The sequence below is a fragment of the Pseudomonas sp. TE36184 genome, from assembly GCF_054060055.1.
Genome location: NZ_JBSSCU010000001.1, coordinates 401,076 through 455,392, shown reverse-complemented (window position 1 = coordinate 455,392; position 54,317 = coordinate 401,076). Strand labels below are relative to the sequence as shown.

Annotated in this window: 59 protein-coding genes, 1 tRNA gene and 3 pseudogenes (2 of these 63 cut by a window edge); 28 read left to right on the top strand and 35 right to left on the bottom strand. The window is 60.3% G+C overall.

The window, feature by feature from the left end; genetic code table 11:
• From ACVWZP_RS02175 to ACVWZP_RS02160, 4 genes are all read right to left on the bottom strand, one after another.
• A protein-coding gene (locus tag ACVWZP_RS02175; RefSeq protein WP_457369329.1) for a TonB-dependent receptor family protein crosses the window boundary here: on the bottom strand, positions 1-618 show its 5' end (the start). Its footprint begins 1,500 nt before the window's first position; only the first 618 of its 2,118 coding nucleotides appear in the window; it begins with the start codon at positions 616-618; its stop codon lies off the left edge, out of view.
• 138 nt (positions 619-756) lie between these two features.
• Positions 757-1,026 (bottom strand): hypothetical protein, encoded by a 270-nt coding sequence (locus ACVWZP_RS02170; protein WP_169883889.1) that lies wholly within the window; start codon positions 1,024-1,026, stop codon positions 757-759.
• A 127-nt stretch (positions 1,027-1,153) separates the two neighbouring features.
• Complete coding sequence (locus ACVWZP_RS02165; protein WP_017846714.1) at positions 1,154-1,867, bottom strand: hypothetical protein; 714 nt, start codon at positions 1,865-1,867, stop codon at positions 1,154-1,156.
• Between the two features lie 408 nt (positions 1,868-2,275).
• Positions 2,276-3,601 carry an OprD family porin gene (locus ACVWZP_RS02160; protein WP_026139991.1) on the bottom strand — a complete coding sequence of 442 codons (1,326 nt, stop codon included), beginning with the start codon at positions 3,599-3,601 and terminating at the stop codon, positions 2,276-2,278.
• 684 nt (positions 3,602-4,285) lie between these two features.
• On the opposite strand from ACVWZP_RS02160, the gene ACVWZP_RS02155 reads away from it, so the two are divergent.
• The gene (locus tag ACVWZP_RS02155) at positions 4,286-6,889 is read left to right on the top strand and encodes a cation-translocating P-type ATPase (RefSeq protein ID WP_301556358.1); all 2,604 of its coding nucleotides are present in this window, start codon (positions 4,286-4,288) and stop codon (positions 6,887-6,889) included.
• A gap of 899 nt (positions 6,890-7,788) precedes the next feature.
• Here ACVWZP_RS02155 and ACVWZP_RS02150 read toward each other — a convergent pair.
• Positions 7,789-8,247, bottom strand: a complete 459-nt coding sequence (locus tag ACVWZP_RS02150) for an RcnB family protein (RefSeq protein WP_261754900.1) — start codon at positions 8,245-8,247, stop codon at positions 7,789-7,791.
• 592 nt (positions 8,248-8,839) lie between these two features.
• Between ACVWZP_RS02150 and ACVWZP_RS02145 the strand changes: the two genes are divergently transcribed.
• Both ACVWZP_RS02145 and ACVWZP_RS02140 read left to right on the top strand, forming a co-directional pair.
• Positions 8,840-9,115: a hypothetical protein gene (locus tag ACVWZP_RS02145; protein ID WP_046385245.1), complete on the top strand. Its 276-nt coding sequence runs from the start codon at positions 8,840-8,842 to the stop codon at positions 9,113-9,115.
• A 109-nt stretch (positions 9,116-9,224) separates the two neighbouring features.
• Positions 9,225-9,479: a hypothetical protein gene (locus ACVWZP_RS02140; RefSeq protein WP_457369328.1), complete on the top strand. Its 255-nt coding sequence runs from the start codon at positions 9,225-9,227 to the stop codon at positions 9,477-9,479.
• 152 nt (positions 9,480-9,631) lie between these two features.
• Here ACVWZP_RS02140 and ACVWZP_RS02135 read toward each other — a convergent pair whose 3' ends face one another.
• Complete coding sequence (locus tag ACVWZP_RS02135) at positions 9,632-9,811, bottom strand: hypothetical protein (protein WP_057004404.1); 180 nt, start codon at positions 9,809-9,811, stop codon at positions 9,632-9,634.
• 586 nt (positions 9,812-10,397) lie between these two features.
• Between ACVWZP_RS02135 and ACVWZP_RS02130 the strand changes: the two are divergent.
• Positions 10,398-10,505, top strand: a pseudogene (locus ACVWZP_RS02130) (MarR family transcriptional regulator); the annotation flags it as partial.
• Between the two features lie 44 nt (positions 10,506-10,549).
• On the opposite strand, the pseudogene ACVWZP_RS02125 reads toward ACVWZP_RS02130, so the two are convergent.
• Positions 10,550-10,891: pseudogene (locus tag ACVWZP_RS02125) on the bottom strand (SDR family oxidoreductase); the annotation flags it as partial.
• A 109-nt stretch (positions 10,892-11,000) separates the two neighbouring features.
• Between ACVWZP_RS02125 and ACVWZP_RS02120 the strand changes: the two are divergent.
• Complete coding sequence (locus ACVWZP_RS02120; protein WP_169881553.1) at positions 11,001-11,552, top strand: hypothetical protein; 552 nt, start codon at positions 11,001-11,003, stop codon at positions 11,550-11,552.
• An 85-nt stretch (positions 11,553-11,637) separates the two neighbouring features.
• Positions 11,638-13,041 (top strand): surface-adhesin E family protein, encoded by a 1,404-nt coding sequence (locus ACVWZP_RS02115; protein ID WP_156179913.1) that lies wholly within the window; start codon positions 11,638-11,640, stop codon positions 13,039-13,041.
• Positions 13,042-13,128: 87 nt separating this feature from the next.
• Here the strand turns inward: ACVWZP_RS02115 and ACVWZP_RS02110 are convergent, their stop codons facing one another.
• From ACVWZP_RS02110 to ACVWZP_RS02095, 4 genes are all read right to left on the bottom strand, one after another.
• Complete coding sequence (locus tag ACVWZP_RS02110) at positions 13,129-13,419, bottom strand: hypothetical protein (RefSeq protein ID WP_156179910.1); 291 nt, start codon at positions 13,417-13,419, stop codon at positions 13,129-13,131.
• Positions 13,420-13,567: 148 nt separating this feature from the next.
• Complete coding sequence (locus ACVWZP_RS02105; RefSeq protein ID WP_046383008.1) at positions 13,568-13,882, bottom strand: hypothetical protein; 315 nt, start codon at positions 13,880-13,882, stop codon at positions 13,568-13,570.
• 105 nt (positions 13,883-13,987) lie between these two features.
• Positions 13,988-14,296, bottom strand: coding sequence for a putative quinol monooxygenase (locus ACVWZP_RS02100; RefSeq protein ID WP_126588336.1), 309 nt, complete (start codon positions 14,294-14,296; stop codon positions 13,988-13,990).
• 98 nt (positions 14,297-14,394) lie between these two features.
• The gene (locus ACVWZP_RS02095; protein WP_158276048.1) at positions 14,395-15,051 is read right to left on the bottom strand and encodes a hypothetical protein; all 657 of its coding nucleotides are present in this window, start codon (positions 15,049-15,051) and stop codon (positions 14,395-14,397) included.
• Here ACVWZP_RS02095 and ACVWZP_RS02090 point away from each other — a divergent pair.
• A pseudogene (locus ACVWZP_RS02090) lies at positions 14,983-15,189 on the top strand (integrase); the annotation flags it as partial. The gene ACVWZP_RS02095 and the pseudogene ACVWZP_RS02090 overlap by 69 nt on opposite strands.
• Positions 15,190-15,304: 115 nt before the next feature.
• Here the strand turns inward: ACVWZP_RS02090 and ACVWZP_RS02085 are convergent.
• A tRNA-Ser gene (locus tag ACVWZP_RS02085) sits at positions 15,305-15,395 on the bottom strand.
• Between the two features lie 152 nt (positions 15,396-15,547).
• Between ACVWZP_RS02085 and ACVWZP_RS02080 the strand changes: the two genes are divergently transcribed.
• The gene (locus ACVWZP_RS02080) at positions 15,548-16,219 is read left to right on the top strand and encodes a Bax inhibitor-1/YccA family protein (RefSeq protein ID WP_057004407.1); all 672 of its coding nucleotides are present in this window, start codon (positions 15,548-15,550) and stop codon (positions 16,217-16,219) included.
• A 74-nt stretch (positions 16,220-16,293) separates the two neighbouring features.
• Here the strand turns inward: ACVWZP_RS02080 and murB are convergent, their stop codons facing one another.
• The 8 genes from murB to ACVWZP_RS02040 form a co-directional block, all read right to left on the bottom strand.
• Positions 16,294-17,313 (bottom strand): UDP-N-acetylmuramate dehydrogenase, encoded by a 1,020-nt coding sequence (gene murB / locus ACVWZP_RS02075; protein WP_079444176.1) that lies wholly within the window; start codon positions 17,311-17,313, stop codon positions 16,294-16,296.
• Positions 17,310-17,774, bottom strand: a complete 465-nt coding sequence (locus ACVWZP_RS02070; protein WP_017848010.1) for a low molecular weight protein-tyrosine-phosphatase — start codon at positions 17,772-17,774, stop codon at positions 17,310-17,312. Before ACVWZP_RS02070 ends, murB begins: the two co-directional genes overlap by 4 nt.
• Positions 17,774-18,538 carry a 3-deoxy-manno-octulosonate cytidylyltransferase gene (gene kdsB, locus ACVWZP_RS02065; protein ID WP_426122522.1) on the bottom strand — a complete coding sequence of 255 codons (765 nt, stop codon included), beginning with the start codon at positions 18,536-18,538 and terminating at the stop codon, positions 17,774-17,776. Before kdsB ends, ACVWZP_RS02070 begins: the two co-directional genes overlap by 1 nt.
• Entirely contained in the window at positions 18,535-18,720 is a 186-nt protein-coding gene (locus tag ACVWZP_RS02060; RefSeq protein ID WP_003174668.1) for a Trm112 family protein, read from the bottom strand. The genes kdsB and ACVWZP_RS02060 overlap by 4 nt, the downstream gene beginning before the upstream one ends.
• Before the next feature lie 23 nt (positions 18,721-18,743).
• On the bottom strand, positions 18,744-19,754 hold the full coding sequence (lpxK, locus tag ACVWZP_RS02055; RefSeq protein ID WP_426122524.1) for a tetraacyldisaccharide 4'-kinase: 1,011 nt from the start codon (positions 19,752-19,754) through the stop codon (positions 18,744-18,746).
• Complete coding sequence (locus tag ACVWZP_RS02050) at positions 19,754-20,182, bottom strand: ExbD/TolR family protein (RefSeq protein WP_046382925.1); 429 nt, start codon at positions 20,180-20,182, stop codon at positions 19,754-19,756. The genes lpxK and ACVWZP_RS02050 overlap by 1 nt, the downstream gene beginning before the upstream one ends.
• Complete coding sequence (locus ACVWZP_RS02045) at positions 20,179-20,814, bottom strand: MotA/TolQ/ExbB proton channel family protein (RefSeq protein ID WP_046382924.1); 636 nt, start codon at positions 20,812-20,814, stop codon at positions 20,179-20,181. Before ACVWZP_RS02045 ends, ACVWZP_RS02050 begins: the two co-directional genes overlap by 4 nt.
• A gap of 109 nt (positions 20,815-20,923) precedes the next feature.
• A complete protein-coding gene (locus ACVWZP_RS02040) occupies positions 20,924-23,137 on the bottom strand; it encodes a DNA internalization-related competence protein ComEC/Rec2 (protein WP_457369327.1) in 2,214 nt (737 codons plus the stop codon).
• Positions 23,138-23,284: 147 nt separating this feature from the next.
• Between ACVWZP_RS02040 and ACVWZP_RS02035 the strand changes: the two genes are divergently transcribed.
• A complete protein-coding gene (locus ACVWZP_RS02035) occupies positions 23,285-23,800 on the top strand; it encodes a DUF2062 domain-containing protein (RefSeq protein ID WP_017848016.1) in 516 nt (171 codons plus the stop codon).
• A gap of 3 nt (positions 23,801-23,803) precedes the next feature.
• Here ACVWZP_RS02035 and ACVWZP_RS02030 read toward each other — a convergent pair whose 3' ends face one another.
• Both ACVWZP_RS02030 and ACVWZP_RS02025 read right to left on the bottom strand, forming a co-directional pair.
• Positions 23,804-25,174, bottom strand: a complete 1,371-nt coding sequence (locus ACVWZP_RS02030; RefSeq protein WP_457369326.1) for a histidine kinase sensor domain-containing protein — start codon at positions 25,172-25,174, stop codon at positions 23,804-23,806.
• The gene (locus ACVWZP_RS02025) at positions 25,161-25,889 is read right to left on the bottom strand and encodes a response regulator transcription factor (protein ID WP_457369325.1); all 729 of its coding nucleotides are present in this window, start codon (positions 25,887-25,889) and stop codon (positions 25,161-25,163) included. Before ACVWZP_RS02025 ends, ACVWZP_RS02030 begins: the two co-directional genes overlap by 14 nt.
• A 204-nt stretch (positions 25,890-26,093) precedes the next feature.
• On the opposite strand from ACVWZP_RS02025, the gene ACVWZP_RS02020 reads away from it, so the two are divergent.
• From ACVWZP_RS02020 to ACVWZP_RS02005, 4 genes are all read left to right on the top strand, one after another.
• Positions 26,094-28,847 (top strand): response regulator, encoded by a 2,754-nt coding sequence (locus tag ACVWZP_RS02020; protein ID WP_046382920.1) that lies wholly within the window; start codon positions 26,094-26,096, stop codon positions 28,845-28,847.
• 72 nt (positions 28,848-28,919) lie between these two features.
• Positions 28,920-29,909 carry a 2-hydroxyacid dehydrogenase gene (locus ACVWZP_RS02015; protein WP_017848020.1) on the top strand — a complete coding sequence of 330 codons (990 nt, stop codon included), beginning with the start codon at positions 28,920-28,922 and terminating at the stop codon, positions 29,907-29,909.
• Positions 29,910-29,980: 71 nt separating this feature from the next.
• Positions 29,981-30,421: a hypothetical protein gene (locus ACVWZP_RS02010; protein WP_017848021.1), complete on the top strand. Its 441-nt coding sequence runs from the start codon at positions 29,981-29,983 to the stop codon at positions 30,419-30,421.
• Positions 30,418-30,822: an META domain-containing protein gene (locus ACVWZP_RS02005; protein ID WP_057004414.1), complete on the top strand. Its 405-nt coding sequence runs from the start codon at positions 30,418-30,420 to the stop codon at positions 30,820-30,822. Before ACVWZP_RS02010 ends, ACVWZP_RS02005 begins: the two co-directional genes overlap by 4 nt.
• A gap of 115 nt (positions 30,823-30,937) precedes the next feature.
• Here the strand turns inward: ACVWZP_RS02005 and ACVWZP_RS02000 are convergent, their stop codons facing one another.
• Complete coding sequence (locus tag ACVWZP_RS02000) at positions 30,938-31,399, bottom strand: TlpA disulfide reductase family protein (protein WP_017848023.1); 462 nt, start codon at positions 31,397-31,399, stop codon at positions 30,938-30,940.
• A 115-nt stretch (positions 31,400-31,514) separates the two neighbouring features.
• Between ACVWZP_RS02000 and arsC the strand changes: the two genes are divergently transcribed.
• The 3 genes from arsC to ACVWZP_RS01985 are packed head-to-tail and all read left to right on the top strand — an operon-like array spanning position 31,515 to position 32,882.
• On the top strand, positions 31,515-31,868 hold the full coding sequence (arsC, locus tag ACVWZP_RS01995) for an arsenate reductase (glutaredoxin) (protein WP_046382919.1): 354 nt from the start codon (positions 31,515-31,517) through the stop codon (positions 31,866-31,868).
• On the top strand, positions 31,865-32,479 hold the full coding sequence (wrbA, locus tag ACVWZP_RS01990) for an NAD(P)H:quinone oxidoreductase (RefSeq protein WP_017848025.1): 615 nt from the start codon (positions 31,865-31,867) through the stop codon (positions 32,477-32,479). Before arsC ends, wrbA begins: the two co-directional genes overlap by 4 nt.
• Positions 32,463-32,882 (top strand): DUF2069 domain-containing protein, encoded by a 420-nt coding sequence (locus ACVWZP_RS01985; RefSeq protein WP_261754079.1) that lies wholly within the window; start codon positions 32,463-32,465, stop codon positions 32,880-32,882. Before wrbA ends, ACVWZP_RS01985 begins: the two co-directional genes overlap by 17 nt.
• Before the next feature lie 83 nt (positions 32,883-32,965).
• Here ACVWZP_RS01985 and ACVWZP_RS01980 read toward each other — a convergent pair whose 3' ends face one another.
• Positions 32,966-33,637, bottom strand: a complete 672-nt coding sequence (locus ACVWZP_RS01980) for a DNA-3-methyladenine glycosylase I (protein WP_017848027.1) — start codon at positions 33,635-33,637, stop codon at positions 32,966-32,968.
• 67 nt (positions 33,638-33,704) lie between these two features.
• On the bottom strand, positions 33,705-34,529 hold the full coding sequence (ttcA, locus tag ACVWZP_RS01975; RefSeq protein WP_017848028.1) for a tRNA 2-thiocytidine(32) synthetase TtcA: 825 nt from the start codon (positions 34,527-34,529) through the stop codon (positions 33,705-33,707).
• A gap of 303 nt (positions 34,530-34,832) precedes the next feature.
• Between ttcA and ACVWZP_RS01970 the strand changes: the two genes are divergently transcribed.
• Positions 34,833-35,435 carry a Yip1 family protein gene (locus tag ACVWZP_RS01970; RefSeq protein WP_017848029.1) on the top strand — a complete coding sequence of 201 codons (603 nt, stop codon included), beginning with the start codon at positions 34,833-34,835 and terminating at the stop codon, positions 35,433-35,435.
• 129 nt (positions 35,436-35,564) lie between these two features.
• Positions 35,565-36,059, top strand: coding sequence for a SprT family zinc-dependent metalloprotease (locus ACVWZP_RS01965; protein WP_026140162.1), 495 nt, complete (start codon positions 35,565-35,567; stop codon positions 36,057-36,059).
• 114 nt (positions 36,060-36,173) lie between these two features.
• Here the strand turns inward: ACVWZP_RS01965 and ACVWZP_RS01960 are convergent, their stop codons facing one another.
• Positions 36,174-37,355: a CaiB/BaiF CoA transferase family protein gene (locus ACVWZP_RS01960; RefSeq protein WP_457369324.1), complete on the bottom strand. Its 1,182-nt coding sequence runs from the start codon at positions 37,353-37,355 to the stop codon at positions 36,174-36,176.
• Positions 37,356-37,513: 158 nt separating this feature from the next.
• On the opposite strand from ACVWZP_RS01960, the gene tusD reads away from it, so the two are divergent.
• The 6 genes from tusD (at position 37,514) to ACVWZP_RS01930 (ending at position 40,950) form a co-directional block, all read left to right on the top strand.
• Positions 37,514-37,906: a sulfurtransferase complex subunit TusD gene (gene tusD / locus ACVWZP_RS01955; RefSeq protein WP_079444185.1), complete on the top strand. Its 393-nt coding sequence runs from the start codon at positions 37,514-37,516 to the stop codon at positions 37,904-37,906.
• A 1-nt stretch (position 37,907) separates the two neighbouring features.
• Positions 37,908-38,258, top strand: a complete 351-nt coding sequence (gene tusC, locus ACVWZP_RS01950; RefSeq protein WP_017848033.1) for a sulfurtransferase complex subunit TusC — start codon at positions 37,908-37,910, stop codon at positions 38,256-38,258.
• A complete protein-coding gene (gene tusB, locus ACVWZP_RS01945; protein ID WP_017848034.1) occupies positions 38,258-38,536 on the top strand; it encodes a sulfurtransferase complex subunit TusB in 279 nt (92 codons plus the stop codon). Before tusC ends, tusB begins: the two co-directional genes overlap by 1 nt.
• Positions 38,533-38,868: a TusE/DsrC/DsvC family sulfur relay protein gene (locus tag ACVWZP_RS01940; protein ID WP_017848035.1), complete on the top strand. Its 336-nt coding sequence runs from the start codon at positions 38,533-38,535 to the stop codon at positions 38,866-38,868. The genes tusB and ACVWZP_RS01940 overlap by 4 nt, the downstream gene beginning before the upstream one ends.
• Positions 38,865-39,866 (top strand): glycosyl transferase family protein, encoded by a 1,002-nt coding sequence (locus tag ACVWZP_RS01935; protein WP_256822805.1) that lies wholly within the window; start codon positions 38,865-38,867, stop codon positions 39,864-39,866. Before ACVWZP_RS01940 ends, ACVWZP_RS01935 begins: the two co-directional genes overlap by 4 nt.
• A gap of 88 nt (positions 39,867-39,954) precedes the next feature.
• The gene (locus ACVWZP_RS01930) at positions 39,955-40,950 is read left to right on the top strand and encodes a glutathione S-transferase family protein (protein ID WP_457369323.1); all 996 of its coding nucleotides are present in this window, start codon (positions 39,955-39,957) and stop codon (positions 40,948-40,950) included.
• Positions 40,951-41,056: 106 nt separating this feature from the next.
• On the opposite strand, the gene cysG is transcribed toward ACVWZP_RS01930, so the two are convergent.
• From cysG to ftsK, 6 genes are read right to left on the bottom strand one after another with little or no spacing between them, the layout of a single operon-like run.
• Positions 41,057-42,451 carry a siroheme synthase CysG gene (gene cysG / locus ACVWZP_RS01925; protein ID WP_017848038.1) on the bottom strand — a complete coding sequence of 465 codons (1,395 nt, stop codon included), beginning with the start codon at positions 42,449-42,451 and terminating at the stop codon, positions 41,057-41,059.
• Entirely contained in the window at positions 42,452-43,732 is a 1,281-nt protein-coding gene (gene serS / locus ACVWZP_RS01920; protein ID WP_017848039.1) for a serine--tRNA ligase, read from the bottom strand. It abuts the gene before it with no gap.
• A gap of 16 nt (positions 43,733-43,748) precedes the next feature.
• Positions 43,749-44,123, bottom strand: coding sequence for a fluoride efflux transporter CrcB (crcB, locus tag ACVWZP_RS01915; protein WP_017848040.1), 375 nt, complete (start codon positions 44,121-44,123; stop codon positions 43,749-43,751).
• A complete protein-coding gene (locus ACVWZP_RS01910) occupies positions 44,123-45,445 on the bottom strand; it encodes a replication-associated recombination protein A (RefSeq protein ID WP_057004422.1) in 1,323 nt (440 codons plus the stop codon). The genes crcB and ACVWZP_RS01910 overlap by 1 nt, the downstream gene beginning before the upstream one ends.
• A gap of 27 nt (positions 45,446-45,472) precedes the next feature.
• Positions 45,473-46,096, bottom strand: a complete 624-nt coding sequence (gene lolA, locus ACVWZP_RS01905) for an outer membrane lipoprotein chaperone LolA (RefSeq protein WP_017848042.1) — start codon at positions 46,094-46,096, stop codon at positions 45,473-45,475.
• A 54-nt stretch (positions 46,097-46,150) separates the two neighbouring features.
• Complete coding sequence (gene ftsK / locus ACVWZP_RS01900) at positions 46,151-48,556, bottom strand: DNA translocase FtsK (RefSeq protein ID WP_017848043.1); 2,406 nt, start codon at positions 48,554-48,556, stop codon at positions 46,151-46,153.
• A 496-nt stretch (positions 48,557-49,052) separates the two neighbouring features.
• Between ftsK and aat the strand changes: the two genes are divergently transcribed.
• The 3 genes from aat (at position 49,053) to infA (ending at position 50,815) form a co-directional block, all read left to right on the top strand.
• Positions 49,053-49,733, top strand: a complete 681-nt coding sequence (gene aat / locus ACVWZP_RS01895) for a leucyl/phenylalanyl-tRNA--protein transferase (RefSeq protein WP_017848044.1) — start codon at positions 49,053-49,055, stop codon at positions 49,731-49,733.
• A gap of 55 nt (positions 49,734-49,788) precedes the next feature.
• A complete protein-coding gene (locus ACVWZP_RS01890) occupies positions 49,789-50,496 on the top strand; it encodes an arginyltransferase (RefSeq protein ID WP_017848045.1) in 708 nt (235 codons plus the stop codon).
• A gap of 100 nt (positions 50,497-50,596) precedes the next feature.
• The gene (infA, locus tag ACVWZP_RS01885) at positions 50,597-50,815 is read left to right on the top strand and encodes a translation initiation factor IF-1 (RefSeq protein ID WP_002553999.1); all 219 of its coding nucleotides are present in this window, start codon (positions 50,597-50,599) and stop codon (positions 50,813-50,815) included.
• Positions 50,816-51,000: 185 nt separating this feature from the next.
• On the opposite strand, the gene clpA is transcribed toward infA, so the two are convergent.
• Together clpA and clpS are read right to left on the bottom strand one after the other, a co-directional pair.
• Positions 51,001-53,271, bottom strand: a complete 2,271-nt coding sequence (gene clpA / locus ACVWZP_RS01880) for an ATP-dependent Clp protease ATP-binding subunit ClpA (RefSeq protein WP_017848046.1) — start codon at positions 53,269-53,271, stop codon at positions 51,001-51,003.
• A gap of 29 nt (positions 53,272-53,300) precedes the next feature.
• Entirely contained in the window at positions 53,301-53,669 is a 369-nt protein-coding gene (gene clpS / locus ACVWZP_RS01875) for an ATP-dependent Clp protease adapter ClpS (RefSeq protein WP_010567912.1), read from the bottom strand.
• Positions 53,670-53,893: 224 nt separating this feature from the next.
• On the opposite strand from clpS, the gene cspD reads away from it, so the two are divergent.
• A complete protein-coding gene (gene cspD, locus ACVWZP_RS01870) occupies positions 53,894-54,172 on the top strand; it encodes a cold shock domain-containing protein CspD (RefSeq protein WP_057004490.1) in 279 nt (92 codons plus the stop codon).
• A gap of 79 nt (positions 54,173-54,251) precedes the next feature.
• Here cspD and icd read toward each other — a convergent pair whose 3' ends face one another.
• Positions 54,252-54,317, bottom strand: partial view of an NADP-dependent isocitrate dehydrogenase gene (icd, locus tag ACVWZP_RS01865; protein WP_026140163.1) — the end only. 1,191 nt of this gene lie beyond the right edge of the window; 66 of the gene's 1,257 nt are visible here — the last part of the coding sequence; the start codon falls outside the window, past its right edge; it ends in the stop codon at positions 54,252-54,254.

Below are 54,317 nucleotides of genomic sequence, written 5' to 3'. Positions count from 1 at the left end.
GGATTCGGAATCGGTGAGGCTGATGTAATAGTCGGCATCTCCCAGCACCTGGCCCGAACTGATCTCGCGCTGGGCATAACCACGACTGCCCGCTTCGTAGCGCACTTGCAGCTTGGGGGCGTCGTAGCCGGTGTGGGTCACGTAATTGACCGCCCCACCCAGGGCCAGCGCGCCCCGGTCAAAACCGTTGGCACCGCGCAGCACCTCGACGCGGCTTTGCCACAAGGGGTCCTTGAGTTCATAGGGCGTACCGCCGGGGCCTGTCAGCGGCAAGCCGTCGAGCGTCTCGTACAACCCGGAAGCATGGGCGCCGGGGCTGCGGTTGAGGCCCGAGCCACGGATCGAGAGTTTGACGCCTTCATTATTCGCCGCCTTGGCGTACACCCCAGCCTGATACTTGAACACGTCCTCGTTGGTGCTCACCCGCCCCTGTTGCACGCTGCCCATGTCGATGTAATTGGTGCCGCCGGGCACGCGCTTGAGCTGCGCCTGCGCCACTTCAGCCGCGCTGGCCTCGCTGGTGGTGACTTCGACCGGCGCCAGTTGCAGGTCTTCGGCCTGCACAAGGGAACTGAGGGTCAGGGCAGCAAAAAGCAGCGGGGGTTGGCGCAGCAACATGGGGCGGGTCCTTGGAATGCGGGGGCGTGAAGGCCAGGCCTCGCACGCGAACTGTGATGGGAAGACCGGGACGCTCGCCAGGTCACGCCTTATTCACGGCGCAGAGCCTTCCCGGTCCCTGAAAAAACTACCTGTCTCCTAGCCCGCGGCGGACGCCAGCGCGCACATGAAGTCATCCGCCTCCGACCCCGCCGGAAAGCGGAACCCGTACATTTCGTCGGTCGTCAGAATGCTGTTGAGGGCGTCGCGAAATTGCGCTTCGGTCGGCGACTCCTGCAGCAGTTTGTGTGCCGGTAACAACAGCTCGGCAGAAACGCCTTGCGCACTCGCGGCGTCAATCACCGCAAACAGGATAAATCGCAGGCGGATTTCGCGATCCGTGGGCCAAACCGTTTTTCGCTTACCCAAGGTAGGGCCTCATATTTAAGAAAAGTCCGAGGCTATTGCCGACAGATGGGCGTTTCAAGCAGTACAGTGCAAGATAGGGCACTTCCTACAGAGGAAACGGAAACACCGCACTCAACGGTCCTAACGCTCACTGCACCGGCAGAAAATTCATCAGCAACAGGCTTTGCGCGTAATTGACGCCAATGCGTCGGTAGCGCTCATCGAGCATCTGGGTCAGCAGGTCGAGCCGCGCGACGATCTTGCCGAACTCGACGGCGAAACTGAGGTTGCTGCCCTCCTCCGAGATCTCGTTGGAAAACAGCAGCAGCACGCCATTGGCATCCTGACGCTGGCTGAGCAGCCAGGTGGCCTTTTCGATATTGCGCGCCGCGTTGCTGACGAATTGCGGGTTGATCGTGTCAGAGATATAGAACCGGGTGCGCCCGCCATGTGCAGTCACCAGCATGCTGCCAATCGCATAGATAAACGCTCCGACCCGATCGCCGCGAAACTCGGGGCTCAAGGAGTAACTCAGGGCCGCCAGATCGCGACGATCCCCCAGGGCGGGCAGCGGTTGACGGTTTTCGATGGCCGAACGGATTTCCCGCGCCGCGCTCACCGCGTCCAGGTAACCCGACTGCCGCCACTGGTTGGGGTTGCGCAGGTACAGCTTGTTCATCAGCAGATACAGGCTTTGCAGGTTATCGCGCATGCCGAGGGTGGCCATGCGGTCGACGCTGGTCTGGAGAAACTCATCAGGCTTGCCATTGCTGAATTGCCTGGCGATATCGCGCCCCTGTTGCTGGCTGCAGGCGGTGGTGCAGAGCAGAAACACGAGGACGAGCCAGCGCGGGCGGTTCATCCATCGGCAGGTAAGAGGCGGGAACGTATGATCCATCGGCACCAGGTCTAGTTCTTATGTCCACACGCAGTATGAGTATGGCTGGGATAGAGATAGATCCGAAAAATCCGAAAAAGTGCAGGATTGGGCAACAGAACATCCGGAAGGTCATGAGAAATGCCCAGCGCATGTCAGTGGGTTTCGCAACAAAGCGACCTCAGGGCCGGTCGGCACCCGAATCAGCACAAGCGCGTAACGATCCGCAGATTCAGGCTGCCAAAACGGGAACCTCAACCTTGTAGGGCAAGCGTCGGACATAGCCTCCCGCCGACAAAGAACGCGTTATACAAACAAAAACGCCAGCTTCAGCAGAGCTGAAACTGGCCGTCAATGCGTTGCGTCTTCCGGGCTTGACCGGCGATCGTCCGCTTAGAAAATCGAGATTGGGTAATCCACGATCAGACGGGTTTCGTTGTAATCCCCTTCCGCCTGATCAGCGTTACCGCGGTGCCAGGCTTGACGCACGCGCATCGACAAGTCTTTGACCGGGCCGCTCTGCACCACGTATTTGGCTTCAAAGTTGGTTTCATGGTGCTTGCCGTCAGCACCATAACCATAGGCACGGTAGGCGCTGCCGACCGGCATGTGCGTGCCGTCGATATTGTCACCGTTGAGGTAGCGCGTCATAAAACTCAGCCCTGGCACGCCATAAGTCGCCATGTTCAAGTCATAACGGGCCTGCCAGGACTTTTCGCCTGGGCCGTTAAAGTCAGAATATTGAACCGAGTTGGCCAGGAAGATGGAGTCGGCCAGATCACCCGACTTGTTATTACCCACGGCCACATAGTCGAACGGCGTGTCGCCGTGAACCTTCTGGAATGCCAGTGTGACGGTATGAGCACTCAGGAAAGAGTACGCCGCTGCCAACGACCAAGTGGTGTTGTTGATGGAACCGGCTTTGGACTGGCCGGAGTCGGTGGTGCGGTAGATGTTGAAGTCCAGGTTCAATGATTGATCGGCAGTGAACGGAATCGTGTAGTTGGCATTACCGTAGTATTGATGCCAGACGTCCTTGAGGTCCGAGGCAAACACGCTCATGGACAAGTTATCGGTCAGCGTGTACTTGCCACCGAGGTAGTCAATGCTCTTGGCCGGTATGTTGGCATAACCGGCATACAATTCGTGGCTATTGTTGGTCGTGGTCGGACCGTTACTGCTGGTGAAGTGCCCGGCGTCGAAGTTCAACCCTTCAATTTCGCTGCTCAACAGGTTGAAGCCAGTCGCTGTTTGAGGCGTGGCGCGAGTACCCGCCGTGGCCAGGACCGGGTTGTTGGGCTGCAAGTTGCCATAATGCAGTTCAGTCTTGGAGAACCGTGCCTTGATCGACGCGCCTGCACTGCTGAAGTCATTCTCCGGTCGGCCGTTGCTGTCGACCGGCAAGTTGCCAGAGCCTGCATTGCCTTTGCCACCGTCCAGCTTCACGCCCCAGTATCCGTAAGCATCTACACCAAAACCGATGGTGCCTTGGGTGAAACCGGAGGAGAAGTTGCCTTGTATCACCTGCAACCAGTCCTGTTTATCACCCGCCGAATTCTTACCGTCACGATCAAAATAAAAGTTACGAAGCAGCAGGTTCAAACTACTGCCTTCAACAAACCCCTTGGCAGTCGCTTGGTCCTCCACACCCGCGGCTGACGCTAGTTGACTAGCACCCAGCGAGACCGTCAGCGCCACCAAATTCCACTTAAAAGACATTGTTTGTTCCCCTGTTTTTAATAGAGCTGCCTCGTCTCTCAACGCACAGTCAGCAGGGTCTCCCCTGAAGTCAGGCGGTCAAAAGCGAAGAGTCATAAGTCGATGGCAGATGAGAAGGTTTCTAAGTCGCAACGCATTGACTGCGCAGCGCAAGGTACCGTTTTATAACGGTTTATTTTTAGTACAGGGCAGAGCCTAAGGTGAAAAACTTATAACACTTTCCCGCCGATGGAATGACCTCGTTTCCCGTGAAAGTAATTTTCCATTTCTGTAACAATTCAGGTTTATACAAGACAGCCGGACGCGTGAAATGAGCTGGACATCGATGTTTCGCATACATCTAAAGTCCCAACTGCACGATGAAAACGGCACGCTCTGAGCCTGGATATCCGCAAAGGGCCAAACTGATTCAGGCGTTCTTGGGGCTCCCTTATCGAGAGCGGCGAATGCCGCAATATTTAAAGCAACGTTGTGCTAGCGTACCTGTAGGACGGATTACATGATGGTCTTAGACGCATGCCTCGAGGTCGATACGACTACAAGCCTCGAGACAGGACATCACATCGTTATAGAGCCAGCCTGCAGGTATCGCAGCGCCATGGGGGTACAGAACCTGATGACACACATTGCCCCATTGCACCCCCTTGATTCGAGTCACGATCACCCACTCATAACGGCCGCGTTGTGAACGCTGAGCTACCTCATTCAGGTTCGCAGACGCCGCTTGAGGGTTTGTGCGAGGCAGAGGTGCAGCAACGTCTGGCGCAGGACGGGCCGAACGAACTCCCCGCCTCCCGCCGACGCAGCGCCTTGCGCCTGATGTGTGACGTGGCCTTCGAGCCGATGTTTCTCCTGCTGGTCGCGTGCGGCGCTTTGTACATGGTGCTGGGCGATGTCCAGGAAGCCCTGATGTTGCTGGGCTTTGTCTTCGTCGTGATGAGCATCAGCTTTGTCCAACAGCGGCGCAGTGAACGCTCCCTGAATGCGTTGCGGGACCTCTCCAGCCCAAGGGCTAAAGTGCTAAGGGAAGGTAAGGAGTGCAGCGTTCCCGCGCGGGACCTGGTCGTTGGCGATGTTGTGATGCTGGCTGAAGGCGATCGCGTACCCGCTGACCTGCAACTGACAACATGCGCCAACCTATCAATTGATGAGTCCTTGCTGACCGGAGAATCCATGCCAGTCAGCAAGCTGGTCGCGCCGCAGTCTCATACACTTGGTGATCCAGCGCCGCCGCCAATGGATGCGGCCCTAGCGCAGGCATTTTCAGGCACATTGGTCACGTGCGGCACCGCCCAGGGACGTGTCACCGCCACAGGCGAGCGCAGTGCGCTGGGCCGGATTGGCCAGTCACTGGCAGACATCGAGGTGGAACCCACCCCGACACAACAGCAAACGCGTCGTGTGGTCAAGCGGGTCGCTGTCATAGGCCTGGCGCTGGCGGCGGCGCTCGCTATCGCTTTCGGGCTGCTGCGCGGTGACTGGCTGCATGGGATGCTGGCGGGCCTGACGCTGGCGATGGCAATCCTACCGGAGGAATTGCCGGTTGTACTGACGCTCTTTCTAGGCCTCGGCGCCTGGCGACTCGCCCGTGAGAAGGTGTTAGCGCGTAGCATCCCTGCCGTCGAATTGCTCGGTGCGACCACCGTCTTATGCGTCGACAAGACCGGTACGCTGACGGCTAACAGAATGACGGTCAGGCGCCTTTGGTCCGAGGAGGCTGAGTATGAAGTCGCCAGAGATGGTACTGACGGCGGCACGCCTTTGCAGGAGGCGCTCCATGGTGTGCTTGAGTACGCGGTTCTCGCCAGCCACCGCCATGCTTTCGACCCGATGGAGTCGGCCATCGGCGAGACCGGGCAGAGCCTGCTGGCGCTCACCGAGCACCTTCACGCCGACTGGACGCTGATCGACGACTATCCCTTGTCACCCCAGATGCTGGCAATGTCGCGGGTGTGGCAATCACCGAATCAACGAGAGCGACTCATTGCCGCAAAGGGAGCGCCCGAGGCAATCGTCGATTTGTGCCATATGGATCCCGTTCGCAGCGCGCGCATTGCGGCTCAGGTGCTGGCGATGGCGGCAGACGGCCTTCGCGTTCTCGGCGTCGCACAGGCGACCTTCGCCGCCGAGGTATTGCCCGGTTTACAGCACGACTTCGACTTCAGGTTTCTAGGATTGGTCGGGCTCGAAGATCCGATTCGTCCAGATGTGCCGCAGGCTATTGCCGAGTGCCGAGCCGCCGGCATCCGTGTGGTGATGATGACGGGCGACCACCCGGCCACAGCGATGTCGGTCGCCAGGCAGGCCGGGCTGGGCACCGATGCGCCGGTGATCACTGGAACCGAACTGTCCACACTGAACGATTCTGAGCTGGCCGCACGACTGATCACGACGCAGATCTTCTGCCGTGTTCAGCCAGAGCAGAAACTGCGCCTGGTACGCGCGTTCCGTGCACAGGGTGATGTCGTCGCCATGACCGGCGACGGTGTCAACGACGCGCCTGCACTGAAGGCAGCCGATATTGGCGTTGCGATGGGTGCGCGTGGCACCGAGGTCGCACGCGAGGCGGCCGCGCTGGTTTTGCTCAATGATGATTTCGAGTCGTTGGTGACCGCCGTGCGCTATGGCCGCCGCATTTTCGCCAACTTGCGCAAGGCGATTGTGTTTGTGGTGGCCGTACACGTGCCGATCGTCGGCCTATCGATGCTTCCAGTGCTTTTCGGCTGGCCGATGGTGCTGATGCCGGCGCACATTTTGTTCTTGCAACTGATCATCGACCCTGCCTGCTCGGTCGTGTTCGAGGCCGAACCGCTTGAGCCGGATGCGATGAAGGCTCCTCCACGTCGAAAGGAGCAACGGTTGTTCGACAGCGCAGTGATGATACGCGGCCTCTGCCAGGGCATTGGCTTACTGATACTGCTTCTCGCGACGTATGCGGGTATGAGGTTCTTTGCGCCGGTAGCGTCTGAGCAAGATGAGCTTGCGAGAACACTGACCTTCGTCGTCCTGGCGCTGGCCAACCTCGCCCTGATCCATACCAATAAGTCATGGGGCCGCACGCGCTGGGTGGGGCCTGGCGCGTTTGGCACCCAGCTCAGTTGGATCGCTTTCGCAACGTTGGCCATGTTGGCGATAGCGCTGTTTTTTCCGCCGGTTACCCAGCTGTTCTCATTCGTGACACCCGCGCCAGTACTGCTACTTTTCGCATTTGGCATCGTCGCGCTGAGCGTAATGTGGTTCGAAGTCGTGAAATGGCTAATACGAATGAGGAGCGGGCATAGCGACTGAGCGAAGCCTTTCGTGCTGATCCCCGAGTTCGCCAGGGGCTGCACATGTCGCAACCCAGGCGAGGTTTGTTCAGCAGCTAATCGCTTAGATTGGCTCCCAGCTTTGGAAAAGCAAACCGGATCAGCAGCGCAACATCGGGTGCTTCGCCCCTCGAACATTATCGGGTAACGCGGCGAGTGGACTCGTCACGTTGGCGAACCTCTCACTCGGGTCAACGCCTTAATAAAAGGTGTACGGCAGGATTCGAACCCTGGAATCGCCAGTAACGTTCACTGGCTTCCAGGAGTCCAAAGTAACTTTTTAAAACAATACGTTAGATTCTAATAATTACCGCACCAAGGCACTTTTGAATGCGTTGGAGCCCGCGCCGATCTTGGGGCGCATAAGGTTGCAGAAATCATTCCGCCCCCCCCCGCGTGCTGCCGATCGAACACTATCGCCAATAGTCGTAGTGAAACATCCGGGGGCCGCTGATAATCTGCGACCACGTTCGCCAGCCGTTTAGGGATGGAGGCGAAAATAGAAGCCCTGGAGCCGCGAACCTCCGGGGCTTTGCTTTTTTGGCGCAGGCTGACACCCAACTCTTCTGGGCATTTTTCCTTTGGCCCTAAATTGTTCAGGGCGCTGGGCGAAATCCCTTTCAGTACCGACATGGCCGAAATCGGAATGGTTGTTATGTGCCTTGATCTTTCCCGATAGACACGTTCGATTGCCCCCCGCCGGATTGTTTGGTTGTCATGGATTTGGTGTGTTTGTGCATTGGCATAGCCGTGAAGCAAGCCTACGATCAGCCCCTGAGACAGCCGACCTTGCGATTGCTCATGGTCGCGTTTAGCGCGGATACAAAAACGCCCGCGTGGCGGCGGGCGTTTGGCATAGATCGTCGAAGCGTTATCGCCTTAATCGAAGGCGCCGTTGAGGACTTCGTAGATTATGCCGGAAGCAATTGCGACCAGTATCAAGTCCGTGCCTGCCTGCTGCCATTCGTAGCCGTCGTAATGTGGAAGTCTGCCCAGCAATCGACCATCAAGCTTCTTGGCGATGCCTGGAGGAAGAGGCTTCCCTCTGGCGAGGTTCTTTTGTATTCCGGGTGGCAGTGAAGGGCCTGGGCTCCAGTAGTCACGGTAGCCGCCGAGCACTCCCAATACGCTGCCCCGGTCAATGCTTGGCCCGCGAGACCAGTCGTCTCCGCTGGAACCTTTCCCCTTATTACCCTGGTTGCCATGACCTTGACCACCTTGTGAGTTGCCTTTTCCATTGCCTTGACCTTTCCCATTGCCAGGGTCTGCGAGTGCAGCCACCGAGCCAACGGCCAAAGTAAGGCAGATAGCAGCTACAAGCGTGCGTGATCTAAACATGACTGTCTTCTCCGGAAGGGAATGCTCCCTGAAATGTAGACGGTATTGAAGGTTTTAGTTCCGTAATACCCATCCCACTCGCTGCATCCGTTAACGGAGCGTGGCGCCCAACGATAACCGCCGATTAGGCCCCCTCCAGGTTAAAAAATTGCGGGATCAGGTGCTGCTTTCGATTTCACCAATCGTCGATGCCTTACACCCAGCACTGCCAAACACGTACATACATTCCCCTTGTATTTGATAGCTTAAAGCCATCAAGCGGCATGCCTCATGCGCAGAGCCACCTTGGACAAGACGTGGACGTCTGGCAATCATCACTCATTGGTGAATTGTTTCTATCAGGGAAGAGGATCTGAAGCGGGTGACCGCCACCCCATCCTCCATAGCCAAATGCTCAGGCATGCACGCGCGCCTATGGCTGACCCTGCCCGACCAAAGCGTTAAGCATTGGTGCCTTCCCAGGAATCTGTTTTGCGACCAACAGTCGTTGCCCAGGAGCACCCTCAGGAAATGGATTCCGGAAACCATTCAATAGACGGGGCGAACTCCGAAAAGCCAAACGAGTAGGAACTTAAATATGGAGATTTATAGTATGTCAGCTCAAGAAAACTACGTTGGTGTTGGCGGATGGACTGCTTACCACGAACTGACTCCAAAGGACCATGCTGTATTCAAAGAAGCCTTGGAAGGCTTTGTGGGGGTGCAATACACCCCTGAGACGGTTGCAACCCAGGTCGTCGCCGGCACAAACTATCGCTATCACGCCAAAGCACAGCAGCCTGGTTCGCCAGCAATCTGGGCAGCAATCGTAGAAATCTACGCCCCCCTCAAAGGTAAGCCGCACATCACCCAGATCATTCGCATCTAAGCGCGCTTAACACCCTTCGGGTCACGCGAGGATTGCGGGACTCGAAGGCTGATCGCGCGCCCTTGCTTGTGCTGCGTTTCTGGCTTCTCCCTCCCCTGGAGCCGCAAGCATGACGATTGATGCCCTCCCCGACCTGAATGCGTATCCCACCCCTGAGCGGGCGTTTCGCTATCTGCGACTTATTGCGAGGTGGCCGAGGCTCGTGGGGTGCGATGAAGGCTACGTGCCGGACCTCTTCCCCGCCCAGCATTACGGCGACTACCTGATCCTGAACATCGACCTGAAGCCAGGCCGGATCAAAAACTGGAGAAAGCCGATCGCCACCGACATCGAAAAGATGATCGAGGCGAACCAGGAAGACTGATCAACCAGCGCCGTGTATCGGATATCGCTCAGCCCTCTGTGATGACAGCAGGGTGTCACCTTGCCCCTGGCCTTAGCGGATTTTGTCGCGGCGTAGACGGGCAACACTCGGAGGGGCGACATCCGATGCGGACGAATTCGCGGCCTATAACGCTATAGGCCGCCACTGATACTCAAGGAATCAGTCATCCCGATCATCACGATCTCGACCGTGATAACGATCATACCCGCGATCATCGTATCGGCGATCGTACCCACGGCCCCGACCTTGGTCATCGTAGCCCTGGTCGTATCTGCGCCCATGATCATCCCCTCTGTAACGATCATGCCCATACCGTCCTCCGTCGTCCCAGATAGGCACGCAACCACCAAGCAGAATAAGACCAGAAATGGCCAAAAGGGTTATTGCTGCGCGCTTCATCTTGAACGTCCTAATTGCTTGAGAGGGTTAATTTTTTGACTGCAAATCAGCCCAATGATTCAGCCGTGCCCGCGAATAAACATCGGCCCGAGCGGCCGCCAGGGCATGATCAATTACACGTCGCTGAAGAGCGTCGCGCCGGGGAAAATTGGCCAGGCCGATCTACCTGAGCGCCATGTGCATCGACGCCCGGGGCGACCGCTACAGCAAGTCCGTGGAGAGGGTGAGCACTAAAATCCACCAACACCGCTAAGCCGTGCGTTAAAAGTAACCGTACAGAAGACACATCTTGACGAAATCATCTTAGGCCATGGCGCGAGCAAGACGCCCTTGTTGACGGTAGCGGTGAAGCGTTTACGAGCTTTTGGTGTCCGGGAGAGGCCCTTTGGCCCAGTGGGCCAATGCTTCACCGCTCAGGTAAGGCAGAGCCTCGCGGGCCGTATGTGCGAACCGAGTACTACTGGTACCTTTATCGTCATATCTGAACCAGTGGTCGCCGCCCATAAGCTGTATCAAAACGTGGGCTTTGTGCTGGAGTCGGAGCAGGAAGGGCAGCAGTGGGGCAAGTCGGTGGTGGAGCAGTGTTTTGTGCGGCAAGGGGTTTGACGCAACAGCACCCCAGTAAATGGGGCACTGTTACGGCCTGACGATCACTCGTCGAGATTGCCCATGGCTGTGGTGTTAAAGCCGCCGTCCACGTACATGATTTCCCCGCTGATTCCCGACTCCAGGCCCGAGCACAGGAAGGCGCCGGCATTGCCGACCTCTTCAATGGTGACGTTACGGCGCAACGGCGTTTGCGCCTCGTTGGCCACCAGCGTCTTGAGGAAATTCTAGATGCCGGAAGCGGCGAGGGTGCGAATCGGCCCGGCAGACACCGCATTAACCCGCGTGCCTTCGGGGCTCAACGAGCCGGCCAGATACCGTACGCCAGCCTCCAGGTAAGACAGGGTCAACAGGCTGCCATTGCGGCCCTTCATCAGCTCCCGACCGGGAATATTACGAGGCCCATGGGCGGTTGGGGAGATACTTTTTCAAGTGATGGCATTAAGCTATCTCGCACTTAACCATCATGGCATTTAACAGGGCTTGAATTTATCTATGGGTCGTTCCTTTGCTTGGGTCTTTCCGTTGTGCCTGGTGGCTGTTTTTGGTGCGGGTTGTTCTTCTCATAAAGGCCTGCCGCCGGCCAAACCCAAGCCGGTCGTACTGACGGCAGACGACCACCATGCGAAGGTTATTTTCAGAATGCTCAGCACCGAATCGCAGGTGAGCTTCAGCGCTGGGCCCGAGGGGAATTTGAGCAGCGTGGGGGTTGTTTACAACGATTCCCTGGAGCAACAGGCGCCGGCGTTTGTCCGAGGGTTATACAAGGGCCTGGCCCATGGGCTCTATCGTGCCCGGCCGTTCCGGGAGACGTTGGTGCCGGCGGATCAGTTGACGGTGGTGGAAGGCGTTGCGAACTGGCGCAATGATCGCGGGACCTCGTACAGCCTGGAAAAGTGCGGGCCGTTGTCGCGCAGCTTTCTGCCGAAAGCGAACAAGACCTATCTGGTGGAGTTTGATTTGCAGGGGTTCTCGGTGTGTAGCGAGAAGGTTTATGACGTGACGGTGGAAGGGCAGAAGGAGTTGGTTTTACCGGTAGCGAAATGACCGGTCACGACGCGCAAAATACGGCGCGCACCGCGATGACTCTTGAAAAACGGCGCTTACTCCAGAACTTCTCTAAGGAATACCTGTGCAACGAATTGCGTTACTGCTTTCCATGGCAGCCGTCGGGGGGTGTGTTAGTCAGCCAGTGTCGCTGAGCAAAAGTGCGGTAAAGGCATATGGCGTTTTTCTGGGTCAACCTGTGGTAGCTGATACGGTATTCCGTGACGGAGACAGATTGAATTTCCAGCTCGTCGCTCCGAAAACAGATGCAAAACCGGAACGCACCGTTGTGCAATTGGAGGCGTCTTGCAGCGTGGCACAACTGCGTGCCGCTTACATTGATTCTCCCTTTGCGCGGGTTTACATCAATCGGCAAAACGGGGTGTACGTGGGCGCACGCTCCCTGACGTCATCCCTTTATTCAGGGCTCACCAGTAACCCGAGTTTCATTCACGCCTGTTCTGAGACACCGCAGCCCGACTGGAGAGTCGTCAGCGTAAAAGAGGATGACCAATGGGTGATGCTTGATAGGCATAGCATCAAACAGCAAGGCTCGGAAACGCTGTTCTGGGGGGCGTATGACAATAAAAAAATAGTGACGGATGCCTCGCAAGGCACGCCGTCTGCCCAAAAGCGTGAACACTATGCTGTCGATTGCACCGAGCAGAAGTTTCGTCGGCTGGCCAGTTATGACGTTGATATATTTAACAGTGTGATAGACGGTGAGACCCCGCAGAATCCAGTCGTCAAGACTGTTGCGCAAGCCCGCGATGATTACAAGCTGTTGTTCAAGACGCTGTGCGCCGGCGCTGAACAACTGAAGCAACTGCCCACGTATAAACCGCGCTACAAAGTGCGTGCTGTGCCAAGCCCATATAGTGTTGGTACGCCAATGCTTTCTGCAATCAACGCCCTCAATCTGCAACCGGCAGCCAAAAAACTCAGCTATGTTGCGACGAGCCGGACACCCACCCGCAAGGGTGGTGCTTCGTTGGTGTACGAAGAGAATTTCCTCACCACGGACTCAGCGAGCGGGCAAGTAGTTGTCGATGTACGCAGTGAGGCTTACGAGATACGTAGAGTTACTTGGCGGGGGTTGATTGTGCTCGCCAGTACCATCACTACGTTTGACCAGAAAGTGGGCACCTATGAACTCAAAAGCTTGAGTTTTTCCGGGGATTGGCAGCGCATGCCCATAGGCTCTCTCCTGAGTTACTCCGCTCAGGGGCGCCAGCACGGCGCTGAGCAACGTTGGGGCGACGGGAAAGGCTACGCGGTCGACTGCACTGTAAAGCGCGAACTTGACGCCGATGAGCTCAGTGCTGGACTGACTGGAAAAGCCAAGGAAATGGGCTGCACGACTCAAGGCGACAAGCACGCAATCGTTAGAAAATTTTATTATTTGGCTGACTACGCCTATTTTTTCGCATGGGGTACGCAGAGCAATTCGCTCTCTGGTGATGAAGTTCATATTTTGAGCGTTCGCTAAACGATAGCGCTAAAAAAAGAGGGGTGGTCAGGCACAAGAAGCCATCAACGCATTGGTATGGTCGATCTGGCTCTGCATTTGTATGTCTTACTGTGTAGCCTTAGAAGCGACCTTCAGAGCCGCGTCGAGATCCTGCTCAGCGATGGAAAGAATGATCCTTAGATTCTCCATCTCGTAATGATGATCCTTGGATACCGCAGCCATTTCGAGCAGATTCTGTTTATTGATTTCCTCAATTTCGGCGCGGAGCTCCTGGCTTAGGGCGTTCTGACGAACCACGCTCGAACCGAGGGTCGCTGCGACCTCTGCTCTCGCTTTTTTGCTCTCGATTAACAGTAGTACCAGTACACCGGTCACGATCAGAAGCGCACCGATCACGAACACCCAGCCAGCAGAATAACCGCCAGTCCCGCTACAACACTTCGCATGTCGTTCCCTCTTTGGTTTGGCGGGACTGTAGCACCTGGCCGCAGAAAGCAAAAAGCCCAGCGCGAGGCTGGGCTCAAAGCAACTAATCTGCAAGAGACTAAGCGTCTGGAACTTCTTTATCGAGTGCAAGCTTTGGATCAGCCACCTCTACCCAGCCCTTCTTCAAATACTCATCTGCCACAATTTTACGTATCAAAAAACAGTAGATGATTGGCAGTCCAGCAATAGGTATAGCTGCCCAAGGCGGGCCTGCAAACAGCCCCAACCCTATAGCAATACCCCAGATTAATAAATGGCGCCAAAGGCCGGCGAAGCAAAGATAGAGTGGGCCTAGGAACAATATTGCCAGAACCTGAAACGCATCGACTTCTTCAACCTTGCCATTGTCTAGACTTTTGAAGTATCGGGCCATTGCACTCTCCGTGTGGGGGTTAATTCGGAAAAATAGCACTGGGAAAGCCAGATGCAAAGAGCCCTGCGTGGGGCTGGGATCTTCTGTTGTGAGCTCAGCCCTTCTTCAGTACGATGAAAGCACCGCCGATTCCAAAAACAGCACTGTAGCCGGCCCCGCACGGAACGTCGGGTTGTGCTTGGCTGCCTCAAGCATATGCGGAGCGAGATCATGTGCATCAAGCGCTTCTTTTGATGCCCACTTCTCGATCAATACAAAGCTATCGCTATTTCCGACTACAGGATGGATATCATATTGAATGCACCCTTGCTCAGCCCTGACCAAAGGAGCGAGTTTTTCAAAAGCCGCGAGCTGGCCCGAGCCTCGACCTGGCTGGGTATTGATGATGACGACAAGCCGAACTTCATCAGACATAGGTAACACGCCGCATACTAAAGAGGGGAAAATACAGTACGCTACAACCAAGTACAGATGCAAAAAGCCCAGCGATGAGCTGGGCCTAACTGGTTCAACTAGGCTCCGGTCACGGGAACTCTGCCAGCGTTGCAGTAAGGTAGTTGAATCTTTGATTTAGACTTATCGGCGGACTTCACCGTCCCATAGGCGGTTGCTAGTGTGGACACCGCGTCCACTGCCATCTTCAGTCCGGGTGTCGAATCGGCGCCCACCTTTGCCAAGCTACCGTTATCGTTTAGGTCTACCGAGAATTTAGAGGTTTCGAGCCATCCAGCCTCGTAACGGATATAGCTTTCCTGGGCCGCCGGGATTAGCTTCGTTTCAGTGACTTGGACCGCAAAGCAGCCAGTGTTTTCGTCGCCGCCGGCGTAACGTAGCATCTCACCTTCTTTATTCAGGATTTTGTCCTGAATGTAATGCTCCTTTACCTGAACTAGCCGAAAAAAAGGAACACCCTCACAACCATTCTTGCAGTCAGATTGCTCATACGTGACAATTTTCCCTGAGCATCCTGCCAGCACTGCTATCACTGAAAAAATCATAAACCGTTTCATGCCCACTTCCTCCCCTATATGGCTTATTGCCACAACAAGATCGTAGCGGGCGCTAGCGGAAGCGCCATTTTCTACGATCTCACCTGCTGAGAGATGGCTTGCGAGAAAGCTATCGAACAAGGAGATCCGATGCTCGCTGCAAAGATCGGCGGGTTTCAATTCCGAGATATCCGACCCAAGGCGGCGTCTGAAATTGTGGATATCGGCGATGCGAGCCTGCTATTGGGGCATAGCAATCAGGAAATCACAAAGCGCGTTTATAGGAGACTCGGCGCCACCGCGAAGCCGTCAAAATAGAAAAGTTATGGAACGCTTCCATAATAGTTCTGGAACGCCGAGCAAATTAAGATCGGAAGTGTCCAAACCCCAGAAACGCAAAAGCCCCGCATCAGCGGGGCTTTCGTGTAAATCTTGGCGGGAAACCAGGGATTCGAACCCTGGGAACGCTATTAACGTTCGCCGGTTTTCAAGACCGGTGCATTCAACCACTCTGCCAATTTCCCTTTTGCATCACAGGATTATAGCAGCCCATCCTGTCTCAGCGGGCGCCATAATACCCGAATGAAACACACTGTCAAACTCTCGCCATCGCTTGTTACAGAGCGTCTGTTATGATCTTTGCGACTGAACGTTTCAAAACCGAAGGAGTGTCGCCATGCGCGAACAGAATTACGCAGTGAATGGTAACGCGCAGGCTGAGCAGCTTGAAGTCAGCCGCGTCTTGCGCAACACCTATGGCTTGCTCGCCCTTACCCTCGCATTCAGCGGCGTGATGGCGTTCATGGCGCAGCAGATGCACGTCGGCTACCCGAATGTCTTTGTCGTGTTGATCGGCTTCTACGGTCTGTTCTTCCTGACCAACAAGCTGCGTGACTCGGCCTGGGGCCTGGTGTCGGCGTTTGCCTTGACCGGTTTCATGGGCTTTATCCTCGGCCCGATCCTTAACCGTTACCTCGGCATGGCCGGCGGCGCGGAAGTGGTCAGCTCGGCGTTTGCCATGACAGCCCTGGTGTTTGGTGGTTTGTCGGCGTATGTGCTGATCACCCGCAAGGACATGAGTTTCCTGGGTGGCTTCATCACCGCCGGCTTCTTCGTGTTGCTGGGGGCAGTGGTCGCTGGCATGTTCTTCCAGATCAGCGGTCTGCAGTTGGCGATCAGCGCAGGTTTTGTGCTGTTCTCCTCCGTGTGCATCCTGTTCCAGACCAGCGCCATCATCCACGGCGGTGAGCGCAACTACATCATGGCGACCATCAGCCTGTATGTGTCGATCTACAACCTGTTCATCAGCCTGTTGCAGATCTTCGGCATCATGAGCCGCGACGACTGATTGCCAGCAGTATAAAAAATGCCCCGTATCGCAAGATACGGGGCATTTTTGTTTCAGGGCGCTTTGTTCAGGGCTCAGTACTGGTTGGGCTCCATCTCCAGATCGACCTTGAAACGCTGGGCAATATCCTGCTGGATACGTAGCGCCAGGTTGGCAATGTCATGCCCGGTGGCGCCGCCGTAGTTGACCAGCACCAATGCCTGCATCTTATGCACGCCGGCATCTCCATCACGAAAGCCCTTCCAACCGGCCTTGTCGATCAACCAGCCGGCAGCGAGTTTCATCTGCCCGTCGGCCTGGGGATAGGCCACCAAGTCCGGATACAAGCCCTGCAGCTCGGCGGCCAGCGCCTGGGACACCAATGGGTTTTTGAAGAAGCTGCCGGCATTGCCCAGTTCTGCGGGGTCCGGCAGTTTTTCCCGACGTATATCGCAGATCGCCCGGCTGACATCGCTCGGGGTGGCGTCGGTAATCCCCTGCCCGGCCAGGCGCTGTTGCACGGGGCCGTAGTCGAGCTTGAGGTGGCTGACGCGGCTCAGGGCAAACCGCACCCGCAGGATCAGCCACCGTCCGGTTTCGTGTTTGAACAGGCTGTCCCGGTAGGCGAAGTTGCATTCTTCCAGGCTGAAATCACGCAACTCGCCGGTCTGACGATCCAGGGCCGTCAAGCCGGCGAACACATCCTTGATCTCCACTCCGTAGGCGCCGATGTTTTGCATCGGTGCGGCGCCCACGGTGCCGGGGATCAGGCTGAGGTTTTCGAGGCCGCAGAAGCCATGTTCCAGGGTCCACAGCACGAACGGGTGCCAGGCTTCGCCCGCTTCGGCCTCGACCACCACATGCTGGCCGTCATCCTGCAGCACCCGAATACCCTGGGTCGCCATGCGCAATACCAGGGCCGGAATGTCCCGGGTCAGCAGCAGGTTGCTGCCACCACCGATCACCAGCAGCGGTACTGCCTGGGCGGCGGCATAGGCCAGGGCCTCGCGAACATCCGCGTCGCTGTGGGCCTCGGCGAAGAGCTGGGCACGCACGTCGATGCCGAAGCTGTTGAATGGCTTGAGCGATACCTGCGCAAGCACTTGCAAGGTCATAACCGCCCCTTCAATTCGATCACCAATAAATCACAGGCTCGTTCAATCAGGTCCAGGACCCGCTCAAAGCCTTGTTCGCCTTCGTAGTAAGGGTCTGGCACCTCGTCCACTTCAGAGTCGTAGCGGCGCAGGAACAGGTCGAGCTCGGCCTTGCCCTGCCCCGGCTGCATCGCTTTGAGGTTACGCAGGTTGCTGTGGTCCATGGCCAGGATCAGGTCATAACGCGCAAAGTCGGCGCGGGAGACCTGCTGCGCACGCTGGGCCGACAGATCGTAACCGCGCTGCCGCGCTGCCTGTTGGCTGCGTGAGTCCGGTGGGTTGCCGATATGCCATTCCCCCGTGCCGGCGGACGCTACGTCGACCTGGCCAGCCAAACCCGCTTCGCGCAATTTATGGCGCAATACGCCTTCAGCGGTGGGCGAGCGGCAGATGTTGCCCAGGCAGACAAACAGAACCTCCATCAGGCCCCCAGCAGGCGGCGGACGCGCTCGAGGTCTTCGTGGGTGTCAACACCCGCAGGCGGTGCTTCCAGAGCATCGCCGACATGGATACGCACGCCGTGCCACAGGGCACGCAGTTGTTCCAGGGATTCGGTGTTTTCCAGCCAGCACGGGCCCCAACTGACGAAGTCATGCAGGAAACCGGCACGGTAGGCATAGATACCGATGTGACGGCGGTACGGCACGCCTTCTGGCAACCGGTCAGGATGCCTGGCAAAAGCATCCCGCGCCCAGGGCAACGTCGAGCGGCTGAATGTCAGCGCCAGGCCGTTGATGTCGCTGACCACTTTGACCACGTTCGGGTTGAACAGCGTTTCAATGTCTTCGATGGGCTCGGCCAGGGTCGCCATGCGCGCTTCGCCATGAGCCGCCAGGTTCGCGGCCACCTGGTCGATCACGCGCGGCGGGATCAACGGCTCGTCACCTTGCACATTGACCACGATGGCATCAGGCGCCAGGCCAAGTTGTGTGGCCACTTCGGCCAGGCGGTCGGTGCCGGAATTATGGTCTTCGCGGGTCAGAATCGCTTCGGCACCGAAGGTTTTGCACGCATCGATAATGCGCGGATCATCGGTGGCCACCACCACGCGTTCGGCGCTGCTTTTGCAGGCCTGTTCCCACACCAGCTGAATCATCGGCTTGTTGCCGATCAGTTGCAGCGGTTTACCCGGCAAGCGGGTCGAGGCGTAGCGCGATGGAATGACAACGGTAAAGGCTGTAGTCATTTATCCAGGCGCTCGTCGGTGGTCAGCGTGCGGGCTTCGCTTTCCAGCATCACCGGGATGCCATCACGGATCGGGTAAGCCAGGCCGGCGCCTTTGCTGATCAGTTCGGTCTTGTCCGCGCTGAGCTTGAGTGGGCCTTTGCAGATCGGGCAAGCGAGGATGTCGAGCAGTTTGGTGTCCATGAGTGTTTCCTGGAATGAAGCGTTTAAGGCAAGAGACGGGCGGGCAACAGACGCATCAGTTGCATGTCGAACCAGGCGACAAACGCTGGCGACGGCACCGCATCCACCGCAAGGTACCACCAGTCGGACTGGGCAAAGGCGCGGCACTTCACCGCGTCCTTCTCGGTCATGACCAGCGGCAATGATGGCGTGAAATTCAAGACTTCCGCGCTGTAGGACGCATGGTCGGCAAAAGCATGGGGTATCGGCTGCCAGTGTAGCGTTTCAAGGGTGTTGAAGAAACGTTGCGGGTTGCCGATACCGGCGACCGCATGCACCTGCTGGCCCGCCGGGAAGTAATCGACCGGCTGGCGTTCGCCGGTTTGCAAGTTGACCAACGCCGTGGGCAGCAGACGAAAGGCGAAACCATCTTCGCGATCGGCCGCGGTGCCATTATAGAGCAGCGCATCCACGCTCTTCAGGCGCTCCGCCGGTTCGCGCAACGGCCCGGCAGGCAGGCAGCGGCGATTGCCCAGGCCCCGGGCGGCGTCGATCAGCACCAGCTCAAGGTCGCGAGCCAGGCGGTAATGCTGCAGGCCGTCGTCGGAGAGGATCAGGTCCAGGGTTTCGCTGGCCAGCAGCGTCTTCACTGCGCGGCTGCGATCGGGGTCGATCATCAAGGGGACGCCGCAGCGCTGCACGATCAGCAAGGGTTCATCGCCAGCCACTTCAGCAGCGTGGCCGGCCTCGACCCGCCACGGCAACTGCGGTGGCTTCGCGCCATACCCGCGACTGACCACGCCCACACGCAAACCTCTGCGCTGACAATGCTCGATCAACCACAGGATCAACGGCGTCTTGCCAGTCCCGCCCACGGTGATATTGCCGACCACCACCACCGGCACCGGCGATTGGTAGATCTCGCCCTCGCCCGCCAGGAAGCGCGCGCGCTTGCGCTGCACCACCGCGCGATACAGCGACTCCAGCGGCCGCAGCAACGTCAGCGCCGGATGGCCTTCGTACCAGGCCTTGAGCAAGCGATCGGACATGGCCATCAGGGTTGGCTCACTGCCTCGACGGTGCTCATGCGCAAGTGGCTGAACCCCAGCTTGCCGGCAGCGTCCATCGCGGTAATGACAGCCTGGTGCTGGGTCTTGCCATCAGCACTGATCGACAGCGGCATCTTGGTATCGCCACCGGACTCTTTCTGCAGGGCTTCCATCAGGCTGTTGAGGTCGTTCTTCTCGAGCAACTGGTTATTCACCGAAAACACGCCGTCGGCACTGATGGCGATATCCAGTTGCTTGACTTCCTGGTCCTCGGCCGGCGAGCCGCTGACCGCTTCCGGCAAATCTACCCGCAGTTGGGTCTGCCGCGTAAAGGTGGTGGTCACGACAAAAAACAGCAGCAGGATAAACACCACGTCGATCAGCGACGCGAGGTTGATATCAACATTTTCCCGTTGCTTGCGGCGAAATTTCACGCTTTGTCCCCGACCAAGTCCACGTCACGGTCGCCCTGCACCACTTCCACCAGCTTGATGGCTTCCTGCTCCATGCCGACCACCAACTCATCGATCCGGCGTTGCAGGAAACGGTGGAAGAACACCGAGGGAATACCGACCATCAGGCCCGCTGCCGTGGTGATCAGGGCCTTGGAGATACCACCGGCCAGCACCGCGGCGTTGGTGCTCATGCCCGAGCCCATGAACGAGCTGAAAATATCGATCATGCCCAGTACCGTGCCCAGCAGGCCGAGCAACGGTGCCATGGCGGCGATGGTGCCGAGGGCGTTGATATAACGCTCCAGCTCATGGATGACCCGCGCGGCGGCCTCTTCGATGCACTCTTTCATGATCTCGCGACCATGCTTGGAGTTGGCCAGCCCGGCCGCGAGGATTTCACCCAGGGGTGAATTGGCACGCAGCTCCTTGAGTTTCTGCTTGTCGAGCTGCTTGTTCTTGATCCAGCCCCAGACCTGCCCCAGCAGATGCTCGGGTGTGACACGGCTGGCGCGCAAGGTCCACAGGCGTTCGGCAACGATGCCGAGTGCGGCGATGGAGCTCAAGATGATCGGCAACATCATCCAGCCGCCGGATTTGACCAATTCCCACACAGTGAATGTCCCCTCGAAAAAGTGCGCCACTTTACCATATAGGTCAGGCAGCGGGGCTCGTCGACCCACGACCCGCCGATCACAGGCTTCGGCCATTGGTAACGTGCGGTTACGGTAGCGCTTCTCGCCAGAAGCGGCGTTGACTGCGCGCAACAATCGGTGGCGCGAAGGCGCCCAATCGCAAACGTACCGCGCCCTGTTCGGCGCTGTCATACACCTGCGCTCCCAACGCTTGATAGCGCTCCACCACTTGTGGATGAGGATGACCGAACGCATTGCCGCGCCCTCGGGAAATCAGCACCGACTTCGGCGCCAGCCGCTGCAGAAACGGCCAGGATGACGAACTGCGGCTACCATGGTGAGGGGCTTGCAGCCAATCGGTCGGCACCGCCAGAGCCGAGGCCAGAAACGCCTGCTCTGCGGCGCGATCGATATCGCCGGTGAGCAGCAGGCGCTCGCCATTGGCCTGTACGTGCAATACACAGGATTTCGGGTTGCCATCAACTGCGTCTGGCCATTGCCACAATTCAAAGGACACGCCGTCCCACGCCCATTGTTCACCGCTGATACAAGGCTGAGTGTCGAGAAGCGCCGGCAACCCTTCAGTTTCACCACCGACGACCCGTTTGATCGGCAGCCCACGGGCGACAGCCGCCGCACCGCCGGCATGATCGGCATCGGCATGGCTCAGTAACATCATGTCCAGAGCGTCTACCCCGAGCCTCTTCAGCGACGGCAACACCACCCGCGCGCCGAGATCGACCGCCCCGGAGCGCGGGCCGGCATCGTAGAGCAAGGTGTGATGGCGGGTGCGCAGGATCAACGCCAGCCCCTGCCCGACATCCAGCTGCAGTACGTCCACCTGCCCGTGGGGCACCGGCTCGCGCGGCGGGAACACCGCCAACAACAGCATCGGCCAGCCGAGCAGCCGAATCGGCACACCCTTGGGCAGCAACAGCAACACCGCACCGACCAGGCTAACCAGCCAATAGCCCATGGGCACCTCGGCCGGTATCCACGCGGGCAATTGCCCTGCCAGCAGCGCCAGGGCGTTGAACAAGCCGTCCAGCGCCCCACCCGCCAGCCACAACAAGCCCGCGCCCACGAACGGCACCGCCAGCAATGCCGTCCCGAGCAGGGCCAGGGGCAATACCACCAGGCTGATCCACGGCACCGCAAATAGATTGGCCAGCGGCGCACTGAGGCTGATGGGCAAACCCAGCACCAGCAACACCGGGAAAAGACCGATGGCTATCAACCATTGCGGACGGGTCCATGCCTGCCAAGCACTCCAGCGGCCTAACCGACCGCCGAACGTCAGCCCCAGTACCGCCACGGCCGCAAAGGACAACCAGAACCCCGGCTGCAAGCTGGCCAAGGGTTCAAGGATCAGCACACCATTGAACGCCAGCAACAGCGGCCACCAGATGCCCAGATGACGGAAACGCAAACGCCACAGCAACACCAGCCCCACCATTACACAGGCGCGCTGCACCGGCACGCCGAACCCCGCCAGCAGGCCGTACCCCAACGCCGCGGTAAACGCCAGGCCACACGCCCACGGCAGCCACGGCCAGGTGCGCGGCCAGCAGCCGTAGCGCGCCAGAGCGGCGACGAGCGCATAGATCAACCCCGCCAACAGGCCAATGTGCTGGCCGGAAATGACCAGCAAATGCACCGTGCCGGTGTCCTGCAAGACACGCCAGTCGTCGGCCGTCAGCCCGGAGCCGTCCCCCAGCACCAGGGCCGCCAACCCCGCCTCGCGCCCTTGGGCGTCCACCGCCGTCAAGCGCTGACGGACCGCGTCACGCCAAGCATTGCGGGCCGGCGCCAGGCGTTCGCCGTCCTTTACCGAGCCGGTGGCGCCGATGCGCTGGGCGAGCAGCCAGGCTTCATGGTCGACGCCATGGAAGTTGAGCAGGCCCGACGGACGTTTAAGCGTCACCGCGAGGCGCCAACGCTCACCGCTGCGTACCGGTGGGCCACCGTGCCAGTACAGCCGAATGCGCGCGGGCAAGCGGGCGTTGCGCGACCGGCTGTCGCTCAGTTCGAAACGCACGCCGCTGTCAGTCTGCTGCGGCAACCCGCTCACACGCCCCTCCAGCCAACGCGTCTGGCCGTCGAGCGTCGGACGCAAGCGGTCATTCAGCGCCCACTGCGCGCTCACACATGCCCAACACAAGCCGAACAGGAAAAACGCCAGCGGATAAGTGCGAAACGGCAGCAGCATCAACGCCACCACTGCCAGGGCCAACAGCATCCCGGCAGGCGGCAGTGCGGGTAGAAATCGCAGCGCAAGCAGCCCGAGTGCAAGCGCGAACATCCCTGTCCTCATGGATCATTCCTTTGACGTGATCCATTCAGTCTTAGCTGGCCCCCGGCCGCAGCCTATGATGTTTTGTCACAAAGTCTGAATTTTCTGTTTATAGAATGCGCGCATACTTGCCCCTCGACTTGATCTGGACCCCTTATGCCCCGGCGCTTATTCAAACGGTACATGCCCGACCCCACCAGTATCAGGGAACACAAGTCATTACAGTTTCTGGGCACCTTGCTGCATGACCCGAACCTCTGGCACCTGAATCGGCACTCGGTAGCCCGCGCCATGGCGGTAGGCCTGTTTGCGGCGTTTATCCCGATCCCCTTGCAGATGCTCTTGGCGGCGGTGCTGGCGATCACGGTGCGGGGCAATATGCCGATTGCCATCAGCCTGGTGTGGCTGACTAACCCGATCACCATGCCAGTGGTGTTCCTGTGTACCTACATGACCGGCGCCTGGCTGATGAACGTGCCGGCGCGCAGCCTGCCCGACGACCTGACGTGGGAGTGGATCAGCGGTCAGTTGAGCACGCTGTGGCAGCCGTTCCTGCTCGGCTCGCTGGTACTGGGTGTGGTGTTGGGCGCGCTGGCCTATTGCCTGACCATGGGTTATTGGCGCTGGTGGGTCGCGCACCAATGGAATAAACGCAAACTGCGTCGCGCTTGAGCCCTAGGCTGCGCACAAACGCAGATGCACACGCAAGCCCTGGCCGGTATTCTCCGCCCACAAGCTGCCGTCCTGACGTTGCACCGCATTGCGCGCGATGCTCAACCCCAGCCCGAAGCCACCGTCGCCAGGCCGTGAGCCGTCCAGGCGGATGAACGGCGCGAAGATCCGTTCCAGATCGCGTTCATCAATACCCCCGCCCTGATCCTCCAGCCATAGGTGCCAATATGCGCCATCACGGCGCCCATCGAGGCTGACGACACCGCCCGCAGGTGAATGCCGTATGGCGTTGCGCAGGATATTTTCCAGCGCCTGGGCCAGGGCGTTCAGATTGCCGCGTACCCAACAATCCGGCCCCAGCCGGCATGGCAGCCGCGAGGCTGGCCAATCGCTTTCGAAACAGGCGTTGTCCTTGAGCATGTCCCACAACGCCTGAACCTGAATGTCTTCGACAGGCAGCGGCGTCCGCTCGGTGTCCAACCAGGCCAATTGCAGGCTGTCCTCGACCAGGCGCTGCATGACGTCGATCTCCCGCCCCAGCCGTTCACGCAGTTGCGCCAGATCCTGCTCGCTGTCACAGGCCACGCGCAAACGGCTGAGGGGGGTGCGCAGTTCATGGGACATGTCCCGCAACAGCTGTTGCTGCAATACCACCGTGCCCTGCAACCGCTCGGACATATGGTCAAACGCCCGCCCCAGCTCGCCCAATTCATCCTGGCGGCTGGTGGCATCGTGGGATAGCCGCGTGTTCAATTGATCGGCACGCCAGGCGTTGGCCTGCTCGCGCAATTGATTGAGCGGCATGATCAGCAGCCGGTACAGGCCGATGCACAACAACAGGGTAAACAGACCGGGAATCACGCCATTGGTCACCACCCGCCAGAACAGTTGGTAGCGCCCCGGCATAAAGCGCTGGGGCAACTCGATCACCAGCGAGCCGACACTGGGGTCCAGGGGAAACGGGATTTTCAACCATGGCAGGCCTTTGGCGTGGCGGCTGACCGGCCAGTCCAGGCCGCGCAGAAAAGTCAGGCGCTGGCTTTCCTTGTCGGTCAACGGCGTGCTGGCGAGGGATTGCAGGTCGTTGCCGATCACGCCGATCCAGGTGCGCTCACGCGCAGCCATCAGTTGCAACCAGGCGTCCACACCGTCAGCGCCCTGGGTACTCCAGGCCAACTCCGCTCCCGCCGCATAACCGCTGAGAATCTCGCGGGAGGTGTCGGACAGATAAGCGTTCTGCTGCTCCATGTACCGGCCCCAGGACCAACTGAGCCAGATCATCAACAAGCAGAAGGCAATCAGCAGGCAGGCCAACTTCCAGAACAACGAGTGCCTGCCCGGCAGACGTTTCAAGCTCCCCTCAAAGGCCGTCATCGTGACCGCTCAACACATAGCCCTTACCCCAGACGGTACGCACTTCACGCTCGCTATAGCCGATGCTCTTGAGTTTGCGGCGAATCTGGCTGATATGCATATCGAGGCTGCGGTCATGGGGCGCATAACCGCGCTGCAGCACGTGCTGATAAAGGAAGGCTTTGCTCAGCACTTCCTCGCCGTTGTTGTGCAAGGTCTGCAGCAGGCGGTACTCGCTGCGGGTCAGCCCGGCCCACTGCTGCTGGTAGAAGATGTCGGACAGTTCATCATCAAAGCGCAGGCTCCGGGCGTCGTCGCGCGCGGGCGGCAAACTCAGCGGCGGACGGCGATCCAGGGCCACCCGGCGCAGGATGGCTTCAATACGCACGCGCAACTCGATCATGCTGAACGGCTTGGGCAGGTAGTCGTCCGCACCCAGGCGAAAGCCGTTCACGCGATCGGCTTCGGCGCCCAGGGCCGACACCAGGATCACCGGGACCGCATGGCTCTGGCGCAGATGCGTGAGGATCGACAGCCCGTCCAGCCCCGGCAGCAGAATATCCATCAACACCACGTCGAAGACGTGCTCGCGGGCCATCTGCAGGCCTTGCTGGCCGTTCCGACACCACGTGACCTGAAAGCCACAGCGCCCCAGATGCTCGTGGACATAGGCGCCCAGCACGGGGTCATCTTCGATGGTCAGGATACTGGGTAGACCAACTTCCACGGGATTCATTAGCGCCTGCAAGTCATTCTCAATCACTGATTATTCAAGATTCCCCCGCGCCAGGCAATCGCCACGTCGCGCCAAATGGCCCGAAGATTGCCTGCTGTCATTAATTTGCAAGATTCCACGCCGCGCAAATGGCTACACTGCGCAGGGGTGCGGGCCGGATGCCTGCACGGGCGATCGATCACAACGTGGTAGCAGGAGAGTGGCGTGCTTAGAAGAATGGGGATAAAAGGCCGCGTACTGTTGCTGACCTTATTACCGACCAGTCTGATGGCCTTGTTGTTGGGCGGCTATTTCACCTGGATGCAGCTCTCGGAGTTGCAATCCCAGTTGCTGCAACGTGGCGAAATGATCGCCGAGCAGTTGGCCCCACTGGTGGCTCCGGCGCTGAGCAGCAAGAACGCCGACCTGCTCGAACGCATCGCCACCCAATCCCTGGAACAACAGGACGTGCGCGCCGTTTCCTTCCTTGCGCCGGACCGCTCGTCGATGGCCCACGCCGGCCCGACCATGCTCAACCAGCCGCCGGTGGGTAACAGCTCGCACCTGTTGCAGCGCACCGGTAACGACGCCACGCGCTATCTGCTGCCGGTGTTTGGCCGTCATCGCAACCTTGCCGGCGAGCTGATTCCCGATGAATCCGACCGCTTGCTTGGCTGGGTCGAGGTGGAACTGTCCCACAACGGCATGTTGCTGCGCGGTTATCGCAGCCTGTTCGCCAGCCTGCTGCTGATCGCCATCGGCCTGATCTGCACGGCAACCTTGGCCCTGCGCATCAGCCGCACCATCAATTCGCCGATCGGCCAGATCAAGCAAGCCGTGGCCCAACTCAAGGACGGCAACCTGGAAACCCGCTTGCCGGCGCTGGGCAGCCAGGAGCTGGATCAACTTGCCTCAGGCATCAACCGCATGGCCGAGACCCTGCAGAACGCCCGGGAAGAACTGCAGCACAGCATCGACCAGGCCACCGAAGACGTGCGCCAGAACCTGGAAACCATCGAGATCCAGAACATCGAGCTGGACCTGGCGCGCAAGGAAGCCCTGGAGGCCAGTCGCATCAAGTCGGAGTTCCTGGCGAATATGAGCCACGAGATCCGCACCCCGCTCAACGGCATCCTCGGTTTCACCCATCTGCTGCAAAAAAGCGAGCTGACACCGCGTCAGCTGGATTACCTGGGCACCATCGAAAAGTCCGCCGATAACCTGCTGGGCATCATCAACGAGATCCTCGATTTCTCGAAAATCGAAGCCGGCAAGCTGGTACTCGACAGCGTGCCCTTCAACCTGCGTGACCTGCTGCAAGACACCCTGACCATCCTCGCCCCCGCCGCCCATGCCAAACAGCTGGAACTGGTGAGCCTGGTGTACCGCGACACACCGCTGGCATTGGTGGGTGACCCGCTGCGCCTCAAGCAGATCCTGACCAACCTGATCAGCAATGCGATCAAGTTCACCCGCGAAGGCACCATCGTGGCCCGGGCGATGATCGAGGATGAACAAGAAGACAGTGTGCAACTGCGCATCAGCGTGCAGGACACCGGCATCGGCCTGTCCAACCAGGACGTGCGCGCGCTGTTCCAGGCGTTCAGCCAGGCCGACAACTCGCTGTCGCGCCAACCGGGCGGCACCGGCCTGGGCCTGGTGATTTCCAAGCGCTTGATCGAGCAGATGGGCGGCGAAATCGGCGTCGACAGCACACCGGGCGAAGGCTCGGAATTCTGGATCAGCCTGAACCTGCCCAAGACCCGCGACGACGTCGAAGACCTGCCCTGCGCGCCGCTGCTCGGTCGCCGCGTGGCCGTGCTGGAAAACCACGAACTGGCGCGCCAGGCCTTGCAACACCAGCTCGAAGACTGTGGCCTGGATGTCACGCCGTTCAATACCCTGGAAAGCCTGACCAACGGCATCACCGGCGCGCATCAGACCGAACAGGCGATCGACCTGGCGGTACTCGGCGTCACCGCCAATGACCTCCCGCCCGAGCGCCTCAACCAGCATCTGTGGGACCTCGAACACCTGGGCTGCAAGGTGCTGGTGCTGTGCCCGACCACCGAGCAAATGCTGTTCAGCCCGTCGGTGCCCAACCCCAACAGCCAGTTGCAGGCCAAGCCCGCGTGTACGCGCAAGCTGCGCCGCGCCCTGACCGACCTGATCAGCCCGCGCCCCACGCGCTGCGAACCGGGTGAACCGTTGTCCAGCCGCGCGCCGCGGGTGCTCTGCGTGGATGACAACCCGGCGAACCTGTTGCTGGTGCAAACCCTGCTGGAAGACATGGGGGCCAAGGTCCAGGCCGTGGAAAGCGGCTATGCGGCCATCAATGCCGTCCAGCAGGAAACCTTCGACCTGGTGCTGATGGACGTGCAGATGCCCGGCATGGACGGGCGTCAAAGCACCGAGGCGATTCGCCAGTGGGAAAGCGAGCGCCACGGCACACCGCTGCCGGTGGTGGCCCTCACCGCCCACGCCATGGCCAACGAAAAGCGTGCGCTGCTGCAAAGCGGCATGGACGACTACCTGACCAAACCCATCAGCGAACGGCAATTGGCCCAGGTGGTGCTGAAATGGACCGGCCTGGCCCTGCGCAACCAAGGGCCGGAGCGCCCGACCGAAGGCCTCGGCCCAGGCGTGCGATTGCTGGTGCTGGACCACGAGGAAGGACTGCGGCTGGCCGCGGGCAAGGCGGACCTGGCGGCGGACATGCTCGCCATGTTGCTCGCCTCCCTCGAAGCCGACCGCCTGGCCATTACCCTCGCCCGGGAGGCCAATGACAACCATGCCTTGATCGAACGCGTCCATCGCCTGCATGGCGCCACCCGCTACTGCGGCGTACCGCAACTGCGCGCCGCCTGCCAACGCGCCGAAACCCTGCTCAAGCAGGACGACGCCAAGGCCATGGCCGCGCTGGACGAGCTGGACATGGCCATTGCCCGGTTGGCCAGTGAAGCGCGGGTCAGCGCCTGAGATTTTTTACAACGCCGGGCCCGCGCTCACAGGGTCCGCGTTACCAAAACGTACATTGCAGGGAGCTATTTCATGCGCGTCATTCTTTTCAGCAGCCAGACCTACGACCGCGACAGTTTTCTCGGCGTGCCGCTGCCGCCCGGCCTGGAACTGCAATTCCAGCCCGCCCGGCTCACCCTCGACACCGTGGCCCTGGCCGAACGCCACGAAGTGGTTTGCGCGTTTATCAACGATGACCTCAGCGCGCCCGTGCTCGAGCATCTGGCGACGGGCGGCACCCGCTTGATCGCGCTGCGCTCGGCCGGTTACAACCATGTCGACCTCGCCGCCGCCAAGCGCCTGGGCCTGACCATCGTGCGTGTGCCCGCCTATTCGCCGCATGCCGTCGCCGAACACGCCGTGGCACTGATTCTCGCCCTGAACCGGCGCCTGCACCGTGCCTACAACCGCACCCGCGAGGGCGATTTCAGCCTGCATGGCCTGACCGGCTTCGACCTTGTCGGCAAGACCGTCGGCGTGGTCGGCACCGGGCAGATCGGCGCCACCTTCGCCAAGATCATGGCCGGTTTCGGCTGCCACCTGCTGGCCTACGACCCGTTCCCCAACCCGCTGGTCCAAGCGCTCGGTGCGCGCTATGTGAGCCTGCCCGAGCTGCTGGCCGAAGCACAGATCATCAGCCTGCACTGCCCGCTCACCACCGACAGCAAGCACCTGATCAACGCCCGCTCCCTGGCGCAGATGCAGCCCGGCGCGATGCTGATCAACACCGGGCGCGGCGGCCTGGTGGACACCCCCGCGCTGATCGAAGCGCTCAAGGACGGCCAACTCGGCTACCTGGGGCTGGATGTGTATGAAGAAGAAGCCCAGCTGTTTTTCGAGGACCGCTCCGACCTGCCCCTGCAGGACGACGTGCTCGCGCGCCTGCTGACGTTCCCCAATGTGATCATCACCGCGCACCAGGCATTTCTCACCCGCGAAGCCCTGGCGGCGATCGCCGAGACCACCCTGGCCAACATTGCGGCCTGGGCCGATGGCCGGGCGCAGAATCGTGTCGACGGATGATCAGCGGTCACATACCAGGCGCATGATCCGCAGGCGCGCGTGCTAGGATGCCGCGCCTATTTGGAGGAACCATGGCCGAACACGATTTCCGCTTCAGCTTGCTGAGCCCGCAACACACCCTGATCGAATGCCGCGCCCTGGTGCCGGGCCGCTATCAGGTCACCGGCAACGGTGGTTCGATCAAGCATGGCGACGTACTGATCGTCACCCTGCGCGGCAGTAAAACCCTGTCGATGCGCCTCACCGTCGAAGGCGACGCGCGCTACTCCATCCGCCCGGCGGGTCAGTGGGTCGCCATGGCCCAAGGGCCGAAGTTCGGCGAGCTGGAGATTCACACCTGGAAGGTCAACTGCGACAGCTGCGAGGCCGTGCTGGAGTTTGAATTCGCGGTGGAGACCAAGCTGACCAAGGAACCGCTGCAACCGGCCGCCAATGCGCGCATTGCCGAGTTGGGTTGGGCCAGCGAAGGCGCCAAGCACCGCTGCCCGAAATGCCAGAAGGCCGCGCAATGAAAGGCCTGCTTCTGCTGGCCGCCGTCGGTGCCGGCCTGATGGGCTGCGCCGGTGATGCGGCAAAGCTCGAGCGGGATCACAGCTACGTGGTGGAATGGATCGGTGAGCGGCCGCTGATGGATTACGCGCACCTGAGTGTCACTCTGGGCGCCGATGGGCGCGCCTACGGCAACGGCGGGTGCAACCACTGGTTTGCACCGTACACCGTGGAGGGCGACAAACTCAGCTTCGGCAAGATCGGCAGTACGCGCAAACTCTGCGGCGACGCCCTGATGGAGCAGGAACACCGCTTCTTCCAGGCCCTGCAAGGCGTTGAGCGCTGGGACATCTCGCCGATCGAGCAGACCCGCTTCTGGCCGGCCGAAGGCAAGCCTATCCGCCTGTGGCTGGAAGAAGGCTGATAGCAGGCTCAATGGGATCTAACTGTGGGAGGGGGCTTGCTCCCGATTGCGCTATGTCAGTACCGAATATGCTGGCTGACACACCGCTATCGGGAGCAAGCCCCCTCCCACATGTTCAACCGCGCAGGGCCTTGAGCTTGGCCAGCACGCCTTGCGCCGTCTGTTCGCCCATCAACTGCTCACGCACCTTGCCCTTGTCGTCGATGATGTAAGTCACCGGCAACGCTTCGCTGCGTGGAATATCAAAGATCCCGTCCGGGTTCTGCGCCAGCACGGTGAACTTGATGCCCAGCTTGTCACTGGCTTCCTTCAGTTCCGCGCCCTGCACATTGTCGAAATTGACCCCGAACACGCCGACGTTCTGCCCTTTGAGCTGTTCAGCCAAGGCATTGAGCTCCGGGATCTCCGTGCGGCACGGGCCACACCATTCCGCCCAGTAGTTGACCACCAGCCATTGCTTGTCCAGGCGTTCGGCCGCCACTTTCTGGCCATATTGGTCAACGCCGTAGTCATTACCGCAGCCGCTGAGCAGCAGGGTTGTGATGATCGCCAATGCACCGATCAGTCGCCTTGTCATGGGGTAATCCTTCGCAAAAATGAACGTTGGCTGCGACGGATCGCCTCTTACGGTTTAAGGACCGGGCGCAGCGCAGGTAGAATACCCGCCACCTTACGCAAGATGCGACCCGCACATGACCGATCTGACGCTTTATCACAACCCGCGCTGCTCGAAATCCCGCGGAGCGCTCGAACTGCTGGAAGCACGCGGCCTCGCGCCGACGGTGGTGCGCTACCTGGAAACTCCGCTGAATGCCGCGCAACTGAAGGCCCTGCTGGCAAAACTGGGGATCAGCGCGCGCCAATTGCTGCGCACCGGCGAAGAGGAATACAAAACCCTCAACCTGGCAGACGCGACGCTCAGCGAAACACAGTTGATCGCCGCCATCGCCGAGCACCCCAAGTTGATGGAACGTCCGATCCTCGAAACCCCCGACAAAGCCATCATCGGCCGCCCACCGGAGAGCGTGCTGGAGATCCTGCCGTGAGTACGCCGTATGTGCTGGTGTTGTATTACAGCCGCAACGGCTCGGTCAGCGAAATGGCCCGGCACATTGCCCGAGGCATCGAACAAGGCGGGATGGAAGCGCGCCTGCGCACCGTACCGGCGATCTCCAGCGAGTGCGAAGCCGTAGCGCCGAGCATTCCGGCCGAAGGCGCGCTGTATGCCAGCCTGGATGATCTGAAGAACTGTTCAGGCCTGGCCCTGGGCAGCCCGACCCGCTTCGGCAATATGGCGGCGCCGTTGAAGTACTTTATCGACGGCACCAGTAACCTGTGGCTGACCGGCGCCCTGGTCGGCAAACCGGCCGGGGTGTTCACCTCCACCGCCAGCCTGCACGGCGGCCAGGAGACCACGCTGATGTCGATGCTGCTGCCGCTGCTGCACCACGGCATGCTGATCACCGGCCTGCCCTACAGCGAACAAGCGCTGCTCGACACCCAGGGTGGCGGTACGCCTTATGGCGCCAGCCACCATGCTGGCCCCGACGGCAAGCGCCTGCTGGATCAACATGAAATCGCCCTGTGCAAGGCCCTCGGCCTGCGCCTGGCGAAAACCGCTGCGTTGCTGGAGAACGGCCGTGGCCAAAAAACCTAAGATCCTGCCACCCCAGGCGTGGCTGGAGCCGCGGGTCAAAGTCGCACGCGTGCTGAGCCTGCTGGCGTTTTTCGGCCTGGTGGGTCTGCTCTGCGTGTATTACCTGTTCATCGCCGACCTGCACGGCGCACGGCCGTGGGTGATCCTGCTGATCGAACTGGTGCCGCTGCTGGTGCTGGCGCCGGGGATACTGATCGGCAGCGCACGCGGGCATTCGTGGATGTGCTTTGTGGTGAACCTGTATTTCATCAAGGGCGCACTGGCGGCGTATGACCCGAACCGCCAGTGGTTCGGCGTGCTGGAAATGCTGGCGAGCCTGGCGCTGTTCTGTACGGCGTTGCTGTATGTGCGCTGGCGGTTCCAGTTGGATAGGCGCTTGGCCGGCGAGGGTCAGCCGGCCTGACCCGCCATCATCGCGGACAAGCCCACAGTTGAAATGCAGTTTCCTGTGGGAGTGGGCTTGCCCACGATGGCATCACCTCGGTCTCAATGATTGACCGTATACGCCAGCATCATCGACAACTGACACATCGGCCGCCCGCTCTCGGCATGCCACTGGTTGAACGCCCCCTGCACCGTCGCCAGGTCGCGCAGGCTGGTGGGGGCCTTGTCGACGATCTTCTGCGCGTGCAGGGCCGCGACCACGTCATCGCTCGGCACGAACGTATCCTTGCCCACCATGCGCAGGAAGCGCGGCGCCGACAGCCCGCCCAACTGGTGGCCGTGCTTACTCAGGTATTTCCATAAACCGACGATATCGGTCACCGGCCAGTCGGCGATAAACGCGCCGAAACTACCCTTCTCCTGAGCGATATCCAGGATCATCTGCGCGTTGCGTGGCACGCTCTTGAGCTTGCCCAGGTGGCGGATGATGCGCGTGTCCTGCATCAAGCGCTCCAGGTGCTCGGCGCCCATCAGCACGACCTTTTCCGGGTCGAAGCCAAAGAACACCTGCTCGAATGCAGGCCATTTGGCATCCACCACGCTGTGCTTGAGCCCGGCGCGGAAAACCCGCAGCGCCAGGGTCGACAGGTAGCGATCATCACTGATCTGGCGTAATTGCGCCGGCGTCTTGGGCACAGGCAGACGGGCTTCCAGTTCGGCCGCCGAACCGAAGCGGTTCAGACAATATTCGTGCAGCCACTTGTAATCGCGCATGCCCTCTCCTGGGGATTGAAATGAAAACGGCGCCTGTGAGCGCCGTCGTTCAGAGCGTTGAGAAACGTCAGAGGTTCACCACGTTGACGAAGCGCGAAGCGGCGTTCTCGTCGATACGCAGGCTGGTGAAGTCGAACAGGTTACGGTCGGCCAACTGCGACGGGATCACGTTCTGCAAGCTGCGGAAGATACTCTCGGTACGCCCTGGGGTCTTGCGTTCCCAGTCCTGGAGCATCTCCTTGACCACCTGGCGCTGCAGGTTTTCCTGGGAGCCGCACAGGTTGCACGGGATGATCGGGAATTGCTTGAAGTCGGAGTAGGCCTGGATGTCCTTCTCGTTGCAATACGCCAGCGGGCGAATCACCACGTTGCGTCCATCATCGGCGCGCAGCTTGGGCGGCATGGCCTTGAGGGAGCCGTTGAAGAACATGTTGAGGAAGAATGTCTCGACGATATCGTCGCGGTGATGCCCCAGGGCCATCTTGGTCGCACCGATCTCATCGGCAAACGTGTAGAGCGTGCCACGGCGCAGGCGCGAACACAGCGAGCAGGTGGTCTTGCCCTCCGGGATCAGTTCCTTGACCACCGAATAAGTGTCTTTTTCGACGATGTGGTACTCGATGCCCAGTGTCTTGAGGTAGGCCGGCAGCACGTCTTCGGGGAAGCCCGGTTGTTTCTGGTCCATGTTGACGGCAACGATCTCGAACTTGATCGGCGCAACCTTTTGCAGGTGCAGCAGCACGTCGAGCATGGTGTAGCTGTCTTTGCCGCCGGAGAGGCAGACCATGACCTTGTCGCCGTCCTCGATCATGTTGAAATCGGCGACCGCTTCACCGGCCAGGCGACGCAGGCGTTTTTGCAGTTTGTTCTGGTTGACCGTAAGAGTGCCCATGGCGCTTGGATCCGCTAGAGGTGTGTGACGAAAAGCGCGGTATTTTACCGGTAAGGTTGACCAAGTTCCAATGTGGGAGGGAGCAAACCTCCTCCCCCACTTGAGTGCATTGCCAACGACAGACCGCGCCGCGATTAAGCCCACTGTTTACAGCGCAATTTGCTCTAAAGCCCTACGGTTTTTCCGGTCATCACTTCCTATACTGCGACTTGAGGTCGCACATAACTATCCAGACCTTTCAGGCCATCTGGCCCGTGGGCGCTCCGATGGGGGGCGATGGTAATAACGACAGGAGTGACTGGCATGATCCATCACGTCGTGGGGCTTTTTACCCATCCCGACCAGGAATGGCGGGAAATTCGTGGCGATAAAGAAGAAAGCGTCAGCCACATGTACCTCACTCACACCTTGATTCTCGCGGCGATCCCCGCCGTATCAGCTTTTATCGGCACCACCCAGGTCGGCTGGGTCATCGGCAGTCGTTCCCCGGTCATGCTGACCCAGGAAAGCGCCTTGTGGATGACCGTCATGTCGTACCTGGCGATGCTCGGCGGCGTAGCGATCATGGGCGCCTTCATTCACTGGATGGCGCGCACCTACGACGCCAGCCCCAGCATGGCGCGTTGTGTCGCCTTTGCCACCTACACCGCGACACCGTTGTTCATCGGCGGGCTGGCGGCGCTCTACCCGCACATGTGGCTGGGGATGGTCGTCGGCACGGCAGCGATCTGTTACACGGTGTACCTGCTGTATGTGGGGTTGCCGACGTTCATGAGCATCGATCCGGACGAAGGCTTTCTGTTTTCCAGCTCGGTGCTGGCCGTGGGCCTGGTCGTGCTGGTGGCAATCATGGCGTTCACCGTGATCGTCTGGGGCCTGGGCGTTGGCCCGATCTATACCAACTAAGCGGTTTCACCCAGCAGGCAAGGCCACCGCAAGGTGGCTTTGTGCGTCATGCATGACCATTCGGCGCCTGACCGATTCGGAAACACCCGCCTTTGCGGCATACTGGCCACCTCTGGAGAGATGTACAGCATGCCCGAGCAACTCAATACCCGCGTCGAAGATTGTTTCCTGCTAGCCGAATCCTTTTTCAAACGAAGCTTCAAACGCCCCCAGGTCAGCCTCAAGTTGCGGGGCCAGAAAGCCGGTGTAGCGCATTTGCACGAAAACCTGCTGCGCTTCAACCCACAGTTGTACCGAGAAAACAGCCAACACTTCCTGAAACAGACCGTGGCCCATGAAGTGGCGCACCTGATCGCCCACCAATTGTTTGGCGAGCGCATCCAGCCCCATGGCGAGGAATGGCAACTGATCATGCGCGGCGTGTATGAACTGCCGCCAGACCGTTGCCACACCTATGAGATCAAGCGCCGCCAGGTGACCCGCTATATCTACCGCTGCCCGTGTGCCGACAGCGACTTCCCGTTTTCGTCACAGCGCCATGGGTTGGTGAGGCAGGGGCGGCGTTATCTGTGCAGGCGCTGTCGGCAGACGTTGGTGTTTACCGGGGAAACTCGCGTTGAGTGAAATATGCGGTGTGTGTGAGGGCCTCATCGGGGGCAAGCCCCCTCCCACATTTTGACCCTGTTCACAGAGCTAATTGTGGGAGGGGGCTTGCCCCCGATGAGGCCCGCCCAGTCACTACACAATCACCTTGGCAGCACGCAACGCGCTGATGCACTGTGAGCTCAAGCCCAACTCCATCAGCACTTCATCACTGTGCGCGCCCACCGCCGCCCCGATATGCCGGGGGGCTGGCAACCCTTCGGAGAACTTCAGCGGGCAAGCCATCTGCGCCTGGGTCGAGCCGTCGGGCCGCGGCACCTGGGTGACCAGTTCCCGCGCCTTCAACTGCGGATGCTCCACGGCTTCGCTCAGGCTCAGCACCGGTTCGACGCACGCATCGACCCCGGCAAACAACTCGCACAACTCCTCGAAGCTGCGCTTCTCAAACTCAACCTGCAGCGCCTGCTTGAGCGCCTTTTGCTGCTCAGGCTCGGGCGACAAACCTTGTGCCGCCAGTTCCGGTCGCCCCAACGCGGCGCACAATTGCTGCATGAATGCCGGCTCCAGACTGCCGACCGACATCCAGCGCCCATCGCGGGAACGGTAATAATCGTAGAAACTGCCGCCATTGAGCACATGGGTCTCCCACCCCGGCTCCACGCCACAGGCCAGGTAGCCAGCGCCGGCCATGGCATTCAAGCTGAACGAGCAGTCGGTCATGCTCACATCCAGGTATTGGCCAACGCCGCTCTGTTGCCGCGCAATCACCGCCGCGAGCAGGCCTACCACCGCGTGCAGCGAGCCACCGGCGACATCCGCCAATTGCACGCCCAACGGCAGCGGCCCGCTGTCCCGCCGCCCGGTATGGCTGGCCACTCCAGCCAACGCCAGGTAGTTGATATCGTGTCCAGCGCGGTCCTTGTAGGGGCCGGTCTGACCGTAACCGGTGATCGACACGTAAATCAGCCGCGGGTTGATCGCCTTCAACGCCGCATACCCCAGGCCCAGGCGCTCCATCACCCCGGGGCGAAACTGTTCGAGCACGATGTCGTAGCCCTTGACCAGCTCGCGCACAATCTCCAGCGCCTCGGCCTGCTTCAGATCCAGGGCGAGGCTGCGCTTATTGCGATTGAGGTAAGCATGGCTGGCCGAGGTGCCCTGATCGTGGGGCGGCAGCACGCGCAGCAGGTCCATGCGCGTGGGCGATTCGATGCGCAGCACCTCGGCGCCCATGTCCGCCAGCATCAGCGACGCAAACGGGCCGGGCAGCAAGGTGGAAAAATCCAGTACTTTGAGGGACGCCAAGGGACCTGACATGGAGACTCCGTTTCCGATTCGACTGGCGACAGCGTAGTCAGCCTTCAGCGCCGACGGCAATCGTCAGAACGATCATCGGCAGTGACCGTTTTGATCACGGCGGGCTTTTTCCCGGCGGCGGCCTTATCATTGGCCCACGTTTGCTTGCAGGGGGTTCCATGAAATTTGCGATAGCACTGTTTTCCGCCGCCCATGCGCCCTCCTCGCGTCGCGCCTTGCTGTTCGCCCAGGCGGCGCTGGCCGGCGGGCACGAGATTGTGCGCCTGTTTTTTTATCAGGACGGCGTCTACAGTGCCTCCAACACCATCGTTGCGCCACAGGATGAGCAAGACATCGCTCGCCAATGGCGTGAGTTTGTCAGCGCGCATCAGTTGGACGCCGTGGTGTGCATCGCCGCCGCCCTGCGTCGTGGCGTGCTCGACAGCGAAGAAGCCACGCGTTACCAACGCAGCGCGGTGAACCTGGAGGCGCCATGGGAGCTGTCGGGCCTAGGGCAATTGCACGACGCGACCCAGGCCGCCGACCGCCTGATCTGTTTTGGAGGGCCGTGACATGTCCAAATCCTTGCTGGTCATCAGCCGCCAGGCACCGTGGTCCGGGCCGAGCGCGCGGGAAGCCCTGGATATCGTATTGGCCGGCGGCGCGTTCGATCTGCCCATCGGCCTGTTGTTCCTGGATGACGGCGTGTTCCAACTGGCGCCGCACCAGGACGCCAAGGCCGTGCAGCAAAAAGACCTCGGCGCCAACCTGCAGGCACTGGGGCTGTTCGGTATCGACGAGGTGTTTGCCTGCGGCCACAGCCTGGCTGCGCGCGGGCTGACGCACCCGGTCAATGCACAGCCGCTGAACGACGAACAGATTTCCCAGTTGATTGACCGTTACGACCAGGTGATAACCCTCTGATGTCGACTTTACATGTGGTGTCCCACTCCCCGTTTACCGATAGCCGCCTCGACAGCTGCCTGCGCGTCTGTGGCAGCGACGATGCGATCCTGCTCTGTGGCGACGGCGCCTACGGGCTGCGTCACCCGGCGCTGCTGACCAAAGGCGTGAAGGTCTTTGTGCTGGCCGAAGACAGCCTGGCGCGCAACCTGCCGCTGCCCGACTGGGCCGACTGCGTGGATTACCCAGGTTTCGTGCAGCTGTCGATCGACTACGACAAGGTCAACACCTGGCTATGAACACCCTGACCGTGGGCGCGCGCACCCTCGAACTGGACAAAGACGGCTACCTCGTCGACCTGAACGAGTGGTCGGCCGACGTGGCCAACGCCCTCGCCGCCGCCGAAGCCCTCGAGCTGACCCCGGCGCATTGGGAAATCCTCGAGCTGCTGCGCCAGTTTTATCAAGAGTTCCAGCTGTCCCCCGCCACACGCCCGCTGATCAAGTACACCGCCTTGAAGCTGGGCGCGGACAAGGGCAACAGCCTGCACCTCAACAAACTGTTCAACGGCACTCCCGCCAAACTCGCCGCCAAGCTGGCCGGCCTGCCCAGACCGACGAATTGCTTATGACCGACTTTGCTCCGCTGACCCTCGAAACCCCTGCCGAGCACCCGTTTGCGCCGTTCGTGCGTATCCTGGGCAAAGGCAAGCGCGGTGCGCGCAACCTGACCCGCGAAGAAGCCCGCGAAGCCATGGGCATGCTGCTTGACGAAAAAGTCGAAGACACCCAGCTCGGCGCCTTCCTCATGCTGCTGCGCCACAAAGAGGAAAGCCCGGAAGAACTCGCCGGTTTCACCGAAGCGGTGCGCGAGCGCCTGCACGCCCCGGCGCTGAAGGTGGATATCGACTGGCCGACCTATGCCGGCAAAAAGCGCCACCTGCCGTGGTTCCTGCTGGCCGCCAAGTGCCTGGCGCAGAACGGTGTACGCATCCTCATGCATGGCGGCGGCGCCCACACGGCCGGCCGGCTGTACACCGAGCAATTGCTGGAAGGTCTACAGATCCCGCTGTGCCGCAATTGGCAGCAGGTCGAGACAGCCTTCGAGCACGGCAACCTGGCATTTATTCCGCTGGGCGACTGGGCCCCGCAACTGCAACGCATGATCGACCTGCGCAACACCCTGGGCCTGCGCTCGCCGATCCACTCCCTGGCACGCCTGCTCAACCCGCTGAATGCACGCTGCGGCCTGCAAAGCATCTTCCATCCCGGCTACCAGGGCGTACACCGCGATGCCAGCGGCCTGCTCGGCGACACGGTGATTGTGGTCAAGGGCGATGGCGGCGAAATCGAGATCAACCCCGACACGATCAGCCACCTCTACGGCAGTACCGGTGGCGAAAGCTGGGACGAAGAATGGCCCGCCCTCGCCGCCCAGCGCCATGTCAAACCGGCCAGCCTGGAGCCCGAACAGTTGAAAGCGCTGTGGCGCGGCGAGGTCGAGGACAGCTACCCGCAACTCGCCTTGATCGCCACCATGGCCCTGGCCTTGCGCGGCCTCGGTCATCCGCAGGAGCAAGCGTTCGAATTGGCCCAGCAATACTGGGACGCACGGGATAAATCGATTTAATCGATCATTCCCCCGCAATCTTTGCGCTTTTAGTTCGAACTCATCCCTTTAGACTGGACTCCAACGCTTATTAGCCAAGGAGCCAGTCATGGGTTTGCTGATTGAAGGACGCTGGCACGACCAGTGGTACGAAAGTAGCGCGGATGGCGCGTTCCAGCGGGAACAGGCACAACGCCGCCACTGGGTGACCGCTGACGGCCAGCCCGGCCCCAGCGGCGAAGGTGGCTTCAAGGCCGAAGCCGGTCGTTACCACCTGTATGTGTCGCTCGCCTGCCCGTGGGCCCATCGCACGCTGATCCTGCGCAAACTCAAGGGGCTGGAAGGTCTGATCGACGTGTCCGTGGTCAGCTGGCTGATGCTGGAAAACGGCTGGACCTTCGACAAGGCCCGCGGCTCCAGCGGCGACTCGCTGGATGGCTTCGCGTTCATGCACCAGCGCTACACCGCCGACACGGCCGATTACACCGGGCGCGTCACGGTGCCGGTGCTGTGGGACAAACAACTCAAGCGCATCGTCAGCAATGAATCAGCGGAGATCATCCGCATGTTCAACAGCGCGTTCAACGGGCTGACCGGCAACACCCTGGACTTCTACCCCGAGGCTCTGCGCCCGCGCATCGATGCGCTGAACGAGCGCATCTACCCCGCCGTGAACAACGGCGTGTACCGCGCAGGCTTCGCCACCTCGCAGCAGGCCTATGAACGTGCGTTCGATGATGTGTTTGCCGAACTGGGCCACTTGGAACAGCACCTGGGCGAGCATCGCTACCTGGCCGGTGAGTACCTGACCGAGGCGGATGTACGGCTGTTTACCACGCTGATTCGATTTGATGCGGTGTATTACAGCCACTTCAAATGCAACCTGCGGCGGATTGCGGATTATCCGAATCTGTCGAATTGGTTGCGGGAAATCTATCAATGGCCGGGAGTGGCCGAGACGGTGGACTTTGCGCACATCAAGGGGCATTACTATGCCAGCCACCGCACCATCAATCCGACGGGGATTGTGCCCAAGGGGCCGTTGCAGGTGTTTGATGCCGAGCATGATCGCGTGCGGTTGAGCGCTAAGGGCGTCTGGCGCTGATCCAGAGGATGGGTTGGATCTAATGGCCTCATCGGGGGCAAGCCCCCTCCCACATTGGAAGGCATTCCAAAATGTGGGAGGGGGCTTGCCCCTGATGCATTCAGGCTCAGACCTGGGCCTGGGCGCCTTCAAACCATTTGAGCTTCTCGCGCAGCACCACCACTTCACCCACGATCACCAGCGTCGGCGCATGCACTTCATGCTCCGCCACCAGGCGCGGCAGGTCGGCCAGGGTGCCGGTGAACACGCGCTGGTTGGACGTGGTGCCCTGCTGGATCAACGCCGCTGGCGTGTCCGCCGAACGTCCATGCTTGATCAGCTGTTCGCAGATGATCGGCAAACCGATCAAGCCCATGTAGAACACCAGGGTCTGCGACGGGCCCACCAGATCACCCCAAGGCAGGTCCGAGGTGCCGTTCTTCAGGTGCCCGGTGATAAAGCGTACCGATTGCGCATAGTCACGGTGGGTCAACGGAATCCCGGCATACGCCGCGCAGCCGCTGGCCGCCGTGATCCCCGGCACCACCTGGAACGGAATGCCATGGGCCGCCAGTTCTTCGATCTCTTCGCCGCCACGGCCGAAGATGAACGGATCGCCGCCCTTGAGGCGCAGCACGCGCTTGCCTTGCTTGGCCAGGTCGACCAATTGCTGGTTGATCTGATCCTGGGGCACGGCGTGATCGGCGCGACGCTTGCCCACGTAGACGCGCTCGGCATCACGACGGCAGAGCTCAAGAATCGCTGGGGCCACCAGACGGTCGTAGAGCACCACATCGGCTTGCTGCATCAAACGCAAGGCGCGGAAGGTCAACAGGTCCGGATCGCCGGGACCGGCGCCCACCAGGTAGACTTCGCCCGGCGCATAAGGCGGCGCACCGTTGACCTTTTCGATCAGCAAACGCTCGGCTTCATCGCCCTGCCCTGCCAGTTGCCGGTCGGCAATCGGGCCCTGGAAGACTTCTTCCCAGAACGCGCGGCGCTGCTGCACGTCCGGGTATAAACGCTTGACCTGGGCCCGAAAGCGCGCCGCCAGCCCGGCCAACTGGCCATACGTGGACGGAATCCAGGTTTCCAGCTTGGCCCGGATCAAGCGCGCCAACACCGGCGCATCGCCGCCGCTGGACACCGCGATCACCAAGGGCGAACGGTCGACAATCGCCGGGAAGATCACGCTGCACAGGGCTGGCGCATCCACCACGTTGACCGGTACGCAACGGCGCTTGGCATCACTGGACACTTGCGCGTTCAGTGGTTCGTCGTCCGTTGCGGCGATGATCAGGGTGCAACCGTCAAGGTCGGCCTCCTGATAACCGCGCACGATCAGTTCCCCGCCACTGCCCAGCACCAGTTCACGCAACTGGTCTTCGATCTGGGGAGCAACCACCCGCAGCAGCGCGCCGGCGTCGGCCAGCAGGCGGGACTTGCGCAAGGCAATCTCCCCGCCACCGACGACCAACACACGACTGCCGCGCAGGTTATGAAACAGCGGCAGAAATTCCATTTAGCCGATGACCTCGATGCCCGCCATGTACGGCTTGAGCACATCCGGCACACGGATCGAACCGTCGGCCTGCTGGTAGTTTTCGAGCACGGCCACCAGGGTACGGCCTACGGCCAGGCCCGAACCGTTGAGGGTATGCACCAGTTCCGGCTTGCCGGTTTCCGGGTTGCGGAAACGCGCCTGCATGCGACGGGCCTGGAAATCACCGCAGTTGGAGCACGACGAGATCTCGCGGTATTTATCCTGGCTCGGCACCCACACTTCGAGGTCGTAGGTCTTCACGGCGCTGAACCCCATGTCGCCGGTACACAGCGCCAGCACGCGGTACGGCAGTTCCAACAGTTGCAGCACGCGTTCGGCGTTGGCGGTCAGGCCTTCGAGGGCTTCCATGGAGGTCGACGGCTCGACAACCTGCACCATCTCGACTTTGTCGAACTGGTGCTGGCGGATCATGCCGCGGGTGTCGCGCCCCGATGCACCGGCTTCACTGCGAAAGCACGGCGTGTGGGCGACGAGCTTGAGCGGCAGGTGCTTGGCGTCGAGGATCTCGCCGGCGACGATGTTGGTCAGCGACACTTCGGCAGTCGGGATCAGGTACAGGTCGGCTTCGCCATCGCGGCTGATCTTGAACAGGTCTTCCTCGAACTTCGGCAACTGGCCGGTGCCCTGCAGGGCCGGCGCCTGAACCAGATACGGGGTGTAGGCCTCTTCGTAGCCGTGCTCGCCGGTGTGCAGGTTGATCATGAACTGCGCCAGGGCGCGATGCAGGCGGGCAATCGGGCCGCGCAGCAAGGCAAAGCGCGCACCGGACAGCTTGGCGGCGGTTTCGAAATCCAGGCCGCCGTTCAGTTCGCCCAGGGCGACGTGGTCCTTGATCGCGAAATCAAAGGCCTTTGGCGTGCCCCAGCGGCGCACTTCGACGTTGCCGTCTTCGTCCGCACCGACCGGCACCGACTCGTGCGGCAAGTTCGGAATGCCCAGCAGGATCGAATCCAGCTCGCCCTGGATCTTGTCCAGTTCGAGTTTGCCGTCGGACAGCTCGGTGCCCATGCGCTCGACATCCGCCATCAACGGCGCGATGTCTTCACCGCGCTGCTTGGCCTGCCCGATGGACTTGGAACGCGCATTACGCTCAGCCTGCAGTGCTTCGGTGCGGGTCTGGACGGTCTTGCGCTGTTCTTCCAGCGCTTCGATGCGCGCAACATCCAAGGCAAAGCCACGGGATGCCAGGCGGTCCGCTACGTCCTGAAGGTTGCTACGTAACAGTTTGGAATCGAGCATGTCGGTCTCTCGTTTATCAAAGTTTGGTCAAGGACAGGCCGGCCCAGGTGGCGAGCAGCCCGCCGAACACGCTGATGCCCAGGTACCCGAAGGCGACCAGGGCCTGCCCGCTTTCCAGCAGGCGCACCGTATCCAGTGAAAAGGATGAAAAGGTCGTCAGACCGCCTACAAAGCCGACAATCAAGCCGGCACGAATTTCAATCGGCACTTCCGGGCGCAACAGGAACCAACCGTACAACAGCCCGATGATCAGGCAGCCGACCAGGTTGACCGCCAGGGTCGCCGTATAAAAATGCCTCGGCCAGTTGGCGTTAACCCAATTACCAGTGGCGAAACGCAATAATGTACCAGCGATGCCGGCAACGGACACGGCAAGAATCGTCTTGAGCACTACTTTCTCCGCTGTTTGGGGCTGAGACGGTCGAGTTGAGCGAGGTGATTGAGCTTTTCACCGATCTTCAGCTCCAGGCCACGGGGCACTGGCTGGTAGAACGGCTGCGGCTCGAGCGCGTCGGGGAAGTAATCTTCGCCGGCGGCATAGGCGTCCGGCTCATCGTGGGCGTAGCGGTATTCATCGCCGTAACCCAGTTGTTTCATCAATTTGGTCGGCGCATTGCGCAGGTGCAGCGGCACTTCGAGGGAGCCATGTTCGGCCGCAGCGCGCAGTGCCGATTTGAAGCCCATGTACACCGCGTTGCTTTTCGGCGCGCAGGCCAGGTAGGTAATGGCCTGGGCCACCGCCAGCTCGCCTTCGGGGCTGCCCAGGCGCTCCTGCACTTCCCACGCCGCAAGGCACAGGCTCAAGGCGCGCGGGTCGGCGTTGCCGATGTCTTCGCTGGCCATACGCACCACGCGGCGCGCGAGGTAGAGCGGGTCGCAGCCACCGTCGATCATGCGCGCGAACCAGTACAACGCGCCGTCGGGGTTGGAGCCGCGCACCGATTTGTGCAGCGCCGAAATCTGATCGTAGAACGCTTCGCCACCCTTGTCGAAACGCCGGCGCGTGTCGCCGAGCAGGCTTTGCAGGAGTTCGACGCCAATCTCGCTGCCGTCCTCGGCCAGGTCGGAGGCGTTCTCCAGCAGGTTCAGAAAGCGCCGCCCATCGCCGTCGGCGGCGCTGAACAGGATCTTGAAGCCTTCTTCGCTGAGGCTCAACTGGCGCTTGCCCAAGCCCTTGTCTTCGCTCAAGGCGCGCTGCAGCAGCTTTTGCATCGCCGCTTCATCCAGGCTCTTGAGCACATACACCCGCGCCCGCGAGAGCAAGGCGTTGTTCAATTCGAAGGACGGGTTCTCGGTGGTCGCACCGATAAAAATCAGCGTGCCGTCTTCGACATACGGCAAGAACGCGTCCTGCTGCGACTTGTTGAAGCGATGCACTTCGTCGACGAACAAGATGGTGCGCTTGCCGTATTGCCCGGCCTGCTGCTTGGCCACTTCCACCGCCTGGCGGATCTCCTTGACCCCGGCCAGCACCGCCGAAACCGTTTCGAAGTGGGCATCCGAGACTTTCGCCAACAGCCGCGCCAGCGTGGTTTTACCCACCCCCGGCGGCCCCCAGAAAATCATCGAGTGCAGCGCTCCCTGCTCCAGGGCTTCGCGCAAAGGCTTGCCGCGAGCGAGCAGGTGTTCCTGACCGACGTACTCATCCAGGTTGGTCGAACGCAAGCGTGCGGCCAGGGGTTGAGCGATCGGGTCACTTCGAAACAGGTCCATGGGCAGCGTTTGAAACCTCTAGGCAGGTTATTCCTGGATCACGTCGGCACCCTTGGGGATGTCGAACTTGAACGTGGACGCGGGCACCGGCACGTTGGCCTTGACCCCGGTGAACAGGATATCGGTGCGCTGGCCGACGCTGTCGATCAGGCGCATGTTATTGATCACGCCGTTACCGAACGAAAGGTGCAGGCTGTCGAACAGCGTGTCCTTGGATTTCGGCTTGAGGGTGAATTCGATCACGTTGCTGGTTTGCTTGGAGGTGATCTCGAAGCTGTCGTTGATCTTCGACACATCGCCCGACAGCAACAGCGCCGGGGTCTGGTTCAAGCGCGGATCGAGCTTTTTGATGGTCGCCTGTTCCAGGTCCGGGTCCCACAGCGTGACTTTCTGGCCATCGGAAACGATGGTCTGCTCGGCCTTCCCTTCCGTGTGCCAGTAAAACAGCCCAGGGCGCTGCACGGCCATTTCACCGGCGGTTTCCTGCAACTGGGTGCCGCCGGCATCCAGGGTCAGCTGGGAGAAGCGCGCGGTCAGGGTCTTGGATTTGTCCAGCAGGTTGGTCAGGCTGGCGACGGAGGCCGGATCAGCGTGAGCCGAAACAGCAGTCAGGGCCAGTGCCGGCAACAACAGCATGCGGATAAGACGCATGGGAGTCCTCATTGAGTCGTTAGGGCGCGCCGCGTGCTGCCACGCGGCGCGTGATCAGTCGCGCATCTGCCCGGGGGCGATGACTTCGCGCGAGCCGTTGGTGTTCATTGCGGTGACGACGCCGGCATTTTCCATGGCTTCGATCATGCGGGCGGCGCGGTTGTAGCCGATTTTCAGCTTGCGCTGCACGGCGGAGATCGAGGCGCGACGGCTTTCCAACACGAAGGCCACCGCTTCGTCGTACAGCGCGTCGGTTTCGGCATCATCGTCGCCACCGCTGCTGCCGCCGTCGAAGCCGCTGCCGGCTTCTTCAACACCGGCGAGGATGTCGTCGTTGTATTCCGGCGCACCGCGCAGTTTCCAGGCTTCCACCACGCGATGCACTTCATCGTCGGAAACGAACGCACCATGCACGCGAATCGGCAGGCTGGTGCCCGGCGGCATGTAGAGCATGTCACCGTGGCCCAGCAATTGTTCGGCGCCGCCCTGGTCGATGATGGTCCGCGAGTCGATCTTGCTCGACACCTGGAACGCCATGCGCGTCGGGATGTTGGCCTTGATCAGGCCGGTGATCACATCCACCGACGGCCGCTGGGTCGCGAGGATCAAGTGGATACCGGCAGCACGCGCCTTCTGTGCGATACGTGCGATCAACTCTTCAACCTTCTTGCCGACGATCATCATCATGTCGGCAAATTCGTCGACCACCACGACGATGGTCGGCAACTTGGTCAGCAATGGCGCTTCGTCGTGGATGCTTTCGCGCTTGTACAGCGGGTCGGTCAGCGGCGTGCCGGCGTCCTGGGCTTCCTTGACCTTGGCATTGAAGCCCGACAGGTTGCGCACGCCCATCTTCGCCATCAGCTTGTAGCGCCGCTCCATCTCGGCAACGCTCCAGCGCAGGGCGTTGGCGGCGTCCTTCATGTCGGTGACCACCGGGCAGAGCAAGTGCGGAATGCCTTCGTAGATCGACAATTCGAGCATCTTCGGGTCGATCATGATCAGCTTGGCGTCTTCCGGGCCGGACTTGAACAGGATCGACAGGATCATCGCGTTGACCCCCACCGACTTACCCGAACCGGTGGTACCGGCCACCAGCAGGTGAGGCATTTTCGCCAGGTCGGTGATTACCGGCTTGCCGCCGATGTCATGACCCAGGGCCAGGGTGACCGGCGATTTGAAGTTGTCGTATTCCGGGGTCGACAGCACCTCGGAGAAGCGCACGATCTGGCGATCTTCGTTGGGAATCTCGATGCCCACGGTGGTTTTGCCAGGGATCACTTCCACCACGCGCACGCTGGTCACGGCCAGGGAGCGGGCGAGGTCTTTGGCCAGGTTGGAGATCCGGCTGACCTTGACCCCGGCCGCTGGCTGGATTTCGTAACGGGTAATCACCGGGCCGGGGTGGATCGAGTCCACCGAGACTTCGACGCCGAATTCCTTGAGTTTGATTTCCAGCAGATGGCCGACGGCCGCCAGGGACTCCGGGGAATAGTTGAGTTGTTTCTTCTCGGCCGGGTCGAGAATCGAGATCGGCGGCAGCGTGCCTTCGACCGCGCTGTCGACAAACAACGGCGCCTGTTTTTCTTTCTGCACGCGATGGCTCGGCTCGGGAGCCTTGGGCGGTGCCGGGGCAATCACCGGCGGCACCTGTTTCTCGCGCTCCGACATGTGCTTGCTCAGGGCTTGTTCGCGTTCGATCAGGCGTTCCTTGACCTTGGCCTGTTCACGCCGGTCCGGCGTGCTCGGGGCCACGACCTCGTTGACGCGGGTGTCCACCTCGCGCAATTGGGCCACCATGCGCTTGCGCTCCACCCGGGCCGCCCACCAGCGGTTGGCGGCGCCCTGGAACAGCTCCAGCAGGTCGAGGGTGATTTTGCCGGTCACGTCCATCACCTTGAACCACGACAGGTCGGTGAACACGGTGAGGCCGAACAGGAACAGCGCGATAAACATCAGCGTGCTGCCCTGGATATTCAGGGTCTTGCGGGCCAGGTCGCCGAGGCTCTCACCCAGCGCGCCGCCAGCACCCGCCGGCAGGCCGGTCGGCGCATGGAAATGGATATGCGCCAGCGCCGCGCCGGACAGCACCAGGAACACCAGGCCGATCAGGCGCCAGGAAAACAGCCAGCCACTCCACTGCCACGGCTCATGACGCTGGCGGAAGATCTGCCAGGTCTTGATCGCCAGCAGCAACGGGAAGATGTACGCGAAATAACCCAGCACCATGAACAGGATATCGGCGCTGTAGGAACCGGCGGGGCCACCGAAGTTCTGCACGTCATCGATCTTGCTGTTGTGGCTCCAGCCCGGATCGTCCTTGCCATAGGTGAGCAAGGCCATCATCAGGAACAGGCACAGCGCGCCGATGGCGATCAGCGCACCTTCCTTGAGCCGATAATGCAGGTGCTGACGCCAGGCCGGCACGACTGTTTTTTGTGTCGCGGTGGATTTCTTCAAAACGGGTCTTTTCCTGCGCCTTTAGCGCGTCCATCTGTTGAATGACTGCACACTGCCGCCCAATCCGAGCAGCCGAAAAATAAACGAACGCCGTTAAATCTACCTTTAACACCGAGCGATTGACGAGTGAAACGGCGATAACGCCAGAATGCCCGCATTGTACGGGTTTGTGTCCGCGATGCCACGCCCTTGCCCCTTGCGCGGCAGCCTGGACAATTCAAGTGTCACACACTGTTCAATTTGAGCATGCATTGTCTTTGCTGACAAAGGCTTATGCGCTGTTTTTAGCAATCCAGGCAAGCTTGGCAATTGGCCTGCATGGGGCAGCCCCGAATACGACCACGTCTCTGCGAGAGAGTTGCAGAAACACCCGCTCACGCTAATCCACAGCAATGCCCGATTCGGGCTGGCCCCCTGACGCCGGGTCGACAATAATCAACCCTCCGGGCAGGCCCGACGCCTGCCACTCCCCTCCCCTTCCGTAAGCCTGGATGCCATGCTGACCTGGTTACAACGCGACACCCTGACCTTCCCGCCGCTGGCCAAAGCCATGCGCGAACCCAATGGCCTGCTCGCCGCCGGTGGCGACCTGTCGGCCGAGCGGCTGATCCAGGCCTATCGCCACGGCTGCTTTCCGTGGTTCTCGCAAGGCCAGCCGATTCTCTGGTGGTCGCCGGACCCTCGCACGGTGATTTTCCCCGACGAACTGCACGTATCCCGCAGCCTGGGCAAATTATTGCGCCAGCAGCGCTATCGCGTGACCTTCGACCAGGACTTCGCTGCGGTCATCCAGGCCTGCGCCGCGCCTCGCGCCTATGCAGATGGCACCTGGATCACCGAAGGCATCCAGAGCGCCTACCAGGAGCTGCACGCGCGGGGTTACGCGCACTCGGTCGAGGTCTGGGACAATGGCGAACTGGTGGGCGGCCTGTATGGGCTGGCGATGGGCCGGCTGTTTTTTGGCGAATCCATGTTCAGCCGCGCCGATAACGCCTCGAAGTTCGGCTTTGCCACGCTGACCCGGCAGCTGCAGGCATGGGGTTTTGTGCTGATCGACTGCCAGATGCCCAACGATCACCTGCACAGCCTGGGCGCCCGCGCCATACCGCGCAGCGAGTTCGCCGGCTTCCTGCGCGACTATCTGGACCAACCCAACGCTGGACCGTGGGTTTCCTAGGCGACTTCCTCGCACCTGGCTTACACTTATTTCAAAGCTTATCCGAGGGTTGATCATGACCGAGCTGGCGCGCTTGAAGTTTTATGCCACTCAAGCCCACTCTTGCAGCTATCTGCCCGACGAACAGGCCACTACGCTGTTCCTCGACCCCAGCCAGCCGATGGACGTACATGTGTATGCCGACCTTTCGGAAATGGGCTTTCGGCGCAGCGGCGATCACCTGTACCGACCGCACTGCCAAAACTGCAATGCCTGCGTGCCGGCACGTATTCCCGTGGCGCAGTTTGTGCCGGACCGCAACCAGAAGCGCATCCTCAAGCGCAACGCCGACCTGACGGTCACGGCGGCCAACCCCAGGTTCAGCGAAGAATACTTCGATCTTTACCAGCGCTACATCGAACAACGCCACGCCGACGGCGACATGTTCCCACCCAGTCGCGACCAGTTTTCCACCTTCCTGGTGCGTGAACTGCCCTTTTCACGCTTCTACGAATTCCGACTCGACGGGCGCCTGCTGGCCGTCGCCGTGACCGATTTGCTGCCCAACGGCCTGTCGGCGGTGTACACCTTCTATGAACCCGACGAAGAGCGGCGCAGCCTGGGACGCTTCGCGATCCTCTGGCAAATCAGCGAAGCCCGGCGCCTGGAACTGGAGGCGGTGTACCTTGGATACTGGATCAAAAACTGCAAAAAGATGAACTACAAGACCCAATATCGGCCGATTGAACTGCTGATTAATCAAAGATGGGTCACGCTTAACTAGAACCTCTTGGCTTAAACACCCTTTTTCGGGCACAATGCACGCCGCTTTTGCCTGGCGCAGTTGCACCGGGCCATTCACTGGATACCGAGGGCTTTACTGCATGTCGAAAGAAGACAGCTTCGAAATGGAAGGCACTGTCGTCGACACCCTGCCCAACACCATGTTTCGTGTGGAGTTGGAAAATGGGCACGTCGTAACCGCGCATATCTCCGGCAAGATGCGCAAGAACTACATTCGTATTCTTACCGGTGACAAAGTGCGCGTCGAGCTGACGCCCTATGACTTGAGCAAAGGGCGCATCACTTACCGCGCCCGCTAATCAAGTCAATACAAGACGCCCGGTTATGCCGGGCGTTTTTGTGTGTATAGCATTTACCTGACACCCGAAACCCAATGTGGGAGGGGGCTTGTTCCCTCCCACATTGGATCGCCATTGTTCTGGCAATTGCATTTCAAGACAGCAAAAAGGCGCCTTTCGGCGCCTTTTGCGTAGCTGCAGAACGATCAGGCCATTTCGGCCGTGGTTTCGAACTCGAAGGTCAGCTCGCCGTCCTTCAGGTCGATATGCACCACGCCACCATGGTCGGAGAGCTCGCCGAACAGGATCTCTTCGGCCAATGGCCGCTTGATCTTGTCCTGGATCAGACGCGCCATCGGGCGAGCGCCCATTGCCGCGTCGTAACCACCTTCGGCCAGCCAATTGCGCGCCGCGTCCGTCACTTCCAACTGCACGCGCTTGTCTTCCAACTGCGCTTGAAGCTCGGTGAGGAACTTGTCCACCACGTTTTTGATGACCTCATGGCTGAGGCGACCAAACTGGATAATGGTGTCCAGACGGTTGCGGAACTCCGGCGTGAAGCTCTTCTTGATCACTTCCATCGCATCGGAAGAGTGATCCTGATGCGTAAAGCCGATCGACGCCCGCGCCGCGGTTTCAGCACCGGCGTTGGTGGTCATGATCACGATCACGTTGCGAAAATCCGCCTTGCGCCCGTTGTTGTCGGTCAGGGTGCCGTGATCCATGACCTGCAGCAGCAGGTTGAAGACTTCCGGGTGAGCCTTCTCGATTTCATCGAGCAGCAATACGCAATGCGGCTGCTTGGTGATCGCCTCGGTCAACAGGCCGCCCTGATCAAAACCGACATAGCCCGGAGGCGCACCGATCAGGCGCGACACGGTGTGACGCTCCATGTATTCGGACATGTCGAACCGCACCAACTCAATGCCCATGGCCTTGGCCAACTGCCGGGCCGCTTCGGTCTTGCCGACGCCGGTCGGGCCGGCGAACAGGAACGAACCGACGGGCTTGTCCGGCGACTTGAGGCCCGCCCGCGACAACTTGATCGCAGTGGACAGCGAGTCGATGGCCGCATCCTGGCCAAACACGGTGAGCTTGAGGTCGCGCTCCAGGTTACGCAGCAGCTCTTTGTCGGAGGTGGTGACGTGTTTTGGCGGAATCCGCGCGATCTTGGCCACGATATCCTCGACCTGAGCCACGTCGATGCGCTTCACACGCTTCTCGACCGGCTGCAGACGCTGATAGGCACCGGCCTCGTCGATCACGTCGATGGCCTTGTCCGGCATGTGCCGATCGTTGATGTAGCGCGACGCCAGCTCGGCAGCGGCCCGCAACGCTTCATCGGTGTACTCGATGCCATGGTGCGCTTCGAAACGCCCCTTGAGCCCACGCAGGATGCCGATGGTGTCTTCAACCGAAGGCTCGGACACGTCGACTTTCTGGAAGCGACGCGCCAGGGCACGGTCTTTCTCGAAGATCCCGCGGAATTCCTGGAACGTGGTCGAGCCGATGCAGCGGATATCACCCGACGACAACAACGGCTTGAGCAGGTTGGAAGCATCCATCACACCACCGGAGGCCGCACCGGCCCCAATGATCGTGTGGATTTCATCGATGAACAGGATCGCCTGCGGGCGTTTTTTCAGCTCGCCGAGCAGCGCCTTGAAGCGCTTCTCGAAATCGCCGCGGTACTTGGTCCCGGCGAGCAACGCGCCGAGGTCAAGGGAGTAGACGACGCTGCTGGCCAGCAAGTCCGGCACCTGGTTGTCGACGATACGCTTGGCCAGGCCTTCGGCAATCGCGGTTTTACCCACGCCCGCCTCACCCACCAGCAACGGGTTGTTCTTGCGACGACGCGCGAGGATCTGCGCCACGCGCTCAACTTCAGCCTCGCGCCCCACCAGCGGATCGATCCGCCCCTGGCGCGCCAGCTCATTGAGATTACTGGCATAGGCATCCAATGGGTTGCCCGAAGAAGAAGACTCACCGCCCTCGTCGTCCTGCATTTCCTGCTCACCCTCGGAATGATCGCCGTGCCCAGGCACTTTGGAGATACCGTGGGCGATGTAGTTGACGACATCGATACGGGCAACGCTCTGCTGCTTGAGCAGGAACACTGCCTGGCTTTCCTGTTCGCTGAAGATGGCGACAAGCACATTGGCGCCCGTGACTTCACGCTTACCGGAGCTCTGTACGTGGAAAACAGCACGCTGCAATACCCGCTGAAAGCCCAGGGTCGGCTGGGTTTCACGGTCCTCGTCATGCACGGGGATCAGTGGCGTCGTGGAGTCGATGAACTCCTGCAGGTCATGCTTGAGTTTGTCGAGGTTGGCGCCGCACGCACGCAAAACGGTGGCGGCAGCTTCGTTATCCAAAAGTGCCAGCAGCAGGTGCTCGACGGTCATGAATTCATGACGCTTCGAACGGGCCTCTTTGAAGGCAAGATTGAGGGTGACTTCGAGCTCGCGGTTTAACATAGCTTCACCTCATACCCAAGTGGTCGGCGTTAACCGTCCTTCTCGATTTCACAGAGTAGCGGATGCTGGCTTTCCCTGGCGTACTGGTTGACCTGCATGGCCTTTGTCTCGGCGATGTCGCGGGTAAACACTCCACATACTGCCCGTCCTTCTGTGTGAACGGCCAGCATTACCTTGGTCGCCAACTCGCGGTTCAGGTTAAAAAACACCTCGAGTACTTCGACCACGAAATCCATCGGTGTGTAGTCATCGTTGAACAAAACCACCTTGTACATCGGCGGCGCCTGTAGAGCAGGCTTGGCCTCCTGAACAGCAATGCCTGCAGAACCGTCGTCATCGTGCTCGTGATCCGGTCGATCCTGATTGAATGTTAGTCGAATCTGGCTGATTGCATGCATGGAAAGAAAGGTTCGTCAGTGGTTCAAATACAGTGGTGGGGGCGACCTGTCAGAATTTCAACTCTGACCGTTCGGTCACCTTGACTATCGGCAAATCGGTGTTACAACCAATAGAACCCACAGTGGGTAAAAAAGGTCCGCGCAGTCAACCTTATTTATTCGGGTTAGGACGGATAAACTGGATGATACTCCAGTGATGGAGTCTGGTGCAGAGGGATATGGGTATGTCTGGCGTCAAGATCAGTGGCAAGGTCAAATGGTTCAACAATGCCAAGGGTTACGGCTTCATTAATGAAGAAGGTAAGACCGAGGACCTTTTTGCGCATTATTCAGCGATCCATATGGATGGCTACAAAACGCTGAAAGCGGGCCAAGCTGTGAGCTTTGAGATCATTCAAGGACCGAAAGGGCTGCACGCCGTGAACATCTGTGCAAGCACGATCACTACATCTGCAAAACCCGTTGTATCCGCCGCTCAAAAAGAAAAGAAGCTAACGGCCTGATTCACTGCCAAGCGAGAAGCATGCAAATAAAAAACGGCCACCCAACCCATTGGAGTAGCCGTTTTTTATGCCTGCGTGTTTACATGTGCGAGATCAGCGCATCGCCAAAGCCCGACGACGACACCAACTTCGCGCCCTCCATCAG

Excerpts from the sequence above, each read along its gene's own strand:
- ACVWZP_RS02165 (WP_017846714.1), bottom strand. The coding sequence starts at position 1,867 with ATGAACCGCCCGCGCTGGCTCGTCCTCGTGTTTCTGCTCTGCACCACC.
- ACVWZP_RS02160 (WP_026139991.1), bottom strand. The coding sequence starts at position 3,601 with ATGTCTTTTAAGTGGAATTTGGTGGCGCTGACGGTCTCGCTGGGTGCT.
- ACVWZP_RS02150 (WP_261754900.1), bottom strand. The coding sequence starts at position 8,247 with ATGTTTAGATCACGCACGCTTGTAGCTGCTATCTGCCTTACTTTGGCC.
- ACVWZP_RS02145 (WP_046385245.1), top strand. The coding sequence starts at position 8,840 with ATGTCAGCTCAAGAAAACTACGTTGGTGTTGGCGGATGGACTGCTTAC.
- ACVWZP_RS02140 (WP_457369328.1), top strand. The coding sequence starts at position 9,225 with ATGACGATTGATGCCCTCCCCGACCTGAATGCGTATCCCACCCCTGAG.
- ACVWZP_RS02135 (WP_057004404.1), bottom strand. The coding sequence starts at position 9,811 with ATGGGCATGATCGTTACAGAGGGGATGATCATGGGCGCAGATACGACC.
- ACVWZP_RS02120 (WP_169881553.1), top strand. The coding sequence starts at position 11,001 with ATGGGTCGTTCCTTTGCTTGGGTCTTTCCGTTGTGCCTGGTGGCTGTT.
- ACVWZP_RS02105 (WP_046383008.1), bottom strand. The coding sequence starts at position 13,882 with ATGGCCCGATACTTCAAAAGTCTAGACAATGGCAAGGTTGAAGAAGTC.
- ACVWZP_RS02100 (WP_126588336.1), bottom strand. The coding sequence starts at position 14,296 with ATGTCTGATGAAGTTCGGCTTGTCGTCATCATCAATACCCAGCCAGGT.
- ACVWZP_RS02080 (WP_057004407.1), top strand. The coding sequence starts at position 15,548 with ATGCGCGAACAGAATTACGCAGTGAATGGTAACGCGCAGGCTGAGCAG.
- murB (WP_079444176.1), bottom strand. The coding sequence starts at position 17,313 with ATGACCTTGCAAGTGCTTGCGCAGGTATCGCTCAAGCCATTCAACAGC.
- ACVWZP_RS02070 (WP_017848010.1), bottom strand. The coding sequence starts at position 17,774 with ATGGAGGTTCTGTTTGTCTGCCTGGGCAACATCTGCCGCTCGCCCACC.
- kdsB (WP_426122522.1), bottom strand. The coding sequence starts at position 18,538 with ATGACTACAGCCTTTACCGTTGTCATTCCATCGCGCTACGCCTCGACC.
- ACVWZP_RS02060 (WP_003174668.1), bottom strand. The coding sequence starts at position 18,720 with ATGGACACCAAACTGCTCGACATCCTCGCTTGCCCGATCTGCAAAGGC.
- lpxK (WP_426122524.1), bottom strand. The coding sequence starts at position 19,754 with ATGGCCATGTCCGATCGCTTGCTCAAGGCCTGGTACGAAGGCCATCCG.
- ACVWZP_RS02040 (WP_457369327.1), bottom strand. The coding sequence starts at position 23,137 with ATGTTCGCGCTTGCACTCGGGCTGCTTGCGCTGCGATTTCTACCCGCA.
- ACVWZP_RS02035 (WP_017848016.1), top strand. The coding sequence starts at position 23,285 with ATGCCCCGGCGCTTATTCAAACGGTACATGCCCGACCCCACCAGTATC.
- ACVWZP_RS02030 (WP_457369326.1), bottom strand. The coding sequence starts at position 25,174 with ATGACGGCCTTTGAGGGGAGCTTGAAACGTCTGCCGGGCAGGCACTCG.
- ACVWZP_RS02025 (WP_457369325.1), bottom strand. The coding sequence starts at position 25,889 with ATGAATCCCGTGGAAGTTGGTCTACCCAGTATCCTGACCATCGAAGAT.
- ACVWZP_RS02015 (WP_017848020.1), top strand. The coding sequence starts at position 28,920 with ATGCGCGTCATTCTTTTCAGCAGCCAGACCTACGACCGCGACAGTTTT.
- ACVWZP_RS02010 (WP_017848021.1), top strand. The coding sequence starts at position 29,981 with ATGGCCGAACACGATTTCCGCTTCAGCTTGCTGAGCCCGCAACACACC.
- ACVWZP_RS02005 (WP_057004414.1), top strand. The coding sequence starts at position 30,418 with ATGAAAGGCCTGCTTCTGCTGGCCGCCGTCGGTGCCGGCCTGATGGGC.
- ACVWZP_RS02000 (WP_017848023.1), bottom strand. The coding sequence starts at position 31,399 with ATGACAAGGCGACTGATCGGTGCATTGGCGATCATCACAACCCTGCTG.
- arsC (WP_046382919.1), top strand. The coding sequence starts at position 31,515 with ATGACCGATCTGACGCTTTATCACAACCCGCGCTGCTCGAAATCCCGC.
- ACVWZP_RS01980 (WP_017848027.1), bottom strand. The coding sequence starts at position 33,637 with ATGCGCGATTACAAGTGGCTGCACGAATATTGTCTGAACCGCTTCGGT.
- ttcA (WP_017848028.1), bottom strand. The coding sequence starts at position 34,529 with ATGGGCACTCTTACGGTCAACCAGAACAAACTGCAAAAACGCCTGCGT.
- ACVWZP_RS01970 (WP_017848029.1), top strand. The coding sequence starts at position 34,833 with ATGATCCATCACGTCGTGGGGCTTTTTACCCATCCCGACCAGGAATGG.
- ACVWZP_RS01965 (WP_026140162.1), top strand. The coding sequence starts at position 35,565 with ATGCCCGAGCAACTCAATACCCGCGTCGAAGATTGTTTCCTGCTAGCC.
- ACVWZP_RS01960 (WP_457369324.1), bottom strand. The coding sequence starts at position 37,355 with ATGTCAGGTCCCTTGGCGTCCCTCAAAGTACTGGATTTTTCCACCTTG.
- tusD (WP_079444185.1), top strand. The coding sequence starts at position 37,514 with ATGAAATTTGCGATAGCACTGTTTTCCGCCGCCCATGCGCCCTCCTCG.
- tusC (WP_017848033.1), top strand. The coding sequence starts at position 37,908 with ATGTCCAAATCCTTGCTGGTCATCAGCCGCCAGGCACCGTGGTCCGGG.
- tusB (WP_017848034.1), top strand. The coding sequence starts at position 38,258 with ATGTCGACTTTACATGTGGTGTCCCACTCCCCGTTTACCGATAGCCGC.
- ACVWZP_RS01940 (WP_017848035.1), top strand. The coding sequence starts at position 38,533 with ATGAACACCCTGACCGTGGGCGCGCGCACCCTCGAACTGGACAAAGAC.
- ACVWZP_RS01935 (WP_256822805.1), top strand. The coding sequence starts at position 38,865 with ATGACCGACTTTGCTCCGCTGACCCTCGAAACCCCTGCCGAGCACCCG.
- ACVWZP_RS01930 (WP_457369323.1), top strand. The coding sequence starts at position 39,955 with ATGGGTTTGCTGATTGAAGGACGCTGGCACGACCAGTGGTACGAAAGT.
- cysG (WP_017848038.1), bottom strand. The coding sequence starts at position 42,451 with ATGGAATTTCTGCCGCTGTTTCATAACCTGCGCGGCAGTCGTGTGTTG.
- serS (WP_017848039.1), bottom strand. The coding sequence starts at position 43,732 with ATGCTCGATTCCAAACTGTTACGTAGCAACCTTCAGGACGTAGCGGAC.
- ACVWZP_RS01910 (WP_057004422.1), bottom strand. The coding sequence starts at position 45,445 with ATGGACCTGTTTCGAAGTGACCCGATCGCTCAACCCCTGGCCGCACGC.
- lolA (WP_017848042.1), bottom strand. The coding sequence starts at position 46,096 with ATGCGTCTTATCCGCATGCTGTTGTTGCCGGCACTGGCCCTGACTGCT.
- aat (WP_017848044.1), top strand. The coding sequence starts at position 49,053 with ATGCTGACCTGGTTACAACGCGACACCCTGACCTTCCCGCCGCTGGCC.
- ACVWZP_RS01890 (WP_017848045.1), top strand. The coding sequence starts at position 49,789 with ATGACCGAGCTGGCGCGCTTGAAGTTTTATGCCACTCAAGCCCACTCT.
- infA (WP_002553999.1), top strand. The coding sequence starts at position 50,597 with ATGTCGAAAGAAGACAGCTTCGAAATGGAAGGCACTGTCGTCGACACC.
- clpA (WP_017848046.1), bottom strand. The coding sequence starts at position 53,271 with ATGTTAAACCGCGAGCTCGAAGTCACCCTCAATCTTGCCTTCAAAGAG.
- clpS (WP_010567912.1), bottom strand. The coding sequence starts at position 53,669 with ATGCATGCAATCAGCCAGATTCGACTAACATTCAATCAGGATCGACCG.
- cspD (WP_057004490.1), top strand. The coding sequence starts at position 53,894 with ATGTCTGGCGTCAAGATCAGTGGCAAGGTCAAATGGTTCAACAATGCC.